At 49.4% G+C, this 57,671-nt stretch carries 48 protein-coding genes (2 of these 48 cut by a window edge); 13 read left to right on the forward strand and 35 right to left on the reverse strand.

All coding sequences use genetic code 11. The features are described 5' to 3' along the window. The 3 genes from PVOR_RS22945 to PVOR_RS22955 form a co-directional block, all read left to right on the forward strand. On the forward strand, positions 1–390 hold the 3' portion of the coding sequence (locus PVOR_RS22945) for a LysR family transcriptional regulator (RefSeq protein WP_006211897.1). It extends 534 nt beyond the left edge of the window; 390 of the gene's 924 nt are visible here — the last part of the coding sequence; the start codon falls outside the window, past its left edge; its stop codon occupies positions 388–390. A 99-nt stretch (positions 391–489) separates the two neighbouring features. Next, entirely contained in the window at positions 490–1,851 is a 1,362-nt protein-coding gene (locus PVOR_RS22950) for a dipeptidase (protein WP_006211898.1), read from the forward strand. A gap of 2,010 nt (positions 1,852–3,861) precedes the next feature. Then, positions 3,862–5,001, forward strand: coding sequence for a zinc-dependent alcohol dehydrogenase (locus PVOR_RS22955; protein WP_006211899.1), 1,140 nt, complete (start codon positions 3,862–3,864; stop codon positions 4,999–5,001). Between the two features lie 269 nt (positions 5,002–5,270). Here PVOR_RS22955 and PVOR_RS22960 read toward each other — a convergent pair whose 3' ends face one another. Beyond that, entirely contained in the window at positions 5,271–5,642 is a 372-nt protein-coding gene (locus PVOR_RS22960) for a VOC family protein (RefSeq protein WP_006211901.1), read from the reverse strand. A 388-nt stretch (positions 5,643–6,030) separates the two neighbouring features. On the opposite strand from PVOR_RS22960, the gene PVOR_RS22965 reads away from it, so the two are divergent. The 4 genes from PVOR_RS22965 (at position 6,031) to PVOR_RS22975 (ending at position 7,897) form a co-directional block, all read left to right on the forward strand. Next, complete coding sequence (locus PVOR_RS22965) at positions 6,031–6,378, forward strand: DinB family protein (protein ID WP_006211903.1); 348 nt, start codon at positions 6,031–6,033, stop codon at positions 6,376–6,378. A gap of 25 nt (positions 6,379–6,403) precedes the next feature. Beyond that, positions 6,404–6,532, forward strand: coding sequence for a DinB family protein (locus tag PVOR_RS32660; protein ID WP_268741811.1), 129 nt, complete (start codon positions 6,404–6,406; stop codon positions 6,530–6,532). A gap of 63 nt (positions 6,533–6,595) precedes the next feature. Then, complete coding sequence (locus tag PVOR_RS22970; RefSeq protein WP_006211904.1) at positions 6,596–7,588, forward strand: helix-turn-helix transcriptional regulator; 993 nt, start codon at positions 6,596–6,598, stop codon at positions 7,586–7,588. A 36-nt stretch (positions 7,589–7,624) separates the two neighbouring features. After that, positions 7,625–7,897, forward strand: coding sequence for a putative quinol monooxygenase (locus PVOR_RS22975; protein ID WP_006211905.1), 273 nt, complete (start codon positions 7,625–7,627; stop codon positions 7,895–7,897). Positions 7,898–7,951: 54 nt separating this feature from the next. On the opposite strand, the gene PVOR_RS22980 is transcribed toward PVOR_RS22975, so the two are convergent. Continuing rightward, positions 7,952–8,779: an AraC family transcriptional regulator gene (locus PVOR_RS22980; protein ID WP_006211906.1), complete on the reverse strand. Its 828-nt coding sequence runs from the start codon at positions 8,777–8,779 to the stop codon at positions 7,952–7,954. 119 nt (positions 8,780–8,898) lie between these two features. Here PVOR_RS22980 and PVOR_RS22985 point away from each other — a divergent pair, with 119 nt between their 5' ends. After that, positions 8,899–10,248: an alpha-L-fucosidase gene (locus tag PVOR_RS22985; protein WP_006211907.1), complete on the forward strand. Its 1,350-nt coding sequence runs from the start codon at positions 8,899–8,901 to the stop codon at positions 10,246–10,248. A gap of 186 nt (positions 10,249–10,434) precedes the next feature. On the opposite strand, the gene PVOR_RS22990 is transcribed toward PVOR_RS22985, so the two are convergent. The 4 genes from PVOR_RS22990 to PVOR_RS23005 form a co-directional block, all read right to left on the reverse strand. Beyond that, positions 10,435–10,794: a VOC family protein gene (locus PVOR_RS22990; protein ID WP_006211908.1), complete on the reverse strand. Its 360-nt coding sequence runs from the start codon at positions 10,792–10,794 to the stop codon at positions 10,435–10,437. 328 nt (positions 10,795–11,122) lie between these two features. Next, a complete protein-coding gene (locus tag PVOR_RS22995; RefSeq protein ID WP_006211909.1) occupies positions 11,123–11,956 on the reverse strand; it encodes a carbohydrate ABC transporter permease in 834 nt (277 codons plus the stop codon). Between the two features lie 16 nt (positions 11,957–11,972). Further along, positions 11,973–12,863, reverse strand: a complete 891-nt coding sequence (locus PVOR_RS23000) for a carbohydrate ABC transporter permease (protein ID WP_006211910.1) — start codon at positions 12,861–12,863, stop codon at positions 11,973–11,975. A 99-nt stretch (positions 12,864–12,962) separates the two neighbouring features. Continuing rightward, positions 12,963–14,363 carry an ABC transporter substrate-binding protein gene (locus PVOR_RS23005; RefSeq protein WP_006211911.1) on the reverse strand — a complete coding sequence of 467 codons (1,401 nt, stop codon included), beginning with the start codon at positions 14,361–14,363 and terminating at the stop codon, positions 12,963–12,965. A gap of 413 nt (positions 14,364–14,776) precedes the next feature. On the opposite strand from PVOR_RS23005, the gene PVOR_RS23010 reads away from it, so the two are divergent. The 3 genes from PVOR_RS23010 to PVOR_RS23020 all read left to right on the forward strand — a co-directional run bounded on the left by PVOR_RS23010 (position 14,777) and on the right by PVOR_RS23020 (position 17,128). After that, a complete protein-coding gene (locus PVOR_RS23010; RefSeq protein ID WP_006211912.1) occupies positions 14,777–15,265 on the forward strand; it encodes an anthrone oxygenase family protein in 489 nt (162 codons plus the stop codon). A gap of 47 nt (positions 15,266–15,312) precedes the next feature. Next, the gene (locus PVOR_RS23015) at positions 15,313–16,206 is read left to right on the forward strand and encodes an RCC1 domain-containing protein (RefSeq protein WP_006211913.1); all 894 of its coding nucleotides are present in this window, start codon (positions 15,313–15,315) and stop codon (positions 16,204–16,206) included. Positions 16,207–16,441: 235 nt separating this feature from the next. Further along, complete coding sequence (locus tag PVOR_RS23020) at positions 16,442–17,128, forward strand: G1 family glutamic endopeptidase (protein ID WP_006211914.1); 687 nt, start codon at positions 16,442–16,444, stop codon at positions 17,126–17,128. 107 nt (positions 17,129–17,235) lie between these two features. On the opposite strand, the gene PVOR_RS23025 is transcribed toward PVOR_RS23020, so the two are convergent. Continuing rightward, positions 17,236–18,465 carry an amidohydrolase family protein gene (locus tag PVOR_RS23025; protein ID WP_040680906.1) on the reverse strand — a complete coding sequence of 410 codons (1,230 nt, stop codon included), beginning with the start codon at positions 18,463–18,465 and terminating at the stop codon, positions 17,236–17,238. 59 nt (positions 18,466–18,524) lie between these two features. After that, positions 18,525–19,175, reverse strand: a complete 651-nt coding sequence (locus PVOR_RS23030) for an ankyrin repeat domain-containing protein (RefSeq protein WP_419144525.1) — start codon at positions 19,173–19,175, stop codon at positions 18,525–18,527. 148 nt (positions 19,176–19,323) lie between these two features. Between PVOR_RS23030 and PVOR_RS23035 the strand changes: the two genes are divergently transcribed. Continuing rightward, entirely contained in the window at positions 19,324–20,211 is an 888-nt protein-coding gene (locus tag PVOR_RS23035; RefSeq protein ID WP_006211917.1) for a LysR family transcriptional regulator, read from the forward strand. Between the two features lie 381 nt (positions 20,212–20,592). Here PVOR_RS23035 and PVOR_RS23040 read toward each other — a convergent pair whose 3' ends face one another. From PVOR_RS23040 to PVOR_RS23125, 18 genes are all read right to left on the reverse strand, one after another. After that, positions 20,593–22,446 carry an ABC transporter ATP-binding protein gene (locus tag PVOR_RS23040; RefSeq protein WP_006211919.1) on the reverse strand — a complete coding sequence of 618 codons (1,854 nt, stop codon included), beginning with the start codon at positions 22,444–22,446 and terminating at the stop codon, positions 20,593–20,595. Then, positions 22,430–24,205, reverse strand: a complete 1,776-nt coding sequence (locus PVOR_RS23045; protein WP_040680895.1) for an ABC transporter ATP-binding protein — start codon at positions 24,203–24,205, stop codon at positions 22,430–22,432. The genes PVOR_RS23040 and PVOR_RS23045 overlap by 17 nt, the downstream gene beginning before the upstream one ends. Before the next feature lie 409 nt (positions 24,206–24,614). Then, a complete protein-coding gene (locus tag PVOR_RS23050) occupies positions 24,615–25,451 on the reverse strand; it encodes an ABC transporter permease (RefSeq protein WP_006211921.1) in 837 nt (278 codons plus the stop codon). Further along, the gene (locus PVOR_RS23055) at positions 25,448–26,389 is read right to left on the reverse strand and encodes a daunorubicin resistance protein DrrA family ABC transporter ATP-binding protein (protein WP_006211922.1); all 942 of its coding nucleotides are present in this window, start codon (positions 26,387–26,389) and stop codon (positions 25,448–25,450) included. The genes PVOR_RS23050 and PVOR_RS23055 overlap by 4 nt, the downstream gene beginning before the upstream one ends. Positions 26,390–26,392: 3 nt before the next feature. Then, positions 26,393–27,211, reverse strand: coding sequence for an NAD(P)H-binding protein (locus tag PVOR_RS23060; RefSeq protein ID WP_006211923.1), 819 nt, complete (start codon positions 27,209–27,211; stop codon positions 26,393–26,395). 32 nt (positions 27,212–27,243) lie between these two features. Continuing rightward, on the reverse strand, positions 27,244–28,146 hold the full coding sequence (locus PVOR_RS23065) for a helix-turn-helix transcriptional regulator (protein WP_006211924.1): 903 nt from the start codon (positions 28,144–28,146) through the stop codon (positions 27,244–27,246). A gap of 357 nt (positions 28,147–28,503) precedes the next feature. Next, positions 28,504–29,775 carry a Gfo/Idh/MocA family protein gene (locus PVOR_RS23070; protein ID WP_006211925.1) on the reverse strand — a complete coding sequence of 424 codons (1,272 nt, stop codon included), beginning with the start codon at positions 29,773–29,775 and terminating at the stop codon, positions 28,504–28,506. A 33-nt stretch (positions 29,776–29,808) separates the two neighbouring features. Continuing rightward, positions 29,809–31,428, reverse strand: coding sequence for an extracellular solute-binding protein (locus PVOR_RS23075; RefSeq protein ID WP_006211926.1), 1,620 nt, complete (start codon positions 31,426–31,428; stop codon positions 29,809–29,811). 49 nt (positions 31,429–31,477) lie between these two features. Then, entirely contained in the window at positions 31,478–32,362 is an 885-nt protein-coding gene (locus PVOR_RS23080) for a carbohydrate ABC transporter permease (RefSeq protein WP_006211927.1), read from the reverse strand. Positions 32,363–32,382: 20 nt separating this feature from the next. Then, positions 32,383–33,342 (reverse strand): ABC transporter permease, encoded by a 960-nt coding sequence (locus PVOR_RS23085; protein WP_006211928.1) that lies wholly within the window; start codon positions 33,340–33,342, stop codon positions 32,383–32,385. A gap of 641 nt (positions 33,343–33,983) precedes the next feature. After that, the gene (locus PVOR_RS23090) at positions 33,984–35,024 is read right to left on the reverse strand and encodes a LacI family DNA-binding transcriptional regulator (protein ID WP_006211929.1); all 1,041 of its coding nucleotides are present in this window, start codon (positions 35,022–35,024) and stop codon (positions 33,984–33,986) included. Positions 35,025–35,355: 331 nt separating this feature from the next. Further along, positions 35,356–36,540: an MFS transporter gene (locus tag PVOR_RS23095; protein WP_006211930.1), complete on the reverse strand. Its 1,185-nt coding sequence runs from the start codon at positions 36,538–36,540 to the stop codon at positions 35,356–35,358. Positions 36,541–36,681: 141 nt separating this feature from the next. After that, positions 36,682–36,984 carry an ArsR/SmtB family transcription factor gene (locus tag PVOR_RS23100; protein WP_036643228.1) on the reverse strand — a complete coding sequence of 101 codons (303 nt, stop codon included), beginning with the start codon at positions 36,982–36,984 and terminating at the stop codon, positions 36,682–36,684. 512 nt (positions 36,985–37,496) lie between these two features. Further along, the gene (locus tag PVOR_RS23105; RefSeq protein ID WP_234973075.1) at positions 37,497–38,159 is read right to left on the reverse strand and encodes an NAD-dependent epimerase/dehydratase family protein; all 663 of its coding nucleotides are present in this window, start codon (positions 38,157–38,159) and stop codon (positions 37,497–37,499) included. 499 nt (positions 38,160–38,658) lie between these two features. Further along, positions 38,659–39,729: a bifunctional 3-deoxy-7-phosphoheptulonate synthase/chorismate mutase gene (locus PVOR_RS23110; protein WP_006211934.1), complete on the reverse strand. Its 1,071-nt coding sequence runs from the start codon at positions 39,727–39,729 to the stop codon at positions 38,659–38,661. Positions 39,730–40,278: 549 nt separating this feature from the next. Further along, entirely contained in the window at positions 40,279–40,680 is a 402-nt protein-coding gene (locus tag PVOR_RS23115; RefSeq protein ID WP_006211935.1) for a hypothetical protein, read from the reverse strand. Positions 40,681–40,824: 144 nt separating this feature from the next. Then, positions 40,825–41,781 (reverse strand): 3'-5' exoribonuclease YhaM family protein, encoded by a 957-nt coding sequence (locus PVOR_RS23120; RefSeq protein ID WP_006211936.1) that lies wholly within the window; start codon positions 41,779–41,781, stop codon positions 40,825–40,827. Positions 41,782–41,923: 142 nt separating this feature from the next. After that, complete coding sequence (locus PVOR_RS23125) at positions 41,924–42,802, reverse strand: alpha/beta fold hydrolase (protein WP_006211937.1); 879 nt, start codon at positions 42,800–42,802, stop codon at positions 41,924–41,926. Between the two features lie 150 nt (positions 42,803–42,952). On the opposite strand from PVOR_RS23125, the gene PVOR_RS23130 reads away from it, so the two are divergent. Continuing rightward, entirely contained in the window at positions 42,953–43,663 is a 711-nt protein-coding gene (locus PVOR_RS23130; RefSeq protein ID WP_006211938.1) for a MerR family DNA-binding transcriptional regulator, read from the forward strand. Positions 43,664–43,798: 135 nt separating this feature from the next. On the opposite strand, the gene PVOR_RS23135 is transcribed toward PVOR_RS23130, so the two are convergent. The 9 genes from PVOR_RS23135 to PVOR_RS23175 form a co-directional block, all read right to left on the reverse strand. Next, positions 43,799–45,310, reverse strand: a complete 1,512-nt coding sequence (locus PVOR_RS23135; RefSeq protein ID WP_006211939.1) for a CehA/McbA family metallohydrolase — start codon at positions 45,308–45,310, stop codon at positions 43,799–43,801. Positions 45,311–45,459: 149 nt separating this feature from the next. Next, positions 45,460–46,317 carry a DMT family transporter gene (locus PVOR_RS23140; protein WP_006211940.1) on the reverse strand — a complete coding sequence of 286 codons (858 nt, stop codon included), beginning with the start codon at positions 46,315–46,317 and terminating at the stop codon, positions 45,460–45,462. Between the two features lie 28 nt (positions 46,318–46,345). Then, positions 46,346–47,467 (reverse strand): glycoside hydrolase family 88 protein, encoded by a 1,122-nt coding sequence (locus tag PVOR_RS23145; protein WP_006211941.1) that lies wholly within the window; start codon positions 47,465–47,467, stop codon positions 46,346–46,348. Between the two features lie 43 nt (positions 47,468–47,510). Next, positions 47,511–50,459, reverse strand: a complete 2,949-nt coding sequence (locus PVOR_RS23150) for a polysaccharide lyase family 8 super-sandwich domain-containing protein (protein ID WP_006211942.1) — start codon at positions 50,457–50,459, stop codon at positions 47,511–47,513. Between the two features lie 209 nt (positions 50,460–50,668). Beyond that, on the reverse strand, positions 50,669–52,345 hold the full coding sequence (locus PVOR_RS23155) for a DUF4091 domain-containing protein (protein WP_006211943.1): 1,677 nt from the start codon (positions 52,343–52,345) through the stop codon (positions 50,669–50,671). Positions 52,346–52,435: 90 nt separating this feature from the next. Then, positions 52,436–53,947, reverse strand: a complete 1,512-nt coding sequence (locus PVOR_RS23160; RefSeq protein WP_006211944.1) for an extracellular solute-binding protein — start codon at positions 53,945–53,947, stop codon at positions 52,436–52,438. 62 nt (positions 53,948–54,009) lie between these two features. Then, positions 54,010–54,549, reverse strand: coding sequence for a carbohydrate ABC transporter permease (locus PVOR_RS32880; RefSeq protein WP_327196581.1), 540 nt, complete (start codon positions 54,547–54,549; stop codon positions 54,010–54,012). A gap of 342 nt (positions 54,550–54,891) precedes the next feature. Further along, positions 54,892–55,902, reverse strand: a complete 1,011-nt coding sequence (locus PVOR_RS23170; protein ID WP_006211945.1) for an ABC transporter permease — start codon at positions 55,900–55,902, stop codon at positions 54,892–54,894. Between the two features lie 277 nt (positions 55,903–56,179). After that, on the reverse strand, positions 56,180–57,671 hold the 3' portion of the coding sequence (locus tag PVOR_RS23175) for a helix-turn-helix domain-containing protein (RefSeq protein ID WP_234973076.1). 794 nt of this gene lie beyond the right edge of the window; only the last 1,492 of its 2,286 coding nucleotides appear in the window; its start codon lies off the right edge, out of view; its stop codon occupies positions 56,180–56,182.

The raw sequence follows: 57,671 nt of genomic DNA on the forward strand, positions 1-57,671 counted from the left end.
AGTTCAGAAGATTTGTTTCCGGAGGATCTGGCCGGACATCCCTTCGTATCCCATGAACCGGGCTCCATTAGCCGGCAGCTTATTGACCGCTGGGCGGACAAACATCGGTTGCAGCTTCAGGTTTCGATGGAGATCTCGGGTACCGAGGCACTGAAATCAGCGGTGCGGCACCGTCTCGGGTATGGCATGATTGCAGAAGCCGCCATCCAGGAGGACCTCGCAGAGGGCAAACTTCGTTCGCGGCCCATCCCGTCCTGGCTGCCTGAACGCCAGATCTATGCCGTTCGGCACCGCAATAAACTGATTAGTCCGGCACTGCGAATGTTCTGGAGAAATCTCCTGGACAATTTTTCATCTCAACAGACGAATCATGTTCGCGATCAGTTTTAAGTTTCATTCCGCTATATTTCGTATTCTTCTAAAAAGGGGTAGAATAGTAAGGTGCGGCATTCTGGTATGCCAATGTTAATCCAAGGAGGATCCTAAATGATGAGTGTTGATTATAAAGCGTATTTCGCTGAACACCGCGAAACCCATCTGAACGAATTGAAGGAATGGTTGTCCATTCCGAGCATTTCCGCCCTGTCCGAGCACAAAGGCGACGTTGCCAAGGCAGCAGAATGGCTTGCTGGCAAGCTTAGAGAGGCTGGGCTTGAGCATGTCGAGGTTCATCAGACGGCAGGACACCCTATTATTACGGCGGACCATCTGCATGCGGAAGGCAAGCCGACCCTACTCGTATACGGCCATTACGATGTGCAGCCGGTAGACCCGCTGCATCTGTGGGAAACTCCGCCGTTTGAGCCGGATATTCGCAACGGCAAGCTGTACGCGCGCGGCGCTACGGACGACAAAGGACAGCTCTTCCTGCATGTCAAAGCTGTCGAAGCTATTTTGAAACAGGAGAAGGAGCTTCCGGTCAACATCAAGTTTTGTATCGAAGGCGAGGAAGAGGTATCCAGTCCAAACCTGCCGCTCTATCTCGACAACCATAAGGACAAGCTTGCGGCGGATGCCATTGTGATCTCGGATACGTCCCTGCTCGCACCTGGTAAACCGGCTATTTCTACGGGCCTCCGCGGATTATGCTCCCTGGAGCTGTCACTCGAAACAGCCAATACCGACCTGCATTCCGGTACATATGGCGGCGGGGTGCCTAACGCGCTGCATGCCCTCGTCTCCCTGCTCTCCTCGCTCCATGATGAGCAAGGCCGTGTCGCTGTCAAAGGCTTCTATGACGGTGTACTTGAGCTGTCCCCGGAAATGCGCGAGGAATTTGCCAAGCAGGAATTTGACGAGGAGAAGCTGAAGCGGGATCTCGGCCTCGATTCCCTGTATGGTGAAGAAGGCTTCTCCTTCGTGGAACGGGTAGGTGCACGTCCTACGCTAGAGCTGAACGGGGTGTACGGCGGATTCCAGGGCGAGGGCAGCAAGACCGTCATTCCGAAGGAAGCCCACGCCAAAATCACGTGCCGCCTGGTGGCGAACCAGGATCCGCAAGCAGTTCTTGACGCAATTGAAGCACACTTGCATGCTCACACTCCGGTCGGTTCGAAGCTTACGTTCAAACCGAAGGAAAAAGCGTTTGCCTTCAACATCGATCCATCCCATCCGATGCTGCAAAAAGCGGCGGATGCCTTCGAGAATGTGTACGGCACACGTGCCCTGTTCACGAAGGACGGCGGCTCCATTCCAATCGTGGAGAAGCTGTCCAGCACATTGAACGGCCCTGCGGTCATGATGGGCTACGGCTTGCCGGATGAGAATCTGCATGCTCCGAATGAGCATTTTAATCTGGAGAATTTCGATAAAGGGCTGCTGACAGCAGTGGAGTATTTAAAGCTGGTATAAGAAGGCTTCTGCAGTACAGTTACCGCCCGTCGGCGGTTCATGACTGAAAGAGTCAACTAAGATTTTGTCTCCCTTCGGGAGACTCCATCGTTTGCACAGGCAAGAGGGCTGAGGTGTACACTTCAGCCCTCTTGCTTTGTTTTTGCATGGAAAACGCTGCGAGTGCTGTGATTCTGCACTCGCAGCGTGGGCGGTAGTGCGCAGTGCTGCGGATCTGCACACGCTAACGTTTGGGGCTGGGCTGTGGGGGGGGGCGCACTCGCTAACGTTTGGGGCTGGGCTGTGCGCCGTGGGCCTATTAGCCTCTTTTTGTGTTGAACCATCCGTTCGTTGCCCCCGCTTCCCTACTCTCTACTCTCTACTCTCTACTCTCTACTCTCTACTCTCTACACTCTACTCTCTACACTCTACACTCTACACTCTACTCTCTACTCTCTACCTCTACTCTCTACCTCTACTCTCTACCTCTACTCTCTACCTCTACCTCTACTCTCTACCTCTACCTCTACCTCCACTCCCTACTCTCTACCTTTCTACTGCTTACTCCCTCCCGACTCTCCCCTCCTCCTCTATTTGGTTAACGGACCGACAGGACCTTATTGGCTTAGAAAGGTCCAATTCACAATTCTAATGGACCTAAGGATCGCTATTCCCAGATTTAGAGGTAACTTCACCCGTTTTTTAGACATATAACGGCCTCTCGGTCCGTTAGTCTCAAAATCAGGCTATTTTATATAAAATAGCGGCTCTCAAGTCCGTTACTGCAGGAAATGACCAGCAAACAGACCGTATCGAACTCATGCCAAAAATGTCCAGCCAACAGACTATACCGAGGTCACATGAGCACACCAGGAAATGTCCAGAAAACAGACTATACCGATTTCCCATGAGGAGTGCCAAGAATTACTGGGAAAGCAGACCATGCCGAGGTCACGCGCTTGGTTAACGGACCGACAGGACCTTATTGGCTTAGAAAGGTCCAATTCACAATTCTAATGGACCTGAGGAACGCTATTTCCAGATTTAGAGGTAACTTCGCCCGTTTTTTAGACAAATAACGGCCTCTCGGTCCGTTAGTCTCAAAATCAGGCTGTTTTATCTATAATAGCGGCTCTAAAGTCCGTTACTGCCAGGAAATGACCAGCAAACAAACCATATCGAACTCATGCGAGCACTTCCAAAAATGACCAGCAAACAGACTATACCGAGTTCACATGAGGACTGCCAAGAATTACTGGGAAAGCAGACCATGCCGAGGTCACGCGCTTGGTTAACGGACCGACAGGAACTTATTGACTTAGAAAGGTCCAATTCAAAAATCTAAGGGACATGAGGACCGCTATTCGCAGATTTAGAGGTAACTTCGCCCGTTTTTTAGACATATAACGGCCTCTCGGTCCGTTAGTCTCAAAATCAGGCTATTTTATCTAAAATAGCGGCTCTCAGGTTCGTTACTGCAGGAAATGTCCAGCAAACAGACCATACCCAGCTCACGCGAGCACCACCAAGAAATGTTCAGCAAACGGACTACACCCAGCTCACGCAAGTACTGTCAAAAATTGTTTGGCAAGCACACGCGATTAATTATCGGCCACGCGCCGAGTAACAAAGACTAAGCAGCCGTCCGCAACCCCTGTTCATAACCAAACACACGATAGAAACAACCTCGTTAGGATTAGGGATCGACTCATTAAAATCAATGAGAACGAACGATGCCGTGAGGATCTCATATTTAGGATTAACCTCCTGCGCAGGACTGCATGATCATTAAGGAACTTGGTCATGATATCCACTATGTAGTAGAAGAAGCGAGTGCGTTACCCCATTCATCTGCTTAGCCGCTAGGCATTCGAGGGTTGCTTGCTTTTTTATGTTTTTCATACTGTTCAGAGTGAACGTGATTTTGCAATCTGTACAATCCATGCTTGCATGAATATCCATATCCATGTTCGCAAATATGTAAAAATGGGTAAGAAAAAAGGGGAGATTCATCGCATAAGGAGGGTACGTATGAGAGCAGTCACATATCAAGGTGCAAAAGACATTCAGGTCAAACAAGTTGAGGATCCTACCATTCAGACCCAGGACGATATGATCGTCCGCATTACATCGACGGCCATTTGCGGTTCCGATCTTCATATCTACCAAGGAGCTCTGCCTGCGGCAAAGGATTATGTCATCGGTCATGAGCCGATGGGGATTGTGGAAGAAGTCGGGGCAAACGTGACGCGCGTGAAAAAGGGCGATCGCGTCGTGCTCCCGTTCAATGTGTCATGCGGCCATTGCTACTATTGCAACCACGATATGGAGAGCCAATGCGACAACTCCAACGGAAACCACGATATCCATACAGGCGGTTATTTGGGTTTCACCGAACGCTACGGAAACTACCCGGGCGGCCAAGCAGAATTTTTGAGAGTTCCGTACGGAAACTTTATGCCGCTGGTCATTCCGGAGTCGTGCGAGCTGGAGGATGAGGCCCTTCTCTTCTTGTCCGACGTCCTGCCCACAGCATATTGGAGTGTGGAGAATGCCGGTGTGAAGCCGGGCGATATCGTAACGGTGCTTGGATGCGGGCCCATCGGTCTGATGGCGCAGAAATTCGCGTGGATGAAAGGGGCTAAACGGGTCATCGCCGTTGACCGTCTCCCTTACCGATTACAAAAGGCAAAGCAGATGAACAACGTGGAGATCTACAATTTTGAAGATTATGATGATATGGGCGCATACATCCGCGAAATTACCAAGGGTGGATCGGATATCGTCATAGATTGCGTGGGTATGGACGGCAAGAAATCCCCTTTGGAAGCCATCGGTCAGAAGCTGAAGATCCAGGGCGGTACGTTGAGTGCAATCGATATCGCGATCGAGGCTGTCCGTAAATTCGGTACCATTCAGATAACGGGCGTATATGGCTCTTTATATAACATGTTCCCGCTGGGGCATATCTTTGAGAGAAACATTACCCTGACCATGGGACAGGCCCCCGTGATCCATTACATGCCGGAGCTGTTCAAGAAAATCACGGCCGGTGAATTCGATCCAACCGAAATTGTATCTCACCGGATTCCACTGGAACAAGCAAGTGAAGCCTACCGGATATTCTATGAGCACGAAGATGAATGCACCAAGGTGGTTTTAAAGCCCTAAGCTCCATCATTTCCGATGAGTTCCAGTGAACCAAAACCAAGCAGTCCCTCACGGCCATAGGCTGTGAAACTCTGCTTGGTTTTTCGTTTTTGAGCTGTCTCCATATTCAAATCGCTCTATGTAAGCAAGCTCGGCTTCCGCTGGATACAAACGGAATAACGCCTACCATCCTTGCAGAGTTACCAATACTAGCATGCAAGAAATAGATACCTCTTACCTATCTATTGTGAATTTTTCATATGTTGAAATAATAACGCCTATCGGCTAACTTATTCACTTGCTTTTCTCGCATTCACACGAATAATTGTCCCGCAAGGGTCGGATATCCAGTAGCCTTTCGAATTCTCATGGACCTCCACCTCGTCTCTGCGGCTCACCCCATGCTCCTGCAGATACTCTGCTGCCTCATCCAAATCGTTGGCACCCACCTCCAGCCACACATCCTGCTGGGCATAATTGATCATGCAATCCAGCCACAAGGTGTTAGGGCCATGCTGAAAGGCATGAGCATTATCCTTATAACCCAAATACGGCAGCTTCAATATTTCCTTGTAAAAATGCACGGTTTCGTCATACTTGAATTTTGGAATTTTGAGTGCGATATTATTACCGCCGAGAAACCGAATATCCGCTAATGACATGATACCAACCTCCATTTCGTTGTTTAGAGACATTGTATCAGACAGACTGCAGCAAAATTCTTCCGGATTGCTGAATTACTGAATTCTCTCGAAAATTTCATGAACCTGAAATAGGTTTATACCAACTTTGGCACATATGTCCGAAATCCATCATACCAATCCAATACTTCTTGAGCGCGATTTCAGCATAATCTCGACCTCCTGCTCTCCGAATGGAGTCGCCCAGTGAATGGAGAAAATCTGATTGCTGGCAATATAAAGTGTCATCACAATCACTCCGGAATTATATTCTATTGAACGCTTCATCACTGACCATAACTGTCAGGAATTATTAGATATACTCGACTTGCAGCAGCACAATCAATCTAATGCAAAGCGAGGGTTACACATGAACATGAGTATCGAGGATTTTAATGCAGAATGGTTAAAAGAAGCCCGCATAACGGAACAAGTCATGGACGCTTTGACCGACGACTCCCTAAAAACGGCGATTACGGATCAGCACCGCACCCTTGGTCAGCTGGCTTGGCATTTGGTGATGTCGATTCAGTATATGAACATGCTCGGACTACAATTTGAAGGCCCGTCTCGCGAGCAAGAAATCCCGGATTCCGCTGCCGAGATTCAGGCTAGTTATCGCCGCATCCGACATGCCCTTCTGGATGCCGTTAAGTCGCAGTGGAGTGAGGAAGATCTTCAAGAAACTACGAGAATTCGATGGAGAGCTTTGGACTAACGCGGAATTCCTGCACTTCACCCTCATGCATCAAACCCATCACCGTGGACAAATGACGGTGCTGATGAGACAAGCCGGCCTGCGCATTCCCGTAACTTTACGGTCCGACCTACGATTCCTGGAGTCGATAGAGGGCATGGACCCTTTAGTGTAAAAAGGATACAATCTACTCGAACGCATACTCCAGACCATCTTCAACTGAAAGGGGCGCCCCCTGATGTCCAAAGCAGACAATATGCTGTCGATCCTGTGGATGCTTCGCTCGGGTAGAAAGGTGACCGCACATCAAATCGCTGATGAGCTGGAAATCCATGTTCGAACGGTATACCGTTGTATCGATTCCTTATGCGCCAGCGGTGCGCCGATCATCGCCGATTCAGGGCCTAACGGCGGATTCCGGATTCTGGGTCATTTTGCGGAATCCCCGCTGCTGTTTGATGCCGAAGAACAGAAGGCATTGGTTCACGCTTCGATTTTTGCCAAAGAAACCGGCTATCCATTCACCGATGTGCTGCAGCGGGCCATCGACAAGTTGAAGCGTTATACGAATGAGAAGCAGCTTCATCAAATGGAGCGGCACAGCAGCGGCCTCTCGGTATTGCAGCCCCCTGTACATGAAGAGCAGCGATCGCTGCTTCAAATGCTGGAGACTTCCTCCGCACACGGTCAAACCTTGAAGATGATCTATTCAAACGGCCGTGAGGGCGGCATCGTCTCCCGTGACTTTGACCCTTACAGCATCATCCATTGGAAAGGGCAATGGTATGCCGCCGGATACTGCCGCTTGCGTCAAGAAATACGCAATTTCCGTGTGGATCGAATCATCGGACTGGAGATGACGGACCAACATTTCGAGCGGCCCGCTGATTTTTCGGCCAGGGATGCATTGCTTGGCGCTCTGCTGCCCGATCCCGGCAACCATGAACCTCTCGTTACGGTCGTCATTCAGGGGCATGAGCATGTTCTGAATGAATTAAGTCAACACTGGTTATTCGGACATGCCCTTGTCAAACGTCTGCCTGGAGAAGCCCATTTCCAATTAGGCTCGTCCTCACTGACAGCCTACGTTCCCTATTTCCTTCTCCCCTACGGCAAATCTTTACACATCCTTGAGCCTGCCTCCCTCGTCTTGAAACTGTCAGAGATAACAAGGGACATGGCGCACCATTATGAACAAATGATAACGGCGATGACCAATAATGAAGGGTGATAACGATGGAAAAATTTGCGATGTACGGCAAGCTGATTGCCCATCCGGGACAAGCGTGATGAACTTGCGGAGATCCTGCTCGAAGCAGCAGCGTTACTTCGTGATAACAAAGATTGTGAGCTTTATATCGTCAATGTCTCGGACAGCGATCCGAATGCTGTATGGGTCACGGAATTGTGGAGCAGCCAAGACGCACATGCAGCTTCGCTGGAGGGGGCCGACACTTCCGAGCTGCTGAAGCGCGGACGCCCGCTGATTGCCGGCGCTGAACCGCTTAAGCTGAAGCCGCTTGGAGGTAAAGGATTCTAGGTTTACAAGCAAAGAGGCTGTCCCCGATTGAAACTTGGGGGACAGCCTCTTCCGTTATATATTGTTACGATATTCCGAAGGACTGTAACCTACTTCTTTGCGGAATGTTTTCGAGAAATAATTGGCTGACTCAAAGCCGGTTGCGTCCGCAATCTCCTTTATGCTCAGAGGCGTTGTTCTAAGCATAAGTTTAGCCTGCTCCATTCGCTTGAGGCTCAAGTATTTCTGCGGCGTGATTCCGAAATGCCGTTTGAAGTACTTAATAAAATAATTCGGATGCAAATGCAATGTCCCCGCCATCTGCTCCAGCGTGATCTCTTCGTGCAGGTGGTTTTTGATAAACTGCTGCACGGTGTGAAGCCTGCTCATTTCCTCCATTTTGTCCGCATGAATCTGAGGCTGCTGTTGATCGAACACCCTGGAGAGAATATCCAGCATCACCGACTTCTCCTTCAAGCGAGCGGCGATGGAACGGGTGCGATGCGCATCGACCAGCTGCTGGAATAACAGGGGCATCTCCGCATTGTCCGTTAAGTCATAGCTGTAGGGAACGTTCAGCCAAGAAAATACATCCGAATCGCCCACAGTCGCCGAGAAGTGCGACCAATATTTCAGATAGGGACGGCCGCTGATGACAGAATAGGACTGCTTGGTCCTTGCCGGCATCAGAATCAATTGACCCGGGACAGGATACAGTTCCTCATCGCCGATCTTTACCCATCCTTCACCATCCAGAATAAAATAGAGCTTGTTGTAGGACACGGTATAGTCGAATTCCTTCCACTCCGGCCAGCACTGCGTTCTCTCTGCCTCCCAGATCTGGACCTGCATATTCAGGAGCATTTGCTGGATAGCTTCATGTTCATTTCGTTCATTCTTCATCTTCGATTGTCCTCTAAAGTTATTATAATACCCGTCAGAGTTAAGTAATTATCTATTCATACTAACACATTCTTGTTAAAATCAAACTCGACAATTCCAAGAATCGGAGGTTTGATTCCATGACAACGACTACCACTCCCAGCAATCAAGTCATTCAAGATCGAAACCAGCGTGTGCAATGGTTCCAGAACGACCGTTTCGGCATGTTTATCCACTGGGGTCTCTACTCGATTCCGGCAAGAGGCGAATGGCTTCGAAGTTCGGAACAGATGAGTATCGAAGACTATCAGACGTATTTTGATGAATTTGACCCCGTAGACTATAACCCCCGGGAATGGGCCAAGGCCGCCAAGAAAGCTGGCATGAAATACGCGGTGCTTACGGCCAAGCATCATGATGGATTCTGTTTGTTCGACAGCAAGCTGACTGACTATAAATCAACGAATACCAAAGCCGGCCGGGACCTCGTGCAGGAGTTTCTGGAAGCTTTCCGCGAGGAAGGTCTGAAAGTCGGCCTCTACTTCTCCCTCATCGACTGGCATCATGAAGACTATCCTGCTTATGGAGACCGCATTCATCCGATGCGGGGCAACGAATCCTTCAAGCGCGATCCGAAAAACTTCGACCGTTACCTGGATTACATGCATGGCCAGGTACACGAGCTGCTGACAGGCTATGGCAAGCTCGATATAATGTGGTTTGACTTCTCGTATGATACGATGCGCGGCGAGGTATGGCGCGCTACCGAGCTCATGAAAATGATTCGCGAGCTGCAGCCGCACATTCTCATCGATAATCGGCTGGAGGGCAGCGGCGAGAGCGGCGGCAGCATCTATACCAGCGATCCTTCCATTTACAGCGGTGATTTTGCTTCGCCCGAACAGATCATTCCACCGCATGGTGTCGTAGATGAGACAGGCGCCCCGATTCCATGGGAAGCCTGCATTACGCTGAACAATAACTGGGGTTATGCAGCAGCCGACCGCAATTACAAGTCCTCAACGACCATAATCCGCAAGCTGGTGGAATGCGTAAGCAAGAATGGCAACATGCTGCTGAACGTTGGACCTGACGCCAAAGGTGTCATTCCCAAGGAAAGCCTCGACGTGCTGGAGGAAATCGGTGACTGGATGAGCAAGAACAGCGACAGCATCTACGGCTGCGCGGCTGCGGATTATCCTAAGCCGGATTGGGGACGCTACACGCAAAAAGGCAACAAACTGTACGCCCATGTCTTCGAGGAGTCCATTGGACCGATCAATCTCATCGGCATGGCCGACAAGGTGAAGAAGGCCCGCCTGCTGGCGGACGGATACGAATTGTTCCTCAGCCGCCCCTGGAGCGCAGCGGAATTCACCGAGGATGCGTTTGTGAATTTCGCCCGGCCGGAGCACTTCACTTATCCACTTCCGGACAAACGCAATACCGTGATTGAACTCGAGCTGATTGACGAACCGGATCGTTCGTAACGATACGATTGCATCATCCGAACCGTATATTTTGCCAGAAAAGCCAGACGTGATGTTTCGACATCACGTCTGGCTCTTTTTTCATGTTCTACATACCCACATCCTCCCGCATCCAGCCGCGAGTCAGTAGCGCAAACCCTATTTCAGCAGCCCACGGGCCTGATTGAATCTGGCCACAAATGATCCTCAATCATGCGATAGATGAGCCAGTATATTGACTAACTTGCCGTACGGATCCCGGACGAAAAATCGCCGGACTCCCCACGGCTCGTCAACAGGACCATACTCAATGCGAAAGCCTGCTCCCTTCATGTCCTTCAGCACAGTCTCTATATCATCCACTTCGATTGACAGATCCGGCACAGGCGTGCCGCCGCCTCCTTCCGAAGCAAAGCTGAGCTGAATGGTCATCACATCCTGCGAGCCATAGGTCGCAATCCAGCCGTGATCCATTAATATATCCAGACCTAACACATCTTGATAAAACGTCTTTGCGGCTGCGATCTCCTTTGTGCCAATATTAGCGACGATTCGTTTGACTCTCATGTTCTCCCCCCATTTCTCAGTGTTGAGATACCCCATCGAAACGACGGAATCCTCTTCATCCGTGATATCCTGTCTAAAGTATAACAAATATTTCCAATAAAAACAGACTTCCCTCCAACCTGTCCATAATTCTTGCTCCCCATACCATAGGGCTCCAAGATGAGTCGGCAAACGCGCCCCTGATGACAGGTTCTCCGAAACACAGAGCACGGAATACAAAATACAAAACACAAAACACAAAACACAGAACACAGAACAAAAAAACACAAAAAAACGGCATTTCTGCCGTTTTCGAATGTTGAGCAGGAGTGTCTGCCTGCCCTGCAACCTACCCCTTCGTTCCGCCCTGCAGCCCGAAGCCCTTGGACATAAACTGCTGGGAGAGAATGTACATGATGATCGCCGGAATAGCATACAGCACCGAGAAAGCGGCCAAGCTGCCGTAATCCACCATGCCGTACTGCCCGAAGAACTGATACAGCTTCAGGGAGGCAGGGAATTTTTCAGGCGATTGCAGCAGGATATACGGAACGAAGAAATTGCCCCAGCTGCCGGAGAAGGTAAAGATCGCCACGGTGCAAATCCCCGGCACCATCAGCGGTGCAACCACCTTACGCATTCCCGTAAACACGGAAGCTCCGTCCACCCAGGCGGCTTCCTCCAGATCATTCGGCACGGAATCCATGAAATTCTTCATCATCCATATCCCGTATGGCATCGATGACGCTACATAGAACAGAATAACGCCAAAGATATTGTCATACAGCTTCAATCCAAGGAACAATTGGTATACAGGCACCATAACGGCCGTAATCGGCAGGGATGTCATGAACAGAATGGTCAGCATGAAGGGTTTCTTGTATTTCATCTGATATCGGGACAACGGATAGGCTGCGAGCAGGGCCAACAGGACAACAAGGATGGCTTGGCCAAGCGACATCACCAGGCCAATGAGATAAGCACGCTGATTCTCGCTGCTAGTAATGACTTCTACATAGTTGGCACCGGTAATTTTGCTGGGTACCTTCAAGGATTGCATCGCGTTGGGGTCGACTGAGGCCACAAGCACCCAGAGCAGCGGCAGCACAAAACAGATTCCGATCCCCGCAAGAATGGCATAGGGCAGGATTCGATAGACTAATTTACGTTGTTTGGCATTCATATGATATCACCTCTGGTTACTCTTTCATCGACCTGATATACAGCAGACTTAACACAATTCCGATCAGCAGCAGCAGCAAGGATATCGCGGTTCCATAACCTAACTGATAGTTCACAAACGCCTGATTGTACATGAAGATGGGCAGCGTTGTGGTCGAATTCCCCGGACCGCCGCCGGTCATCGCGTAGATGAGCCCAAATACGCCCAGCGTCTGTAATGTAACCAGCATCATATTGGTTGTAATGGTTCCTTTAATATAAGGGACAATAATGCGCGTGAAGATCTTCCACTTGGACGCACCGTCCACCACCGCCGCCTCCTCGATCTCGTTGGGCACATCATCTAATGCAGCTTGGAACACCAGCATGGAGAAGGCGGTGCCATGCCAAATGTTCGCAAGAATGATGGTTAGCATCGGAACCGTAAATAACCAGGTCACCTCCGAAAATCCGAAAAAGGTAATGATTGCATTCAGCGTGCCTTCATCTCCGAAGAAGCTGTACAAGCACAGGGCACATACAATTTCAGGCGTTACCCAGCCGGCCAGCACAATCGTTCCGATCACCCGCCGAAAGGTTTTATTCCTCTGCTTCATCAGGAGTGCGATGAGAAATCCCAGCACCTGCTGCCCGATGACCGCCGATCCGATAAGGAAAATAAGCGTATTCCAGATACTGATCCTGACCGTAGGATCTTGGAACATCCGGGCATAGTTATCGAAGCCGATAAATTTAAGCTCCCTCGCCGCTTCGCCTGTTAACGCCAAATTCGTGAAGGAATAGAAGAACGTTAGCAGGATCGGATATACAAAAAACACGAGCATAATCGCGATTGAAGGAAGCAAAAAGAAGAGCCAGGTATACGATTTTTTTCGTTTAGGGTAAACATCCACGGACAGACTGCTCATGTATAGTTCTCCTTCCATGCTGATCATCTGAAAAACCGCTTGCCCAAGCCTCCGTGTAATAAGGGAGGACTTGAGCAAGCATTGCGTGGCTATATCGAACTATTTCTCCACCACATGATCCGCCCCAACAATGCGGGTGACATCCTGCGCATATTTATTCATTGCGTCCGCAGGCGAGGTTCCCGTTGCCACCGACTCCACCATCGTCTGAATCTGTGTTGACACTTCCGGATATTTCTCTTGTGCTGGTCTGAACTCTGCGTTCTTGAGGTACTCCGTCGCAATTTCGTTAAATGGCATTTTTGTATATTCCGGATCCTTGGCTACATCGGCACGTACCGTGATATTACCGGACGCCATCACGAGCTTCTGGGTGTTTTCCTTATTCAGTGCATATTGGATGAAGGCCCAAGCCTCGTCTATATTCTTCGAATGGCTTGGAATCGATAATGCCCATCCTCCGGCCAGCGTGATCGAGCCAGGGTCCTGCCCTTGGCTGGTCGGCATTGGCGCGAAGCCTAACACATCCTTGTATTCAGGCCATGGGGCTGCGCCGGATTCCATATAGTTGCCTGTGATCCATGAGCCGTCAAGGGAAATCGCCAGCTTGCCTTGCGGCAAGTATTCACGGGAAGCTGTATTGCCTGCCTGACCATTCAATACTTTGGACAGTGGCGGTCCAAGCTTCTCTTTATTGACCGTCTCCACAAAGGTCAGCGCATCGAGAATGCCCTGGCTTTTGGTAATCCATTTGCTGCCAGCATCGTCATACAGTCTTTCACCTGTACCGTAGAGGAGCATTTCATAGGTTTGCATGGAAGTGGCTTCGCCTGTTGCCTTGCCCATATTCATCCAAATTGGCACCACATCAGGCGTTTTCTCCTTGATGGTTCGCGCGGCACTTAAGACGTCCTCCCAAGTCTTCGGCTGCCAGTCCTCGGGAAGACCCGCTTGTTTAAAAATGTCCTTGTTATACCAGAGTCCCCTGGAATCCGTATTGTACGGCACTCCGTATACCTTGCCATCGCTGGCCGTAACTCCCTTCTTCATCGCTTCAATAAAAGAACTGTTGCCCCAGTCCTCCCATGCCGCCAATTTCTCGTCAAGCGGTTCCAGATAGCCCGCGCTCGCATCGGAGTTCAAGATAAAGGTATCCTCTGTCACGATATCCGGCGCCGTATCTTTAGACTTCAGTGCCAACGCTACCTTGGCAAAATAATCGCCTTCCGATGCCTGAATCGGTGTCGGCTTGATCTCTACGCTCTTGTCAGGGTAACTTGCCGATACTTCCTTGAGCCATTTATAGAACGCTCCGTTCTCGCCGATCCCGTCATCCCGAAACGTAACGGTAATGGTTTTCTTGGCTGTCTCTCCACCCTTTCCTGGCTCCGGATTGCCGGCTTCACTCGGCGTTCCCTTGCCACCGGTGCAACCGAATAACAAAGAAACACTCAATACCGCTGTCGTGACTAGCCAAAATCCCCTCTTGCCTGACTTCATACGTATCCCTCCTTTTGGCTGCAGCAAAAATCGATTTACTATCCAAATTTTGTATACGCTTACGAAAGCGTATATTCATCTCTATTTTCAAAATAGTGAGGATATTCTGAACTTTTTTTCATGACAAAGAGACCGCTTGGTGCAAGCGGCCTTTACCGTTCTTTATGCGTTTTTTTTCCTTATCCATCATATGAGCATTCACGAATAAATATTCTTATATTTACCATATATAGAAAATATTAATTTAATGATCTTTATGATAAGCCATTTCGCATTTGGGTCTTTACTTTGGATGGAAATCCCATTATATTTGTATGTACAAACAATATAATGTATATCATAAATTCACCGTATTCTTCGTCATCGAATTGATGCCGAAAAAATCCCCTTATAAAACTGGAGGTTTCCATTCTATGAGTGACCGTTTTATTTTCCTGCTGACTTTATTCTCAGTAGTAGGCTCAGGGCTGATCGCCGGGCTGTTCTTCGCGTTCTCTTCCTTCATGATGACCGCGTTGTCCCGAATTCCCAATGAACAGGGGATCAACGCGATGCAATCCATCAATGTATCCATTCTAAATCCCACATTCAGCACATTATTTATGGGAACGGCGCTCACCAGCATTGCGCTTGCCATCGTGTCAATCATACACTGGGGGGAACCCGGCTCGTTGCACCTGCTTGGGGCCAGCCTGCTGTATTTGGCGGGATTTATCGTAACGATAGCATTCAACGTCCCGCTAAATGATGCGTTAGCTGCCGTTGACCCCGGAACCAGCACCGGTACTGAGGTGTGGAACACCTATCTCGGAAGCTGGACGCCGTGGAACCATGTGAGAACCGTGACGTACCTACTCGGGGCGCTGGTCATGTTTGTTTTGGCGTTACGCAGCTTAAGCTAATGTTGTATGATCCAAGTGGAAAGAAAAAAACAAGGAGGGAGAACATAATGGAACAGGCTAATCTCGGGTTCTGTAAGGAATGGGCATCTCCCAAACATCATGCCATAGCGGCAGGTCCTCGTCATACCGTTGGTCTTCAATCAGACGGCACAGTGACAGCTGTGGGTGATAATAAATATGGCCAATGTGATGTAAGTAACTGGCGCGATATGGTGGCGGTTGCGGCTGGTAATGTTCATATGGCGACCAACACGGGTAATGCCCATACCATTGGTCTTACATCTGACGGTACAGTGACGGCTGTGGGTTGGAATAAACATGACCAATGCAATGTAAACGACTGGCGAAATATAGTGGCGGTTGCAGCGGGTTGGCGTCGGACCGTCGGGCTTACATCAGACGGCACGGTGGTGGCTGCAGGCCGAAATAATGAAGGACAATGCAATGTAGGCGACTGGCACAACATCGTGGCGGTTGCGGCAGGTGACTGGCATACCATCGGGCTTACATCGAACGGCACCGTGGTGGCTGCGGGTAATAATCGATATAGCCAATGCAATGTAAGCGACTGGCGCAACATCGTGGCTATAGCAGCGGGTTACCTTCATACCGTTGGCCTTCAATCGGACGGCACGGTGGTCGCTGTGGGCTTGAATAAGTTTGACGCATGCGATGTAAGCGGCTGGCGCGGTATGGTGGCAATAGCGGCCGGTAGTTATCATACCGTTGGCCTTCAATCGGACGGAAGGTGTGCGGCTGCAGGCAAGAATGAGCATGGCCAATGCAATGTAAGCGGCTGGCGTGATATAGTGGCGGTAGCAGCGGGCTGCGCGCATACTCTTGGCCTTAAATCGGATGGCACGGTGGTGGCCGTGGGGGATAATAAATATGGCCAATGCGATGTAAGCAGCTGGCATGGCATCCTACTGCCCGGCAATTAGTTTCAATATTAATAATACATACAATAAGTCATGCGCCGATTTCCCTCGCATGGTTTATTTGTTTGCATTAATATTCAAATGTTTTCTCTGAGATACTTTTGCCTGCTATCCCTTGTCCTCGGCATGGGTGGTTTCCTCTGATCTAGGTGTGTCCAAACTTTCTAACAGAAAACCCATACCTCCACTACCGAATCTTCATTAGATATACTATCAATCTAGTAAAGGCGGTGGAGATATGGGGATTCTCAAGGTTGATAAGTGGAATCATACATGCAAGCTTGAAACTTCAGCCAAACCGCATCGTAACATCGGATGGGTGTCAAGTAATTGGAGCGGGTACAGCATTATGGGAAAAAAGAGGACCTTCAAGCGGGTATCCGCCAAATGGAATGTGCCATTTCTTCGTCCAAGCCAGGGGGCTTCTTATTCCTCCGCATGGATCGGCATCGACGGGTATGGCAACAACAGTCTGATTCAGACCGGAACCGGTCATGATTTCATAGACGGCAAGGCTTATTATTATGCTTGGTGGGAGATTCTACCGGCCTCGGTTACGCTCATTCCATTGCCTGTCCAGCCGGGGGACCGCATGCATGCCACCATCATCAAGCGCAGCGGATCTATCTGGCTGATCTGCCTTCGCAACTCAACCCGCAACTGGACCTTTCGAACGTCGCAGCGCTACACCGGTCCGCAGACTTCTGCCGAATGGATCGTTGAGGCTCCGCAAGTGAATGGAGAACTCGCCCAGATGGCACGACTATCTCCTGTTATCTTCTCCTGCTGCCGGGCCAACGGCAGGAGTCCTCGACTTATTTCAGTGGATGGAGGCATTATGATTCAAGATTTGAAGATTACCTCCATACCTTCTAACCCGAACAGGGCTGGAGACCGGTTTGTTGTCAAAAGCGATCATTCATAAAGAAACGGACCTTACCGAAGCGTCAGGGAATATCCTCTCGTCTTATAAGAAGCTCTAAAAACAGCCGCTGCATCCCCTCTGATCTCCGGGGTGCAGCGGCTGTCTTTTTATAATGTTCCGTGAACCGGTATTCCCCTATACAATACGGCCCGCCGTTGCGATCTTCTGGCAACCGCCTCTGCAGAGCAGCTGGCTTCTACAATGACCGCATGGGCAGCATCCCCGACTTTCGGCCATGCATACTGCCCGTCCCGGTCTAACGGAGTAACCCCTCCCGTAATGAAGCCAAGTGTCTGTCCGAGCGAACGCTCATCCATCAGATGGAACCGTTCGGCCAGCGTGCCCGCCTTATCCAGATTGTCTCCCTTGCCGAATGGGGACCAGTGATCCATTATACTGTCTTGTCCAAGCGAAACGCCTACACCTTGGCGGTGCAGCTGAGGAATCGGAATGGTTCGGCCGAGTGGTACTGAAGAGGTGATGGAAATCCCCAGGTTCGCCAGCCGAGCCGCCACTTCATCCACTTCGCTTGATGAGACATCTGCCAATGCAAGGGCATGACTTAGCGTGACTCTCCCGTTCCAGCCTGCATCTTCCACAAGATCGGCCAATACTTTAAAGGTATTCAGCCCGATATGGGACGGCTCATGCAAATGCATATCAATGCCGGCATTCGCCTCAACCGCCAGTTCCATCATGGCATTCAATGATTTTTCCATATCATCGTCCACCGTTGCGGGATCCAGTCCGCCTACGAGGGCTGCCCCATTCCGGAGCGCTTCCCTGACCAGTGATACGGACTGGCTGCGGAGCAGGCCATGCTGAGGGAAAGCTACAATCTCCACAAAGGCTTTCTCCCGGTAGCCATCCACAGCCTGCTGCGTTGCCTCCAGATTTCGCAATCCAACCACGGGATCGACGTTGCAGTGGGAACGAATATGTGTCGATCCGTAGCCTATTAACAGATCCAGCAGCCCCTCCGCCCTTTCCTTGGCCGTAGGAAGAAGTTCGGGGAGCAGCCTCTGCTCCTCCTCAATCCGGCTAAAGACGCCGTTTGCGGGACGGGTCGGTGCCTTCCAGGGGCCTCCATAATAAGTTTTGTCCAGATGGATATGCATATCTCGAAATGACGGGAGCATTAGCCCACCCTTTACATCCCGCACAGGCAATGCCGTTTCAGGCACAGCATCCGCAGGACGAATCTCGGAGAATGCCCCATTCTCTATTTTCATATGAAATAATCCCGTCTCCGTTCCGGTCACGATCCCATCCTTGTAGCGGTAACCCGTTTCCAGTCGGACATGGAGCAGCCAATATGAGGTACTCTGTTCATTCATCATGATCATCCCTTCCCGCATTTGCTTTGTAACTGTCTTTCGTTGTTTATATGATCATGCTACCCATTAATGGCATTCAACAAAATACGTTCGATTTCCAGATATCCACGCTCCTGCGCATGCTGCAGCGGAGTTACACCTTCTCCGTCGGCAAGATGAACGTCCGCACCATGATCCAATAACAGCTGCACGATTTGCTGATGGTTCTCACCGCCGTCACCGAGAATGATCGCTTCAAGCAGCGCGGTCCAGTTCAGATTATTGATATGATCGATATCGACATCCGTCCGGGTCAGCAGCTCCCGCACAATCTCCACATGCCCGCGATCCGCGGCAGGGATGAGAGCCGTACCGCCATAACGATTGGTTATTGTCACGTCTGCGCCTGCATCGATTGCTAACTTCAGAATATCGCGCAGCCCTTCCGCACCGGCATACAGGAATACATTATTACGATTATGATCGCGAATGTTAATATCTGCGCCTGCCTGAATCAGGATTTCTACCGTCTCCACTTGATTATGGTAGGTTGCTGCCAGGACCGCCGTTCTTCCTTCCTCGTTCGTCGCATTGATATTTGCTCCAGATTGAAGCAGTCGTTTCACTTGCTCCGTATTCCCTTGCTCAGCGTATTCGATGAGTTGACGATCCATATTCTGCACCTCTTTTTTATCGGAATGGGGTTGACAGGCCGACAGGAAAAGTATCAGTAAAATCGAAGTTAAACGAAACACTTGAACCGCCCCCTCTTTCTATCGTGTATATTCGTATGCTAACATGAGACTGAAACATATGAAAAATACATAAAAAATTGATTTTCCAAAGGTTTTTCATATACAAGGAGGTTTGCTTGTTTATATGGATATACGACAGCTCCGGTATTTTATCGCCATTGTGGAAGAAGGAACCATCTCGCACGCCGCCAATCGACTGCATATCTCACAGCCTCCTCTCAGTCAGCAGCTGAAAGCGATGGAGGAAGAACTCGGATCAATATTGGTATACCGCCGGGGAAAGCGGCTTGAAATCACGGAATCCGGTAAAGCTCTATACAAGTATGCTCTGCAGATGACCCAGCTCATGGAGGAGGCCAAAGCCGAGGTTCAAGAGGTCGGGAACGGAGATAAGGGAACGCTCCGTCTTGGCATTAATACTCTGTCTTCGGTAGAATTGCCTGCTTGGCTCCATGAATTCAGAGCAAAGTTTCCCCAAGTCTCGTATAAAATCCAGCAAAATGAGTCGTATCAACTCTGTGAGCTCGTTCGAAACAGGGCACTTGAATTAGCCATCGTCCGCCTCCCGCTGGAACTGGATGATTTCTCGGTGCTTCATTTGCATACGGAGCCCTTTTATTTACTCGCCTCCGATCAGCAGGCATCCCTGGAACAGGAAATGCCCCTCTCCCAAATCGTGCAGTATCCCCTTATTCTGCCCAGCACCGAAGGATTAGGCGTGTATTATACGATTCAGATGGCTTTCTCCGAGCAGAACCTGCAGCCCAACGTTGTCGCCGAATGCTCGGATATTTCCCTGTTGCTGCGTTTAGTGGCCTCCGATTTTGGAGTTGCGATCGTACCGGAGACGCTGGTTAAACGGCACTTGCCAGATCACATTCACGCCTTTAGAATCACAGGTACCCCGGCTACCGCTTCTACCGCCCTAATCTGGCTGAAGGATTATCACATTTCCAGAATGGCCCTGAACTTTATCGATTTGCTGACTGCCGCCAAAGCGAGACATATGTAAGCTTCAGCAAAAAAGAGGCTGCCCAAAAGTCACTTGACCTGAGGGCAGCCCCTTTGTCTGTTATAAGGACGCTGCGGAACGGAGCATTCCTCCAATCGCTGTTGCCCCCAATTATCCTGAATTCATCTTAAAGGAAGATATATCGGGGACAAAGGCGATCGCTACCGCTTTTCCGGAAATGGCTTCGTTCTCTCCGCTGCTTCGTGCGTCTTCATATAAAAAAACACAAAAAGAAATCGTTCGTTCCGAGCGCATGAAAGACATTCTCCAAACCGTTTTCACCTCTGTTTTGCTTTTGAGTGAATTGATTATCCCTTATTCGTCTTTAACTCCTTTTGGGACCCCCTCTTCGATAAACAGCTTATTTTCGTTCTATCGCGGTTACCTCGTTCGATGCCATGTTCCGGCAACGTCCTCCCGCTCCTGCTTCTGGCCTTGGGAATGAAGATATAATTCTTCGTAATATCCATGGGCATCGAGCAGCTCCTGATGGGTGCCCTGCTCCACAATCCGGCCCCTGCTCATAACCAGAATCCGGTCCGCCCCCATGATGGTGGATAGGCGGTGAGCAATCACAAGGGTCGTCCGCCCCTCGGCAACGAGATGCAGCGCGTTCTGAATCAGCTGCTCCGTGTGCGAATCCAAATTAGCCGTGGCTTCGTCCAGGATGAGAATCTTTGGCTGGAACACGATGATTCTGGCGAAGGAGATCAGTTGGCGCTCTCCCGCGGACAGTCCGCTGCCACGCTCAGACAACCGGGTGTCATAGCCTTCCTTCATCCGCATGATGATTGAATCCGCACCGATAAAGCGGCAGGCCTCGATCACGCTTTCCCTTGAAATGGTCTCATCGAACAGCCTTACATTGTCCAGCACCGTACCGGAATAGAGATAAGGCTCCTGCTGTACAAGGCCTACAATCCGATGCAAATCCGATTGAGCGAGCTCTCTTATGTCAAGTCCATCAATCAGAATACTTCCTTCATTTACGTCATAGAAACGGCACAGCAGGCTAATCAGCGAGCTTTTGCCCGCTCCGGTGGTCCCGACGATTCCGATCATTTCTCCCGGCTTGACATGAAGATCGAGATCCTGGATGACTGGAGCCCCGCCTTCGTATCCGAACGTAATTCGGTTAAAATCGATGCGTCCCTGAATCTCGGCCTTGTCAATCTTCGCCGGCTTGGGTTTATCCGTAACTTCCGGTTGAATCGCCAGGAGGCCCCATACCCGGTTGATCGCCACCGTCGCCGACTGCAGCGTATTCCACTGCTGGGTAATCGTATTAATCGGCTGAAAGAATAAACGGATATACGTAATAAATGCATAGAGTACGCCGAACTCAAGCGTTGTCCCAAGCACAGCTTGTCCGCCCAGCCATGTCACAAATGCGATCGCCAAATTGTTCAAAATCTCATAGGATCGGTTGAACAGCACATTTGTCCGGATTTCCCGGATGTTAGCCTTGAAATACGAGTTGTTCCGCTCCTCGAACTGCTTCTCCTGCTCCTTCTGCTGATGAAACACTTGAATCAGATTCATGCCCGACAGGTTCTCCGCTACAAAAGCCACCAGCCGGGACAAACGGGTTCTGGCCATCTGATAGGTATGGCGCATGTACCGCCGGAATGCTATCGCGATCCCCGCAATGATCGGCAGCAGGATCAGACAGTACAGGGTCAATGTAACATCCAGCTGGAACATCATCACCAGAATGAAGACCAGGGTAAACCCGTCCCGAAACAGGCTGAGCAGCACCTGGTTAAAAAACTGGTTGATCGCTTCCGTATCACTGGATACATGCGTGATCAGACTTCCGCTAGGCACCTTATCAAAATAAGACATCGACAGCTTGGATATATGCGCAAACAGCCGTTTGCGAATGCTTGCCACTATACTCTGCCCTGCCTTCTGCAGCAAATTATTTTGCAGATAGGTGAACAGCATGCTTAGCAGCGACAACGAAAAATAAATGCCGCATATGATCATCAGGCCATGATAATCGTTTTTTCCGACCATCAGATTATCATCGATCGCGATTTTCATCAGATACGGCTGCAGCAGCTCGGCCGATATGGCAATCAAGGTGCAGCCGATAAATCCCGCAAAGGTTAGCCGGTGTTCCTTCATATAACCCGATAAAGCACGGAATGTGGATATATACTTGGGCTTGGCCTGAGGTGCATTCAGATCAGCCTTCTGATCCATCTGCCAATTGTTAATGGCCTGTGCCATGATGTCTCATCCCCTCCTCCTGAATATCGTGCAGCGTCCGGTACAATCCGTCCTCAGAAAGCAAGGTTTCATGTGTACCGCGCTGAACGATCTCTCCTTGATCCAGGACGATGATCTCATCGGCAAACTTCAGTGCACTGATTCGGTGGGCGATAATAATTGTGGTCTTGCCTTCGCGGATATCACGAATCGTCTCCATGATCTCTGTCTCGGTCACCGCATCCACGGCGCTCACACTATCGTCCAGAATGAGTATGGGCGCATTCTTGATAATCCCCCGTGCAAGACTTGTCCGCTGCCGCTGTCCCCCGGAAAGCGTAATGCCCCGCTCACCGAGACGGGTCTCGAACTTGTCAGGAAATTCAGCAATGTTGTCATATACCCGGGCTTTGTGTGCTGCTTCCTCAACAACGGCCGGCTCGGTATCCCGTTTATAGAAAGCAATGTTCTCCCGAATGGTCGAGCTGAACAGGAAGCCATCCTGTGGCACATAGGCGATTCCTTCGCGCAGGCTCTTTAATGTAAGCTTTCGAATATCCTCGCCCCCAATCTGCACTGTGCCAGGAGGCGGGTCATAGGTACGCAGCAGCAGCTTCATCAGCGTGGTCTTCCCGCTGCCGGTTCGGCCAATGATGCCTAATGTCGCACCGGGCGGAACCTCCAATCGAATGCCCCTCAGCACTTGTCTCGCTCCATCTTCATGACCGTTTACTCTATCGTAAGAAAAGGATAAGTCCCGCACTTCGATTCCGGCATGTTCCAAATCCAGCTCCTTGGCACCTGGCAGTTCCTTAATGTCGGCCTGCTTGCCAAGCAGATCATTCAGCCGGTCAAGCGAAGCCCTCGCTCGCTGTACAACATTAATAACATTGCCGATCTGCTGCAGCGGGTTCATGAGCATGCGGATGTACAGCGTCAATGCAACAAAGTTACCGACCGTAATCCGTCCCGTAATCGTCAAGTACCCGCCGAATGAGAGCGCAATAATGAGTGAGGAGGCGCCGAGAAACGGAATGATCGATTGAAACAGGGAGGATACGCGCACCAGCCTCAGCTGTTTATTGCGGATGTTGTCCACTGTGGTCCCAAACCGCTGCTTCATCGTATCTTCTACCGCGAATTTCTTGGTGACACGCATCCCGCCGAACTGCTCCTCAGCCGATTCCGTCATCACGCCAAGCGCTTCCTGTACCTGAAGCGATCTTCTTCGAATCATCGGCCCAAGCCAAACCACGATTACCGGTATCAGCAGCAGAGGGACCATGCTTGCGGCCACCAGATATAGCGGGACGTTCGTAATCAGCAGCATTGCAATCGTGGACACCAGCAGGATGGAGGCATTCGCTGTCTGGTTAACCCCCATGGAGATTGCTTCCCTCACCGTAGTCACGTCATTCATAAAATAACTAAGCAGCTTGCCAACGCCGTTCTTGGAATAGAATTGCTCACTGAGTCCCGTAAAGTGGACAAACAGCCGGCGCCTGTTCATAAATTCGAAGTAACGCCCCGTATACATAACCAAATATTGTCCTATACCTCCAATAACGGCAAAACCAACACCAATTCCAAGCAGCGTCCAGCTATACTGCACAATGCCGTCACCTGACAATAAACCATCCTTCAATTCATCCGTGAAATTGCCCAGCACTCTAGGGAAATTCACATGAATGATATTAGCAACCAGATGGCAGCAAATCGACAATACGTAGAAAAGCCACGTCTTCCTGAAAAAGTCTCCAAGTATTCGATGAGAGTCCAATGTCCCATATCACTTCCTGTCCGATAGTTGGTTTATAAGCCTCATTCGTTCCCCCTTCCGTACGTTGCTGTGAAACTCCCATATTAATAGTTTCTAGAAAAAAAATCAGTCCTCCTTCCTCATTCGCACATCCACATATATAAAACCCTTCATATGCCACTTCATGAAACAGAACACATATCACATCCCATTCGGGATTAAGAGTTCAATCTTAAACGTACAGTATTAGTTAGGTGGTTGTTAGATGCATCATGTGGATTTCAACCAAGGGGTGGCATCAACTTCACCCGACCCGAATAGGTCAACGAAAGCCTATGCATCGCCCTGTTGCAAGCTATGTAATGAGATGGAACATCACATAGACAAAAACCAGGCTGCAATTACATGCATACCTGGTTTTTTTGCGTCCTTAACGCTGGTTTTTCGTCTGATATAAATACAACGTGGTCGGGGCAAAAATAGCGATAAACAGCACACTAACACCGATACCGGCCATAATCTCCGTCATGCTTGCTGTGCCGCTCATCAGCCCCCTGACGGTGGCTGCTGCTATGCTGATCGGATTCAATTCAATGAGAATCCCGATCCATCCCGGCATCGTCGCCGTATCCACCAGAATGTTGCTGGCGAACAATAGCGGGTATATCGCAATCATGCTGGACCCTGAAACCGTCTCTGGACGTTTAGCTATAACGCCAATCATCGCAAAAATCCAGCTGACGCTAAATGCAAACAACAGGATGAAGACAACAGCGCACATCACTTGGATCAAGCTGCCTTCCGGACGGAAGCCCAGCGCAAGCCCCGTTCCAAGGGCAACGATAACGCCCACCGCATAACGCAGACCGTCCGTAAGGATCGAACCGATGACGGATGCTGGCTGCCAAAAGGGCAGTGTTCGAAAACGGTTGTATACCCCTTTGGTAATATCCGAACAGATCGTAGTTCCGCTGTAAACCGTCATGGGAATGACCGTTAAGATCAGAATGCCAGGCAAGAGGAATTGAATATAAACCCCGGTCGATCCGGCAATGGCTCCGCCAAACAAATAATTAAATATGAGCAGCAGCAGAATCGGTGACAGAATCGCATCCATCACAAGACTAAATCCGTTATTCTTCGTATGCTGCCAAGTTCTCCACATGAAGATACGGATAGCCGTGAATGCATGGGGAGGGCCGGAGACTGGGTGGGGCGGAGGAAGCATGCTGCCGACCTGATTACTTGTGTGATGGCTTAAACTCATGGAGTCCCCCCTTTCCTGGTCAAGGCCAGGAATACCTCATCCAGACTCGGTTCGCTCAGGGAAAAATCTTCAATCGCAATCCCGTTCTCCATCAATGTATGAATGGCCTGATTGGCCAGGCTCGCTTCCAACACCGGAATCTTGTATAACCGCAGGTGATCGCCCTGCCATACCCTTAGCCCATGCTCATCGTTCAGCAAGGCACTGATCTTATGCCAATCTCCCTGCTCCGTTAATGTGATCGACAACGTCCGGCCACCGATGGACGCCTTCAACTGCTGTGGAGTCCCTTCCGCAATAATCCTGCCTTTATCAATGACAGCGATCCGGTCCGCCAATCGGTCCGCCTCCTCCAGGTATTGTGTTGTCAACAGCACGGTGGTTCCCTGCTGCAAGAGCGTCTTCACAATGTCCCACACCTGCATCCGACTTTGTGGGTCAAGGCCCGTCGTCGGCTCATCCAGAAAAATAACATCCGGCTTGGTCACGATACTTGCCGCAATGTCGAGTCGTCTCCGCATGCCTCCAGAATATTGCTGCACCGTGCGGTCCTTCGCCTCACCAAGCCCGAAGGATTCCATCAGTTCCTCGCTTATGGAACGGGCGGTTTTCGCAGAATACCCGTAAAGTCTTGAAATCAGCATTAGATTTTGAAGTCCGGACAACCCTTCGTCCAGTGCTGCAAACTGGCCTGTCAGGCTAATCTTCTTCCGGACGTTTCGAGCATCTTTTACGATATCAAATCCGGCAACTTGCGCAGAACCGGCATCCGGCTTCAGGAGCGTTGATAGCATATGGATGGTGGTTGTTTTTCCGGCACCGTTCGGGCCCAGCAAGGCCAGCAGCTCTCCTTGCTTCAATCGCAGATCAATGCCTTGAACGACCTCGATACCGTTATATGATTTGCGAAGCTTCCTGGCTTCAATGGCATATGGCAAGTTTCACAGCTCCTCCTTATGATCAGAGACCCAATCTGCAAGCGTGGCTGCCGGCCGCCCCGTGACCTGCTCCACCGTTGGCAATACCGTATAACCGATCTCTGGCGGATTTTTCCCCATTTGCACAAAAAACTCTATCGATTCCTCATCGTAGCCCTGCACTCTCCATTGATCTCTCGCTTGTTCCTCCGTCAGCTCTTCAAAGCGAATATTTTTGCCGGTCACTTCGCTTATGATCCGAACCGCTTCCCTACGGGAGAGGGCTTCCGGCCCTGTCAGAAAATACTCCTGCCCATGGTGTCCTTCTTCAACCAGTGCCGTTACGGCAACACGTGCGATGTCGGCCTCATGTATTCTAGCGCTCAAGGCATGACCGAACGGCTCCCGGACAACCTCCTCCGTTCGAATCGACTCCCTCCAATCCACCAGGATATTCGCCATAAATTCGCCTGGCTTCAGCAAAGTCCATTCCATTCCGCTCGCTCTAAGCGCTGCTTCAACAGGCCCTTCTTCAAAACCCACCAGTACCGTCACCCGTTTAACGCCTGCCTGCTCTGCCAGTTCAATGATCCGCGGATCGGTCTGAAGGGTTCCATAAGCCTCATCGCTCGATGTGATCACATGAAGTGCAGTGACTCCTTGCAGGGCAGGCACCAGGCTGTCCGGCTCGTTCAGATCTCCGGCAAGCACCTGAACGCCAGCCGGTAATTTCGCTTGTTGTAGATTGCGCGATATCGCTCTAACTTCCTTCCCCTGCTGTACAAGTTGTTTCACAATGTGCCTTCCCACGGTCCCCGTAGCGCCTGTCACTAAAATAGTCATTTTGAATATCCTCCTTGGAAATAGGTTACTGTTCATGATTTGATTTCGTAGCGATTTCGTATGTTCTCTAACTCTTGCAGAAGGTCTTCCTTCAGTTCCGGCGGCGATAGGATCTCCACCTTCGAGCCATAACTCAAGATGACCGAGATGGCATAAGCTGTGGTATAAAAGATAGTTTGGACTTCAACATATCCCTCAACGGAGATGAAAGCTTCCGGGAATTGCTCGGTCACACGAGGTCCAATGGATGAATCGAAGCGGAGATGCGCTTGAATCCCCAGTGCCTTATTCTCTTCCCGGCCTTCCTCCAGGTTCTCACGTGGAAGGAAGTTCTCGCTGGATGCTTCAAGAGCGGATATACGCGATACTCTGAAGATTCGCTTCGCTTGTTTGAACAAGCAGTAAGCCTCCAAATACCACACGCCCTGCTCCCAGTAAAGATGGAGCGGCTCTACCTGCCGTTCGGAGCAGCTGCCGGATGCGCTGGTGTAAGTAAATTTAATAAGGTTGGATCGGTCCATGGCATGCAGTATCGGTTGAACCCACGTTCTCTCACGCTCCGATGTGCTCATGTCAAATATGATTTGTTCATGACATCCTCCGTTCAACAAGGCAGGCTGCAGGGTTCCGAGTTTGTTCATGATGGTGGTGTACTTTCCCTTAGCAGTTCCTTCAATGCCTTTTAAGAGATTATAGATAGCCAAAAAGTCATCAATGGAGAAGTGCTGTCTCGTCAGATAGAAACCGCTCATTAATTCAAACCCGCCATCCGCACCCGTAAATGAAGCAACCGGAATGCCGGCTTGGTTAATGAGGTCCACATCGCGGTAGATCGTACGAACCGAGACCTCATACCGGGCAGCAAGCGCGGTTGCCGTCACTCTTTTTTTTGTCAATAATTCCATCGTAATGCCAAGCAACCGGTCAAGTTTCATCGATAACACTCCTCGCGCTTGCACACTTTTTGGACTTCTGGATTGAATGATAAATTATGAATCCTGACATCTAGTATGTCAGGATTTATCGCGTTGAATATATTTTATTGCGCCATGCAAGTCCCTTTTCGGGACTTTAATGGCGCGATAGGGAATTATAAAGTAAGCCTGTCCATTGATCAGGTCAAATAAAAGAAGAAGCCATAGATCGTCAGATCAAGGCTTCTTCTTTTATTTTTCATCCATTATGAATTTTTCATATGATGTTTTTTTAATATAATTTCAATTACTGCGCAACGTACCGTGCAGAGTCGGAGGCATGCTTAGATGAAGATTGACCCTATGACGGACATGAACTTATTTCACCGCATTTCCTTCTGCCATCAATTCCTGTGCATAGTCATTCAGATTAATGGACTCGCCTTGATTCAGCCTCGATTTCTCGGCTGCGAACGCAATGAGATGGCTCCTCACGGAGGCACTGGCCGACGTTAGACTCTCCTGCCCGTTATAGCTGCGGACCTCGTTCAGGAAACTGGCCACGATGCCGCTGTCGCCACCGCCATGGCCGCTGGACTGGGAAGGGATCGTTATCTCCGTTTTCTGGCCTGTCAGAAAATCAAAGACCGTAATTTTGTCTTCCTCTCCCCGAAGCTCGCCTCGTGTCCCCATGATCTGGATTCTGCGCTCCTGTTCATACGTAAACCCGCACATGCTGAACATCGCGGTGGCACCGCCCTCAAATTCCATATTAACGACCTGATGGTCGACCACATTGTTGTCGCTCCTGTACACACAGCGGCCATAGTCCGTTTCGCGAAGCCCCTGAATAATGTTCGGCTTGGTCAGTTCCTGGGTAAAATGCCCGGCCCAGCCCTTATACTCCTGGCTCAGATAAAACCTCGGAGCCGAGTATGGGCAGCTGGCTTCCACCTGACAGTCCAAGCAGCGGTCGGCCGATCCTTCGGGTGCCTGCTCCTCGCGGAAATGCATTAATGAGCCAAAAGAAGTGACCTGTGTGCACGGCCGGTCCATCAACCAGGACAACACGTCCATGTCATGGCAGGACTTAGCCAGAATCATCGGGCTGGCCTTATCGGAGTTATTCCAGTTTCCTCGTACAAAGCTGTGCGCAATATGCCAATATCCTACGTTCTCATTCAACTGGATCGAAGCGACCTCACCGATCGTTCCCTCCTGAATTACGCGCTTGATGGCACTCCAAAAAGGGGTATACCTCAGAACATGGCATATGGTCAGCAGCCTGTTGTTCCGAACAGCCGCCTGCTCCATCATAAGACATTCCTTCGGTTCCGGCGACATCGGCTTCTCCAACAATACATGGTACTGTTTATCCAGCGCCTGCATCGTCGGGCCAAAATGCATACGGTCCTGCGTGCAGATGACGGCAATTTCGGCAAGCTGCGGCTCGGCGAGCAGCGGCTCCCATGATTCATAACACCGTTCAGGCGGAATTCCGTAGTTCTCCGCAAAACGGGTTCTCCGTGCCGGATCAGCTTCGGCTACTGCCACGAAGGTCAGCTCATGCGGGTAATCGAGGGCATAGGGTGCATAGCCCCCGGCGCCGCGCGCGCCTGCCCCGATCAATATGGCTTTGATTTGTGTCATTTCGTGTCGCTCCTTTTATGTTCAGGTACTCGTTCACTCGGTGTATCGATCCGCCGCGGACTGGTAGATGGCCAGATAGCGGTCCAATCCCATTTTTTGCAGGGTAGCTACATATTGGTCCCAGTTATCAAAAGACTCATTGCCGGCAATGAATTTATCCCTCATCTCATCCACGTACGTATTAATGTCGGTCTGAATGCTGGTAAGCTCGGACTGTTCATCGGCTGTAAAGTTAAACGGCGGCCAAACCTTGTCTTGAGGTATGACATAGGGCTCCGCTTTTTTGGCGTTCTCTACAGATGTCGGCAAGCCCTCCGCTCCTTTAAAATACTTCTGCGCCACAAAACCTGGATAGTATCCCCCAGGCCAAATCAGATACTGCCCTACCGCCTGGTCCAGATTAAGTCCGTCCGGGTTATTCTTAATATCGTCCACGTATTCCACATTGCCGTTTGCATCCTCCGTGTACGTCTCGTCTTTCCAGCCCATGAAGAACATGCGGATCCCTTCATCGCTGTAGAAATAATCCATCCAACGGACCAGCGCCTCCGGACTCTTCGCTTTGTCTGTCAGGACAAACATTCCGATATTGCCCAGCGGTGAGCCTGTAGCACTGAACATCTGATCGCCGTGCGGACCCTTCAGTACCGGAAGCCCCACATAGCCCTTCTGGTTGTAAATGGCGACCGGATCCACGTTATCGACTACGCCCAGCAGCCCCTCCGTTCCCTTTGCATCCACCTCCGTGCTTTGAACGGACATGATATCCTGCTCCAGCAGGCCATCCTTATACAGCTTGTTCACATACTGAAGCAGTTCTTTGTAACGCGGATCAGACGGGATGAACCGAACCTTACCACTCTCCGGATCGGTATCCACGTTAATATTGGAGGTTCCGTTATAATTGAGACCGAACGACCCGCGCAAATAATTCACAATACCAGTGGTCTTGACTCCACCCCAGGCATATTCATCCTTCTGGCCGTTTCCGTTCGGGTCCTTCTCTTTGAATGCTTTTAACATATCGTAAAAATCATCCAGCGTTTGCGGTTCGTCCAGCCCAAGCTTGGTCAGCCACTCCGAATTCACCCATGGCGTTCCGTACAGCACGGAACGGAATTCCGGATCATACAGCGTCGGCAGCCCATAAATATGGCCGTCCGGCATCGTGATTCCCTTCTCGATAACCGGATACTTCTCCATCAGCGCCTTGAAGTTCGGGGCATATTGATCGATCAGATCATTCAGCGGGATAAAAGCACCCTGCTTGCCGTATTTCAGCAAGTCAGCCCTCGGGAAGGCAGAGGCGTAGAACATTTCCGGGTAATCACCACCGGCAAGCAGCAGGTTGCGCTTCTCTGCCAAATTATCCTTTTGCACCGTGTCCCACTTTACCTGGATATTCGTCGTTTTCTCATATTCCTGCCAGAGCTTGATGCTATTCCAGTCGGCGTTGGCAAAGAACTTTCCGGCAAAACCGGTCACCGTGATCTTGTCATTGACTATCGGAAATCCCGTCTCATTAACCTTCGCCCCACCTTCCGCCGAATCCGATTCTGACGCTCCCCCCGAACCCTTCGAGCTGCAGCCCACCACCAGCGATACCGACAACATGCAAGTTAACAGAAGACTTCCCCATTGCTTCAGCTTCATCCCTGATCCTCCCCTTTTCATGTTCCTTCCTCATTATCCATTCAAGGAATTATCCTTTGATGGCCCCAATCATAACGCCTTTGACAAAATACCGCTGCAGGAACGGATAAAGCGCCAGCACCGGAATATTGGCCACGACCAGCACCGCGTATTTGATCCCTTCCACCTCTCTTTGCTGCTTGATCGCGGATTCAGTTGACATTTTGACCATGTCATTCGTTTGCCCCTGAATCAAAATTTCGCGCAGAATGAGCTGCAGCGGAAATTTATCCTTGTCCGACAGATACAGCAGCGCATTGAAAAAAGCATTCCAGTGACCGACCGCATAGAACAGAATGGTTACTGCGATAATCGGCATGGACAGCGGCAGAATGATCCGGGTTAATATTTTGATGTTCGAGCATCCATCGATGGTCGCGGCCTCCTGCAGCTCGCCCGGTATGGACTGCTGGAAGAAGGTCCGCATAATGATAATGTTCCAGATGGACACCGCATTCGGGATAATCATGACCCACAGCGTATTCAGCATGCCGAGGTTCTTGATCAGCAAGTACGTCGGAATCAGACCACCGCTGAAAAACATGGTAAAGACAAGCATGGCCATGATGGCATTCCGGCCTACAAAATCCTTCCGGGACAGCGGATAGGCCGCAAGAATGGTCATCGCAAGGTTAATGAACGTCCCGAGCGACGTATACACCAGCGTGTTGGTAAAGCCGCTGATAATATCCTTGTTCTGAAATATTTTTACGTAAGAGTTCAGGTTGACTCCCTTTGGCCACAGCAGCATCTCGCCCCGGAGCACCGTCTGCGGATCGCTGAACGATGCGCTGAGCACAAACACCAGCGGGTACATGACGATGATGGTAACCAAGATCAGGATCGTATAGTTGATGATATTGAAAATTCGGTCCCCTCTGGATTCAATTTGCATGGTTCATTAAGCTCCCCTCTTTACCAAAGACTTGTTTCGCTCACACGCCTCGAAATAAAGTTCACAACAACCAACAAGACAAAGTTGATGATGGAGTTGAACAAACCGATAGCTGCAGAGAAGCTGTACTCGGCATTCTGGATCCCCATTCGGTAAACATAGGTGGCAATAATGTCGGAGCTTTCCATATTCAGATTGTTTTGCATCAGGAGCACCTTCTCGAAACCGATGCCCATGATGCTGCCCATGTTCAGGATGAGAAGAATAATAATCGTCGGCATGATGCCGGGGATGTTAATATGCCATATGCGCTGCAGCCGCGTGGCGCCATCAACCCGCGCAGCTTCATGCAGCTGGTTGTCAATGCCGGCGAGGGCGGCCAAATAAATGATGGAGCTCCAGCCCATGGTCTGCCATACATCCGACAGAACGTATAGCGACTTGAACCAGGAAGGCTCGGTCATGAAATTGATCGGCTGGCCGCCAAACATTTCAATGAAATGATTGATGATACCGTAACGGGGCGACAGAAAAATCATCATCATTCCGACAACAACCACGGTAGACAGAAAATGGGGAGCGTACGTAATCGTCTGCACGAATTTCTTGAATCGTTCGGCTCGGACCTCGTTCATGAGCAAAGCCAGAATGATAGGGATCGGGAAACCGAGGGCAAGGCTGTATAAACCGATGCCTAGCGTATTTTTGATCAATCGCCAGAAATAATAGCTGTTGAAGAACCGGTCAAAGTGCTCGAATCCAACCCATGGACTGCCCCAAATCCCTTGTGTTGCTATGAAATCCTTAAAGGCGATTTGGATACCGTACATCGGAACGTACTGGAACAGGATGTAATAGGCGATGACCGGAGAAATCAGAATATAAAGCTGCCAATTCCGCAAGATGCGATTCCACTTGAAGGGGCTGCGTTTCGTTTCGGTTACCGCTTGTACTGCGGGCTGTACGGTTGTTTTAGCCAATTTAGCATCACCTCGGGTATGTATTAGTCAATTTCTTGTAGCGTAATAATCGTTGATGGATTCCCCCTTATCTTTCTGTAATCAGCCATGCTGCGAAGCTACCGCCAACAGCCACCGATGGATGGATTGCGGTTATTCGGGCGAATATATGTCATATATATTAACGTGGGGTAGATCTATAAATAAAATCCGAATAAACGGATGTTGCAACATATAAACTGTATAAATTTTGGATTATTAAGCTCTTTTTTTTGGATTTTATTTGGAGACAAATTGGCATATAGGAGACATGTTCCCTTGCAATAAAGAACATGTAATATCAACGGAAGGAATTTGGATAAATTTTTATATATCCTTATATAAAAGAAATGAAAACGCAATCAAAAATTCAATGTAGTGATACGAAGATTATTCCACTTCGATTCCAAATGGAGAAATCACTCCAAATATCTCAGCAATTTCACTCATAATAATATAGAGATTTTGTATTGTCAAACATTTTTTTGGATTGTTTTGGCGCAAACTTTTTCTCGTTTTGGTGAGAAAAAGCAAAAAAGCAGCAGCCAATTTTGCTACTGGCCGCTGCTTAATGAGTTATAACTATCATATAACGTTAATAAATCTAACTTTTGATGTGAAAATTAATTTCTGGTGAAGTGAGAGGATTCTCGAACGACTAGAGAACCCGGCAGCAATATTTTGGTCGCCATCGGAAAATGTCCGTCTAAATAATCCACGATGGATTTGGCAGCTACTCTGCCGATTTCGTATTTGGGCACGGAAACGGAGGTTAACGGCGGTGTAGTGTACTGGGCTACATCGATATTGTCCATCCCCACAATCGCAATATCCTCCGGTATGCTGCCATGATTCTCAACAACGGCACGCATCGCAGGTATAGCCAGCATGTCACTGGCACAAAAAACAGCAGTGGGCCATTCCGCCTTCGGAAGCCGTTCCAGAAGCTCGGACATCTTGCTGAAGCTTCGATCCACATTCCATCCTGTATTCATCAGCCACTCCCCCTGCAGCTGCAGGTTCGCTTCAAGCATGGCAAATTTATATCCAACAAACCGTTCTTCGCTCTCCATCTGTTTGGAATAGGCGGGCCCTCCGATATAAGCAATCCGCGTATGTCCTTGATCAATCAAGTGACGTACTGCGGCCCTTGCCGATAGAATGCGGTCACAGTCAACAACAGGCACGGTCAGCCTTTCATCGTTCAGGCTTACGCCCATGATTGCAACACCATTCTGCTGTATCAGTTCAAACAGTTCTTCGTCGTACCAGCTGATGGCAACAATCCCCTCGGCTCCTGTCTCCCTCAGCATCAGCCGTATTTTTTCCGCATCGCCCACTTCCTCGCATGTGCGAACGATAGCTGGAGGCTGCCCGAGCTCCTCCATTTTTTTATGAAAACCGGCTAATACCGTTGAGAAATAAGGGTGATCATCCATCAGGTGCTGGGGAACGATACATGCAATCCGCTTGGCCGCTGTGCCGTTGTTCTCATTAGCGTGTCTGGACGGTTCATGTAGCTTGTAACCAAGTTCAAGTGCCGCTTCCCGGATTTTCTGCTTGGTTTCTTCGCTGACCGGACGGCTGGCATCATTGCTGATTGCCCGCGATACCGTAGATATGGATACCCCGACCCGCTCGGCGATATCTTTAAGCTTAGCCAATCGCACTTCCTCCTCCACAAAATTTGGAACCAAATTTTTCTCCATCCATGATCATAGCATAAACTTTGCCGGTTGGGGGCGTCAAATTGACACTGTTCCACTGATGACAAGCTAGACTCATGGTGCGTGGTCCGGGGCATGCTTGGATGGCTGTCGACCATCTCTGGAATGGTGACCCCCACTCCATCATTGAACTGGCAAGAGGAGGAATGTTGGCGTTGGCGTCGGCGTCTCCCGGATTCCTGTATTCCTGTATTCCGGAGCAGCGACAATGCCGCTGCTGTATATGTCAGGATCGGTAATCTGGAAGGGAAGCTGACAGGGATATCATTTAAGTCTCAAGCGCAGCATGATCAGGGCTTTTCTCCTTGCCTAACCGGAACAATACAAATGACGCTGCCATGGCAACAGCAACACCAACTGCCCCGATCCAGGTGATGGACGATAAGGAGATCTGTTCTACGGCAACTCCCCCGATTCCTGCACCGGCAGCCATGGACAGCTGCATCATCGATTGGTTCAACCCAAGCATGACACCGGAGGAGTTCGGCTCCAGCTGGACCAGGTTAAACTGCTGCGCCGGACCGCTGGACCAAGCGGCTAACGACCAGACAACAAGGATGACTAACACGGGAATGACTGATGAAGCTGCATGGGTAAAAGTAAGAGCGATTAAGGCAAGAATATGCAGCATCATACCTCCGGTTAATGTGGAAGAAACTCCCCACCGGTCCGTGCTGAATCCCCCAAATTGGGAACCCATGAGGCTGGCTAAGCCAAAAGCGAATAGCGCTGCACTAATCCAGCTTTCATTCAAACCGCTGACCATAAGCAGATAGGGAGACAAGTACGTATAGGCAACGGAATATCCCCCCAGCCAAAAGAACGTGATCGCCAACCCGAGGGCCACTTTAGGCTTCTTGAGCAGCGCGAACTGCTTGAGTAACGGGACCGGTGCATCTCCTTTGGTTATTGGGATTGCCTTGTATAGAACAAACATCGAGATCAGCCCCAGGATGGCAATAAACCCGAACACCGACTTCCAACCAAAAGCGGCAGCCACCACACGTCCCAGAGGGACGCCGATGATGAGTGAAGCTGTGAACCCCATAATTACCGTCGCGATCGCACTAGCCTGTTTGCCAGGAGCCGCGATTTGGGCGGCAATTCCGAGCGCGGTGACAACGACCATGCCTGCACCCATCGCCATAAGAACGCGCGCAAAAACAAACGGAATATACCCCGGAAGTGTATAGGACAACACATTGGCAATCACAAAGATGCCTAATGAATAAACCAACAGCTTTCTTCTCTCCACCTTGGCTGTCAGTGCCATAAGAATAGGGGTCAGAATGGCGTAAACCAAAGAAAATATCGTGATCAGCTGGCCTGCGGCGGTAATCGTAATCCCTAATGAATCCGCGATTTTATCCAAAATTCCAGATATAATATATTCCGACGTTCCTACTAAAAAGCTGACGATAGCCAAAAAATAAACTTTCCAAACACCAGTCATGATTCCACCTCTTTAATATATTTATATATCGCAAATTATCGATGTTTTAACTAATAAAAATACATATCGTAATATGTAGATATGTAATGCAAAACAAGACTGAATATTCCTTATTTCTTAAGGAAGCATTCAGTTCTTGTGCTATATTTCCTGCTTCAAATACTCACCGATTTCACGAATGACTTCTTCGTCCCGCTTATAATACGTAAATTTCCCTAACCGCTCCGTCTTGATCAGGCCCGCCCGATGCAGAATGGATAAATATTGCGATGCGGTGGACTGCGTCATATTCAGCTTCTCAGTCACCTGGCTTACACATACCCCGATTTCTCTCATATCAATCCCTTCGTGGGGCGTAAAATATTGTTCCGGTTCCTTGAGCCACTGCAATATCTCGAGCCTCGATTCATTCGACAACGCTTTAAAAACTTCTATTGGTTTCATACGTATCATTATATCGAGAATCATCGATATGTCAAATGTTATTTCGGAACGACTTGATGCCATATCGTATTGAGTACAGCAGGATGGCCCCAACATGTTCCGGCCCTACAGCTTGCCATCAGCCGCAACGCCTGATTCCACGCCATCTCCTCCTTTGTCCCATTACAGCCGACCGCCGCAACGGCGATCAGCGCACTCCTCATTACCAAACCCCATTTTTTCTCATCGACATCGCTTCCTTCCCTATTTCTCGCAGAATACTTGCCATGATGCTCTTCTAAATGAATCCCTCGGATTTATGCTGCTTGCCCATCTCCTTCATAACAATCGAGTGCCCTAACCCCAGGGTCGGATCCACCGAATTTTTAAAACGTTTTCATAACTCTCTATATCCCGTCCATTAACATGTACTTTCTTCTTCTGATCGCATGTGTTTTCCTAAGCTAGCGTTACATCCACCTGAGCCAAAACGACAAAAAAAACGGCATTTCTGCCGTTTGGGTTAAAAAAGCTTATTTTAAATGAATCTCTATCCAGTCCAGCAATGATTCCTCTGCGGGCTTCCAGCCGAGTAAATTCCGTGCGTGAACCGCACGCACACGACTGTTGGAAGCGATAGCGAACCGCGCCCAATCCCCTAGCTCAGCGATCGCATCCTCAGCGTACCAAGAGACCGTTTTTCCGCCGAACCCGAGCGCTTTACTGACAGCTATGGCGATATCCCCGTAGGATTCCTCTCCGTTTTCAGCGAAGAAATAAGACGCAGACGGAGCTTTCGTAAGCGCCAGCAGATATAGCTGCGCCAAATCCCGAATATGGACGTTGGACCAGCGGTTGACGCCTTTTCCGACATGAACGCCTGCCCCTACCTCACGGGATTTCCGAATGATTTGAGGCAGCTGGTCACTGTCTGTCGGCAATCCAAGCGCCTCTCCATATATCATGGAAGGAACGATTACGACACTTCGGACCGCTTCGTCTATTCCGGCTCTGCGCACCTGGTTGTTGATTGCTACGCGATCTTCCCGGGTATCCATCGGCGTGAAAGGTGTCTCTTCATCATAAATTTGCTCACTGACAGCATCTCCCCTGGCATCATCGCCGACCACACTGGACCCGGACGTATGCAAAAAGGGTTTACCGCTGCCGCGCAAAGCCGATATAAAGGTCTCCACAGCGAGACGATGGTCCGAATCCGCCGTATGAATGACCGCATCGCTCTGCTATGAACGCCTCCTACGAATAACCCTTAACAAGTTATCCTCATTCTAATGGCAGTCCAATATATAAAACAAATTATGAAATATCGCATTATACATAAAAATATTTATATATGATCCCTTATTCGAGACATCGTTGCATGAAGCTGGGGCAGATGTCTATGTTTGGTTTGATATGCCAAGTACAGTTTGTTGGATATTAAACTTGTATATGCTGCAAAAGCTTCTATACCATTCAAAATCAATCACGATCATCACCTCCTGTCATCCAATATTCCCCATTTATTCTTCCGTATCACGCTATTCTCCCCCTGAGCAGTCCCCGCACCCTATGTCTGAAATGTAATCATACGCCATCGAAACAGCAATGAACCTCGCCCTGTAAGAAGTGACGAGGTTCATTTCGTTTCTTTCAACCCTTAATCTTCCATGGACCTGCAAGCGTGCGCTTTAATTACAACAGTCCCGACTTCTTCACATTGGCTAGGAAATCATGGAACTCCGGAATATTCAGCTGCTGCGCCGCATCGGACAATGCCGTAGCCGGATCGGGATGAACCTCAACCATGACTCCGTCTGCACCTGCTGCAAGCGCGGCTCTGGCACATGGAGCCAGGATGTCCTTACGGCCCGTGGAATGTGTCACATCCACCAGCACCGGAAGATGCGTCTCTTGTTTCAGGATCGGCACTGCCGAAATGTCCAGCGTGTTTCTGGTCGCCTTCTCATACGTCCGGATGCCGCGTTCAATCAGCATCACCTGCGTATTGCCGCGGGATACGATGTATTCCGCAGCATGCACGAACTCGTCGATCGTAGCTGCAAGACCGCGTTTTAGCAGAACCGGGGTTTGGACGTCTCCGGCTGCTTTTAACAGTTCAAAGTTCTGCATGTTCCGGGCGCCGATCTGAATGACATCAATATATTCGCACGCAAGCTCGATGTGAGCAGGATCCACGATTTCACTGATCGTTTTCAACCCGAACTCGGAGGCCACTTCCTTCAGAATTTTCAAGCCTTCTACACCCAATCCCTGAAAATCGTAAGGCGATGTTCTCGGCTTGAACGCGCCCCCGCGCATCACGGTAATGCCCGCCTCCTTCAGGGCAGCCGCTACCTGGCGCACCTGCTCATAACTCTCGACCGAGCATGGCCCTGCAATCATCACTGGCGTGCCGCCGCCGATGATCGTGTTCCCCAGCTGAATGAGTGTATCTTCCTGTTTCTTCTTCCGGCTGACCAGCAGATGTTTCTTGTGATCGACCTGCTGCAGCTTTAATGATGCCTGGAATATCTGTTTGAACAAATGACGCACCGTCTCATTATCAAAAGGACCTTGGTTAAACTCAACCAGAGTATCCAACATTTTTTTCTCGCGTACCGGATCAAAATCGGGCACTCCCTGCTTCTCTTTCTCCTGACCGATCTCCTGGGCAATCCGCGCCCGTTCAGACAGCAGCTCCAGCAGTTGTAGGTTTACGGAATCGAGCTCCGATCTTAATTGTTCCAAACGTCCTTGACTCATACAGAATCTCTCCCTCTCATTTATCTGATATATAAAAAACAAAAAGACCCCCCGCCCGGAAAGGGACGAGGAGTCGTGGTACCACCCTTATTAGATATGCTGAAAAAAAAAGACAAACACATCTCACTTGAACCTCTTAACGCAAGGGTTACGGGTAATCCTACAGCCTGCACACACTGCATTGCAAACGATCAGAATACCAGCTCCGGAATGAACTTCAGCCAAAAACCTTCGCCCGGGCGCTCTCAGTCGGTGGCAGCCCTTTCCTGTCAGGAACGTTATTTCGCTTACTCTTTCCATCATCGCTTGTTTTAACATATCGTGTTAGTTAATTTAGATGCATTGTATTACAGTCAGTACGGATATGCAAGAGTTTTATTTAACGCTCAGTTGCTTTGATGCAGCAAAGATTTAAATGGCCGGTCCCTCCTGTCAGGAACGAACATTCACCTTCTGCCCTTGATACACAGGATTTGCAAGCCGTATCCTAATCAAGCCGCAAGGGATCCGATTGAAGCGAATAGTTGGTTATTGTCCAAGCACGAGAACCTACATTCCGATAAATGCATTTCTGCTAGAGGGTCCCCAGTTAGCCCCCATATAACCTGCCATTCCCTCCAAATTAACAAAACAAGGAAGCACTACGTATAGGATACCTGGCACTGCATTCCCTCTAAATGTCATAACAAACCTCATACCTGTATGGTCAGCAGGTGTTATCATTCCCATTTCAGGGCGTATTGAATTTGCCGTTGTAAGTGCATCGCCCATTCCTACGCTTGCTATACCCGTTGGACTCTCCATATTACTTCTAATCCAGTAATTAGAAATAGTAGTCGCTGATGCTAAATCAGTTTGCTTATCATACATCATTACAATCTGATTAGGAGCCACTTGCCTGGCCTCTAGAAGAATGGGGTGTGGCATCACTAGACGGTCGTTGTAATGCATCAATTTGTTCCCTCCGCAACATGTTCTCAATTAGTCAAATGACCATATACCATATGTTACTTGACTGAATTGCGTTCACATTAGTTGTTGAGTGCATTTACGACCAATCTGATGGCTCAGATTACTAGTGTTCTCCAGCCATCATCATGCCTTCAAACGGTAAATCGCCTTATTGTCGAGTCCACGGATCATCGGTGTCCACGGCTCCGTCTCAACCGTTGTATCCAGGGCATCCTCTACCATCTGCAGCTTGGCGTCCAGCAGGTCGATGTGATGCAGCGCAACGGCTTCTGCCGTTTGCGGCTGAACCGGACTCCCCCACTCTCCCAGATTATGATGAGACAGCACCAGATGCTGCAAGCCCAGGACCACTTCGGATTCAAGCGGGATCTCGTTCTGAAGCGCAGCCTCCACAATCCAGTTGGAGGCGAGGGCGATATGTCCGATCAGCTTGCCCTGGTTGCTGTAATCCGTTACGATGCCCATCTGTGCAATCATCTCTTCCGGCTTTGCGATATCATGAAGAATAATGCCCGCCTTGATGAAGTCAGGCTTCAGAAATGGCCGCTGCTTGCAGATGAAATCGCCTATCTCCAGCATGCGCACTATATGATAGGCAAGTCCGGCAAAGTAGGCATGATGATAGGTTTTCGCAGCAGGATAATGCATCAGCTTCTCCTCCACCTTCGCCACGCAATACTGCACGATTGTTCTTATCTGCGGCTCCGTAATCTCATTCATCGTCAGTTTAATCGTATGTAACAGATCAACGGGGCGTATCGGTGCAGCCCTCACAAAGTCAGTCAACGAAACACCATCCTCCTCGGATGCCTTCCGGATTCGGCTGATCTTGACTTGAGGCTGATCCCGGTAGCTCAGAACGGTTCCCTGAATCTTAACTAATTGCATGGGCAAGAACGTTTCTTTATCCTGAATGGTCACATCCCAGTACTTGGCGGATATTTGACCACTGGCATCCGAGAGCACAATATCAAAATAATCTTTTGGGGGCGTGCCGCTGGTCTGTCTCATATTCAACTCTTTTAACAAGTAAAAGCCGACGAAATCGTCTTGTATGCTAAGTTTATTAATAGGCTTCATCTGTTCCCTCCCGAAAAAATCCCATTAGGTTAACTATAACAAAGTCCCGTGCAAGGCGTCCATCACACGGGATTCTTTGCTTTCTAGTTGTCTATCCTCTTACGGTGCACTCTATCGGAATTAGGGTATCGAATCGCTAAGTTTAACGAGTTATATTCAAATTTCTTATCAACCAGGGCATTACCAATGGAAGAACCGTGTTAGGCTGCATAGCTTTGGTGTGATCCATATCATTTCCTTTTAAGATTTCTACATCCCATCCAAGGTGTTCTAACTCTTGTTTATTTTTTTGAAGGATACCGATAATATCAACTGTAACACTGCCAAAGTTTTCTCCATAGACAATGGTGTCTTTTTCCCCAGCAAACGCCAATCTCGGAATAACCAATTTATGTTGAATTTCTCGATCATCAAATTCCATCAAATTTTCGTACATTGTAACAAACTGTTTCGTTTGATTGGGGTTGATCTTTACCTGGATGTGATCCCAATCAACCTTTTCTGGACTACTCTGGTCTTGTTCATCAATAACAGGAGAATTTTGATTATTCAAAGCTTGTTCGTATGTTTTATTTGTCACCACCATCATCTCTTTATAGGGACCGTCTATTGCCGGAAAACCACCCATGATTAAGCTTTCTAGTCTATCCGTCCGAATGGCTAATTGTAATCCAACTAAAGCTAACCAAGAATAACCATAATAACTAAACCTCTTAACGTTCATTTCATCAACAATAGTCAACAGATCTTTTACTATATTTTCAGGTGTGAGATTCTCTGGGACCGGATGCTGCATACGATGTCCTTCATAGTCAAAATATAAAATCTGAAACTTGTCCGCGAGTCCCTCGATAAAATGTTTTCCTAATTCAGGGTCTACTCCCCACAACTTTAAGTTTTCGGCTTCTTGTCCATAAACGGATTCTTTAGCAACCGGGAGCATGATTGTTGCAGAGTTGGGATTTCCAACTAAACCAACCTTCAATTCGGATTCATCTATCAGCTTTATGATCTTCTCCATTTCGATCACTCCTTAATTTGTTATACGAATATCATATAACATTCATGCAATCTTTCAGTTTTTCAGTTTTTCCCCTTCCTGTATTAGGACTTTATGAAAAATATGTTATTGTAGCACTTGAAGGTTCTACTTTAAAAAGGGAGTTAATAAATGGAATCATATACCCCTAAACAAATTGCAAATATCTTAAATGTTAGTACAACAACTCTGAGAAGATACGAAGAACAAGACCTCATTCCTGTTGTACCGAGAACAAAAAGTAATCACCGTTACTATAAATCGATACACTTCCAAGCTTTTACTGCCATTAGGGCCTTGTTAAAAGGATATGACACCCCCATGGTTTACGAAGTCATGAGAATGATTAAACACGGAAGGTTTGAAGAAGCCCTTTGGTTAGTGAATGAACAGCAATTCCATATACAAGTGGAGAAACAGCGAGTGGAAGAAATACTGGGCATGATTCAAAACACTGATTTTACTAAATATAAAAATGTAAAATTAAATGAATGGATGAGTATTGGAGAGGCTGCAAAAATATCGGGAGTAAATACATCAGCTATCCGTCATTGGGAATATGAAGGGTTAGTCCATTCAGAGAGAAACAAAGAGAACGGTTACAGAATGTTCTCCATCCCTGAACTGCGTAAAATACTGGTCATAAGCAGTTTGAGAAAAACCGTTTATTATATAGAAAATATGAAGAAGTTATTAAATGATTTAGACACACAAAACTATGGCAACATCGAACGTTCCTTTCAGTTGGCTTTGGAAAATCTGAACAATCAACTATTATTGCAATTGAAAGGAATAGCAGAACTGATGAAATATATACATTTTTTCACAGGGGCTGTCCCATAAGTAAGCTCTAATTCACTTTGTATAACTCGATTCAGAACAAATTCGTGCAAAGAGGGCATCTCGCAAGATTTAAGATCTTTTGGGACACCCTCTAGTTATAATATTGTTAGACCTATAATCACCCTGTTAAGGGTTTCAGATTTCGGACAGGTCGGCGCGTGTTATAAGTTCACTCCAGGTCATGGGCTGTGGCTGTTTAGAGCCGTGATAGACCGGGTTCGTGAACGCAAGAAGCTGTCCCGCTTCATCACGGATATCGAACCGGTACCAATGGTAACCTTCCGATTCCCATGGGATCGCCCATTCCAGTATAATAGGCTGACCTTCCTCTTGAGCTGACACAGCTGCTTGGGAAGAATCAATCCTGCCGTTATGAACCAGCGCGACTTGAACATTCGCCTCGCTTGTTATACGCAGCGTACAGTAAATCATACGGTTATCCTCTGCTGCATCCTTGCCTGCAAAGGCAGCGGACATGTCACTGCCAAACCGATATTCATCACGGCCTGCCCGAATCGCAGCCTCAAGGACGGGCCCCCGTGATACGTATACGTGACCGCGGCGCACCCCCTCCAGAACAGACTCCGCCGATAGGTGCTCACACCAGACATAGGTCGCCGGGTCACCGATCAAGGAAGGCATATCGCAGTCCTCATAACGTTCCGTAGGGAGCATATGAGAGTCAGACCCGCCAATCCCCGTCAGCTTATGCCCTGCATTCCAGCAAACACTCCACAATTCCAACGCTTTCTCCGCTGCAACCGGATTCGGCGAATAGGTTGGATCGTTCCATATTTCGATCGAGTGAACAGCGCTTAATGAGGTTTCCCCGTACTGCCACGCCCATGGAACCAGCATGGGATGATTGATGGAGCATACAGCTCCCTGTTCCGCTGCTTCCTTCATCAGCCGGTCCATACCCTGCTGTGTAGTCAACCCACCGTCTGCTGCGGAAGAACGCCAATCCATCCACTGCCGCAGACCAAGCGCGTTCCAGTGACCATCTCCCGCCGTGATTTCCACGCCTGGAATAACCAGCACGTCTCCAATCGGCCAGGAAGTCGAGAGCACGTTGTGATCCGTGGCCGTGAAGAAATCCAACCCTTGCTTGACTGCCTGTTCCCGGTTCATCCTCTGGGTCATCTTGCCGTCGGACAGCACCGTATGCGTATGAAAATCCCCCTTGTACCAACGGCTCCCTTCCTGCCATATCTTCTTCCAGTCGTAACGATCCAGCACAAAGCCGGCATGTTCTCCTCCCGAACTCCAATATTCCCGGTCCCCTTGCAGTTGTTCCGACTGATATGGCTCTGGCAGAGTACCGCTGCCTGTTTCCCACTCTGCCTCCACCTGTTTACCTGGGTTCGCGCTGAGCTCCAGTCTCCATGTTCCCGGCATAATCGGTCCTGGTATGGCGATCGGACTGGTAGATTCAGGCTGTTCATGTACTATAATCAGACGTTCGTTTCCGCCATCGAGAAAACAGAAGCGTAATGCATGCTCGGCATCCCACAAGTATGCCCTTGCCCAAGACTGCTCCACTTCAAAATGCAAACGCAATGCAAGCCACTGCTGGTCCTCTTCTACTTCAATCGAAAAAAACTCCGTCAAACTCTCCATCGTAACAGATAAGCGTCCCCTGCTCATTTCTCATTCACCTTCCTGCCCCAAAATATCTATAACATAAAGATCTGATCCTCGTAACCTCAAGTCTCTTCGTTAACCGAGTTACGACAGCATGCATCATCCTTCGCTGCATGTCACTCACGTTATTAGGAAGGACGATCACTTTCGTGCTATCCAAGCGTTCCAATCATGATAATGCCTGCCGTTATCGCAATCGACATGACGATCCGTAATCTGCCTTGTTGTTCCTTCAGAATCAGAATGCCCAGCAATGTCCCGAACACGGTTCCGATTTCGCGAATGGGTGAAAGATGGGACAGCGGCCCCAGATTCATGGCATATAAGAACAACAGGTAAGACCCAGGTGACAAGATGGATCCCACCACCAGTGCCACGGCATTGCTTCTCCATTCTTCCCTGATCTTCTTCGAACGGAGTGCCGGGGCTGTCAGCACCAGCATGTAACCGATGTTACATAATCCCAGCAGAGCAAGCGGCGAAATATATTCCAGAATGAGTTTGTCTGTAAGGGTGTAGCCTGTAATGCACAAGCCGACTCCAAAGGCGAACATAAGCCCCTTTACGTACTGGCTGTCCTTCAGCAGCGCTCGATTCAGCTTAAACCCGCCGATCCGGATCAAACCGAAAATGATAAGTCCAAGTCCTGCCCAGCCGTAAACGGAGAGCTCTTCATTGTAGATCATGACACTGAGAAGAGGAACCAGGAGCGCTCCGGTACCGCGCATAATCGGATACACCTGTGAAATTTCTCCGTGCTGGTACGCTTTGGACAACAGCAGGAAATATCCGCTCTGAAGTAAAATCGATAGTAAGATGAGAATATAGCCCCGTAAAGGGATGGTATGGTTCATAAACCAATCCACAACGACGGGGGTCAGCAGAATGAAACAAGGGATGTTGATTAACCACAGAAACACGTCTTTATTGATGCTTCGCTTCGCAAACAAGTTCCATATGGAATGCGTGAAGCCCGACGCTATTACTAATAACAATGCTAATGTTGTCATGTTTACCTCATCATTTCGTTATATCCACCTATTCGTACCAGTATCCCTTGATGCCTCGATCCATGCGCATCAAGACCTCCAGATAGAAATAGTCGCCCCATATCATGAAATCGTCCGGCGCTGTATTTCCTCTCACATAATAGGCTCCATGCTTCAGTAATCCTTCGGCGTCTTGTTCGCCAATCGTTGAATAATGGCACACAAGTGATTCCAGCGTCAGCCTCAGCTTCTCCTCGAATTCCGCACGGTCCTGATCTCCAGCATCCAGATGACTGATCAGTTCAACCATTCCCGCCGCAAAGATGGCAGAAGCCGAGCTGTCACGGTACGTATCCTTCTCCATGGGAACGTCAAAATCCCAGTACGCCACATGATCCTCTGGAAGGTGCCGAATGAAATAAGTCGCCATGCGCTTTGCCGTATCCAGGTAGAGCGGGTTCCCCGTATAGCGGTATGCCAGTGCGAACCCGTACACGCCCCACGCTTGACCGCGGGACCAGGTCGATCCGTTCGTATAGCCCTGATGTGTCGCTCCACCCATCGCTTCTCCCGTCTCTACATCAAACACAAATGTATGATACGAGCTATCGTCTCCGCGCACCAGATAACGACGGCTCTGATTCGCCTGCTTGATGGCAGCCTCGCGGTAGCGTTCATCCCCTGTTTGTTGGGAAGCCCAGAACAACAGCGGCAGATTCATAAGGCAATCGATGATCATTCGTCCGCCGTGCTGAGGATCTTCAGGCAATCCCCATGCCTGAAGATACTGTCCGTTAGGACGCCAGCGGCGCATGAGTACATCCGCCGCTTGCAGTGTCAATTCCCTGGCTTCTTCATCGCGTTCCACCATCCACTGTGCCTGTGAGGATAAGGTATACAGGAAACCGATATCATGGTGATCCAGAACGCGATGGGACTCCATTCGCCGCTTGAAGCTTTGGACGGTGCGGCGAGCCGTCTCACGGTAAGCTTCATCGCCGGAATACTCATAGCCAAGCCATAACATTCCACTCCAGAATCCGTTGGTCCAATCCTCATTCGGATTCAGACCGTATTTGCCATTGAAGCTGACGTGCGGAAAATGATCTCCGAATCTCTTCGTATTGTCTTTGATTTTAACCAAAGCATCCTCAATTGCGGCTTTCCACATGGTCCTGCCCCCTCCCCATGAACTAGATCCTGCTTACATTCATTTAAGTCGGATCAAGCCTCAGCGTAATTGTATGACTCTTGCCCGCAGATCCCTGTGTATCCATAGCGAGCCGGATAGAGGGTGACATCTGAAGCACAGTCACGGTTGGATCTTGAGCCAGCACTTGCAGTCCGCTCTTATCCACATCAACGACCACCCTCGTTTGCTTCTGCGTCGGCTCAGCCACTGCAATCGTCAGCATATCGCCGTTCTCCTTCATGATGTAAGAGATGGGGTGATCGGTCGTCACCTGCTGGAAAGAGCCTGCATCCCAGAAATTAATGCCAGTTACGCCGTGTTTGCTTTCCTTGACGGCATGAACACGTCCCGTTGCAGCCAGCACCTGAATATCCGGGCTCGCTGCATACGCAGCAGTCTGTTCGGACGTTTTGCCCGGCAGCAATACATATTCATAACTCCCGGAACTCACAGCGGTTCCGTGCTCAATAGCCAGACTCAAATAATTGCGGCTGATCGGATCAGCAGGACCGCTCTTATTGATCTCACTCCATGAGCCCGCACGGACTTCGCGTTTACCAGCCACCTCTTCTCCGGAAGGAAATACGTATCCGATATCCGCCCCGGTGACATTGCCTTCCAGATGAGCCCAACTGACATTACTAACCTTTTCCTCCCAGCCGAGACTTGTCGGCAGCTCGCGACCGTTTACGATGAGTTTGTTGTCACCTGCCTGCGTCAGCTGCCGGTTCTCAACGATGGTCTCGGTCGGATTGCCGGATAGATTCTTGATATCCGAGCCTAAAGCAACCATCTCATCATCAAACAGGAACCAGGATTTTTTACCGGATAAAGAGCTGCCTGTGCTTTGATCCAGAGCAAACTCCATGCCGACAGCCCCGTAATCGCCATCGATTACCGATCCGCCGACCCAATCTCTGCTGTTCATGTAATAGCCCCACTCTGCCGGAGCCTTGGACGAACGATCCGTTGTTGTTCCCGGCAGCCTGTAACTGTCAACGGTTGGCCAGTACTGATCGCTGAATTGCTTCAGATCCTGATTGTAGAGACTGGTCATTCCCATCCCGGTATACCAGCCCTTCGCATTCTCGCCGTTGCCGTACTCGAATGCGGAAATCCGGTCAGAGAACATGCTGATGCCCAAGCCGAAATGCTCCCGGAGCTGAACGGCCCGGTCCATACCGGCAAACACCTGCGTATGAACAAGTTCGCCGCGCGACATGACGCTGTCATCCTGCATCAGCTGTTTCAGCAGGTTCAGCTCATACAACGGCAAACCCGCATAATAGTTGTCAAATGTCGTGTCCTTCAGCACCCACTCCTTGACCATGCTCTTCATTTCTACTGCTTGAGCAGGCGGAGCCGACTGGGCCAGACGCAGAATCGTCATCGAAACCGAGCGTCCTGCAAGATGGTCCGAATCCGCAGCACGCGATATGCTGCGCCCTTTTACCGAATCCATCATTGCGCCTTTATATATAAGCGGTTCAAAGGAACGACCTACCCAGTCATAGACATGGTGGGCATTCGGATCTGTGATGGCCCATGGCGAATCAGCGAACAATAAGAAGAGATCGGCCATGCGGCCAAGCAATACGCTGCCGTAACTTCCTGTGTAGGCAATATTTTTGTGCTGGACCAGGGAGCCGTCTTCATACACGCCGTCTCCTTGCTTGACGTGTAGGAATTCATTCGTAATGGAGTCTCTGCCCTGTTCGATTTTGGACGCTTGCTTGCCCACGATGCCTCGCAAAGTAACAACAAGCGCCTTATCCAGCAGGTTTGCCCCTGTTTCGACCGCTGCCGGGTTCGCTACACGCTTCTTCGGATCGGGAACAAACTTATCGATGGCAGCGAGGTATTGGTTAAGAAGCTCCTGAGGCATCACATCATGCATGAGCACAAGAATATTCATAACTTCCTGGGGAGTTCCGATCTCCCAATCCCACCAGTTTCCCGTGATCTTCTTGCCTGGATTGTATTGATATTCGTACATCCATTTCATGGCCCGTACAATATCGTTCTTCAACGCTTCATTCCCATAGAGAGGCGAGCCCTCGATGGAATAAGCCAAGGCAAGGTCTCGGATAATCCCGTAGGCCCAGGAGATGCGCCATGAATCATTCTGCGTCTTGCTGATCACCCCGTCCCATAAAGAATCAGGATGATCTCCTTTATTGAGCGTATCCCATCTTCCCGTCTTATCCCCGTTTGTCATCCGCTCAACAAGCGCAGACACGTTAGCAGCCGCATCCGGATCGTTCATCTGAACACCTTCGCCGCCGACCAGCTTCGAAGCCCAGCGCTGGCGGATCGTATCAAACGCCTGTGCGGGTATATCCGAACCGGTCTCAGTCAGGGAAACATCGTCAATCCAGACGGTTCCCGTGCCCGTTTCAAGCAATATCTCTACCTTCAATCTTGTTATCCGGGGGTCCTTTGGAACCTCGATCTTCATTTCATGCAGCGTCCACTCGGTGGTCCCTTTCACGAAAGGAATCGCAGGACCGTCCATGAGCTTGCTCCCGTTCTCAGCACAGAATTGAGTACGGATGTATACTCCCTTGCCGGCATCGGCAGGTTTTACATCCTGCGTCTTCAACCAAGCCTGTACGGTATAAGCCAAGCCAGGCAATACAGGTGTAATGGGCTGAGGGGCAACGGCCGTCCGGGCTGCGGCCTGATGTTTAATTTCTACTGAACGGCTGCCAAGATGACTCTGGTTGTGCACCACTGAAACCTGCTGTCCGTTTCTCGTTGGAAGCCACGCGCTCCAACCATCGGGTCTGCCTCCGACCCAGTCCTGGTGTTGAAGCAGTGTACCCTCCTCGAACCCGCCATTCGGAATCAGATTAGGGCTTTGATTCCCCTCCACAGCGCTGGCATGGACTTGATGATTCGATCCGAGCAATCCTGCACAGATCATACAGAAAACAACTGCCATCGATAACCGCCTTGATCCGAGATCCATATATAAGTGCTCCTTCCGCCTGAAGCCTTAGTCGTTCTACCTCATTCCGCTGATCCACAAGCGCAAGCGCGGGATTTCTTCGTTCCGCCCTGACGCAAAATGGTGTATATCGCGCACTCACTGCTCCCTATGTGTACTGCTCCCAGTTCGCACGGTGTAGGGTCGAAGCATCCTTGGATGGCTGTGGGCCATACAGACGCAGCTTCACCCTAAGCATTCTCACGCTGATCCGCGCTGCTTCTAATCAGACGGTTCACTTGTTCCCTCTTTCGAATGTACCACTCTTCTTCACGCGGATAGACCGTTAACGATATTTCTTCCTCCAGCCCGTCCTGCAGCATTGCCATTACTTGTTCACGCCCCACCTTCTGCTCCAGCAGCTCAAGTGCACGCAAATCTTGCAGCGCCTCTGTCAATACTTCCAGCCTGATCGATTCAACCGGTCCTTCTTCGCCAGGGTAAACCAGGAAGGCATCACCTGCTGGAAAGCCCCCTCCGGCATCCGTAACCTGATATGGATTGATCGCGTATTTGGAGAACTGTGCGTACCAAAAGTTATAGCCCCAGTGCAGGAAGCCCCTTAATTTCAATGTATAGAGCTGAATCCCCAACACGCGATTGCGGGATGACGGCATATGAAAAAAGCGGTTGGACACTTGTTTGTACTGGGCGCAGCAGTAATACGTCCACAACCCTTCCAAACCGTGATCGAGAAACGGCTGAATATCATTGCTGGCAGGAATCGGATGTTCAATCAGCCCGCTCTTATAAAATTCATAATCCGATAAAGCATCGATGATCGGAAAGTCTTTCAGTATAGGTCGCACAAGCTCACTCGCCGCACGATACGTTTCCAGGTCGTCAAGCTTGGGTTCGTCGGACAGGTGAAAGTAAACACGCTTCTCCAGCCCGTTCCACCTCACAAATTGAACAAGCTTGTTTAGAAACGCTGTGAGGAAAACCGTATACTCCGAATCATTGGAGGCAGTCTCCCAGCCGAATAATGGCTTGTATTGTCCATCTACGGTAGCCATTACTTTCGGTGCAGACTTTGCCCCCCACTGTGTGAACAGATGAGAGAATTCAAAATATTTCACGCCGCTGGCATTACACAGTTCTACCCAGCGCTGTAACAGATCAAAGGAAAAATGATAGCTGCCACCTGTCCGCTCCACCTTCACAAGTTGAACCGTCGGACGATCTCCCCCGATTTCCGTATCCAGCGGCGGTGTAAACAAAGGCGTCAGAATCATATTCATTCCATGTTTAACCGCAGTGTTTACATATTCACCGATCAGCCGCCAGTGCCGCTCACTAAATACCTCTGTCTGATAATGGGTAGCCAAGCAATCCACGTGAAACCACTCGGTGTGAATAAGCGTTTGGTCAGGCAGTGTCTCAGCGATGACCTCCAGCATAAATGACTCCTGACTCAGCTGTTGACCCTTCTCATCCATAATCCTGAACTGGATATCGAACATTCCCGCTTCCGCATCCCGCGGTATCTCCACTGTAATCCACAGGGACCGCCATTGATCGGGATACCCGGTCAGGCCGAACTCATCGAGCGGAAGAAGGGCATCAGGATACAGTCCCGGTGTCGTCCTCAGAACATGGTCGTCCGCATCATGATAATGAATAAAGTTAGCGGGCACCAGATCCACCTTACGTACAAATAGGTTGGATCGCAGTTCGGACTCCACTTCCACCTGCAGAGATCTCATATGAACTTTCGAACGGTATGCAATCTGATAAGAGTAGGTTTCGCCGCGCAGTGCGGAACCGCAAGGATGTACGGGTGCGTTAAGCTCTTCATCCGCAAACACCTTAACCAAGGAACTGACACACCGGGTTTCGAATGATTCCACCTTTAACAATGAATCCACGTTTTCCTCCCCCTTATGATGGGTGTAGACAATGAACCCGGCAAACTCGAGCGAAATTTTCGAATGTGCCGGGAACCATCCATCCCTTGTTTACTTCGATTGGTAACTGTCCGCCGTATCCTTCAAATGCTGCTGGAAGTTGGCATCGGCCTGCAGTCCGGCAATAAAGGCATCCCAATCCGCCAAACTCGATTTGCCGATAAGCACATTGGTATACATGTCAACGAACTTCTTCTGCCAGTCGCCGCCTCTTTCCATCCAGGCTTCCGTCACTGGCAAACCGGCAGCCGGGTTAACCACCGAGGAGTTTGTAATGGCGTCGATTAGTTTGTAGTTATATTCCTTCACTTCCGCCGGCATGTCGGGCGCTTCTGCACGCTGATACTTGTTAAAATAACCGGAAATCCATTGTGCTGTCGTAGCGGTACCATACGCTTTCTTTTTGCCCTCATCGGTCTGAACGATGGAACCATCTTCCGAAACGGTATAATCTACATCCTTCAAGCCATACGTGATCAGATTGTAGCCTTCCTCGTCCGCTGTGGCGTTATAGACCTCTAGAATTTTCTTCAGCTTCGCCTCGTCTACCGTTAATTTATTCACAAGAAATACGCCGTAGGACCCGTAAGCTTGCTCATGGTATTTCTTGCCGTCCGGAGCAGCAGGGATCTCAAAGGCTTTCAGCTCTGCTTCCGGATGGATTTTCTTCAGCTCTTGCCCAAACATAAAGGCTTCATTAACGTTGGCAATAGCCACTCCGGCTTTGCCTTGGATGATCATTTCCTTCACCTGGCTTGACTTCATGACCGGCAAATCCGGTGTAATCAGGCCATCGGCATAGGCCTTGCTCCAGAATTCCAGCGCTGTCTTGGCTTCATCTGTCATCCAATAAGGAAGGAGTGTCCCATCCGCCTGCTCTTTCCACGTTGTACCCGCGCCAAACATCGACATCAAATAACCGCTTACGCTGGCCTGTGCCATACCATAGGTATCGTTCTTGCCGTTCTGATCCGGGTCGTTCTTGGTGAAAGCTTCTAAAACTTGATAGAGCTCGTCCATCGTGGCAGGAGCTTTAAGGCCAACCTGGTCCAGCCAATCCTGGCGGATCATTAGGGATTCATGGCCGTCCAGTGGACGAACGCGCGGGATGCCGAATGTCTTGCCCAGAAACTTCGTATTTTCATACGCGTTCTCCGGGTAGGCTGCAAGATTTGGATAATCCTTGATGTAAGGCGTCAAATCCCAGAATGCTCCTTGTTCGGTAGCCGTTGAGAATGCGGGATCCTGAATGTCCTCTATCAAAATAACATCAGGCAAACTCTTGGAGGCCAGCAGCGCATTGACTTTCTCTTTGTAGCTGTTGATTGGATAGAAATCGATATCCAGCTTGACGTTCAATTCCTCGTTCAACTGTGTGATGCTGTCCAGATCACTGCTCGGAGATTCCCCGTACGTCATCGTACCAATACTGATCTCAACCGGTTTTTGCTCACCGTCCGCAGCTTCGCCTTCGGCAGATTTGCTCTCCCCTTTGGCGCATCCCACTAAGGATACGGCGAGTGTCAGAGCGAATAGCATGGTGACCCAATTTCTTTTTTTCATGTGTAAGACCCTCCCTTTGTATCATCATTAAGAATCAATATGTAATGGTGATGTCCGCGCTATTAACCTTTAATGGAACCCACCAGCATACCTTTGACAAAGTACTTCTGCAAGAAAGGATAGACCAGAATGATAGGCAGGGATGCGACAACCACAGCTGCCATCTTGATGGTCTCTGGAGGCAGCATCTGCTCGCTTTGCAGCATGGCGGCAACGGATGGATCTGCCACATTAGTCGATGCCTGTATCAGCATCATCTGAAGAACGACCTGCATCGGCCGCAGTTCTTCCGAATTAATGTACAACACTCCGTTAAAGTAGGTGTTCCAGAACCCTACGGCAAAAAATAATCCGAAAGCGGCTATGGCAGGCAGCGAGATGGGGAGCATGATTTTGAAGAACACGCCGATATCGTTGGAGCCGTCAATTTTGGCTGCTTCCTCCAGTTCCTCCGGTAATTCCTGATAAAAATTTCTCATTAAGAACACATACCAGGCACTCGTAACAGCCGGAAGAATCAACGACCATATCGTATCCATCAATCCCATGCTCTCCACCAGCAAGAAGTTTGGAATCATGCCGGGATTGAACAGCATCGTCATCAGAATGGCAAGCAAGAAGAATTTCTTGCCGAAGAATTGCCTCCGGGAAAGACGAATATGACAGAGCGCTTGTGATCATGATGCTGATAATGGAACCGACTATGGCGAGAAAAGCGCTGACTCCCAAGGAACGGATGAACATCTCGGTAGACAGGATGTATCGGTAGGAGCTGAAGCTCCATTTTTCCGGAATCAGGATGAGAGACTTGGTCAGATATTCACTTGGATCTGTAAACGAGATGATGATTACGTACAGGAACGGCAGCAGGGTTACCAGTCCGATCAGGGACAGCACCGCATAAATCATTCCATTCGTGAATTTATAACCGAAGGAGTGCTTCATCAGTAAAGACCCTCCTCACCGAATTTTTTGGCCAAGCGATTGGCCATAACAACCAGAAGCAGACCGACAACCGATTTAAAGATCCCGACAACCGTCGCGTAACTGAATCGGCCGTTCTGAATGCCTGTCCGATAGACATACGTGTCGAATACATCGGCTACATGCGAAACCGGAGAACTCATCATCAGGTAGACTTGCTCGAATCCGACTTCCATTACCTGTCCGAGTCTCAGTATGAGCAGTACGATAATTGTGCTTTTAATGCCCGGCAGTGTCACGTTCAACATCTGCTTCCAGCGGTTTGCGCCATCAATCTGTGCCGCTTCGTACAAGTCTTGATTGATGCCGGCAAGTGCCGCCAGAAATATGATCGTTCCCCAACCCGCTTCCTTCCAGATGCTCTGTGCCGTGAGAAGCCCCCAGAAATAATTAGGCTCCGTTAAGAAGCCAATCGGTTGTCCGCCGAGCTCAACGATAATTTTATTGATAATGCCGTCGCTCTGGCCGAGAATAATGAAACAAATGCCTGCGATGATGACCCATGATAAAAAGTGGGGCAAATAGATAATCGTCTGAATCGTCTTCTTGAACTTCATGCTCCGTACTTCGTTAATAAGCAGTGACAGAACAATCGGTACCGGGAAGAAAAACATAATGTTGAGCAGACTGATTGCCATCGTATTTCGGAATAGAAGCAGAAAATCCGGGTTCGTAAAAAAATCATAAAAATACTTAAGACCAACCCATTCACTCCCCCAGAAGCCTAAATACGGAGAGTAATTCTGAAAGGCTAAAGCAAGACCCCAGATGGGGAAGTACTTAAATATGAGGAAAAACAACAGCCCCGGAAGCGCAAGCACATATAAATATTTCTCCCGGGCGATTATCACCTTCATTCGTTCCAGCCTGGATCTTTTTTTTCCGCCTCGTTCCCTTTCACTACCAGATGCCAAAATGACTTGCTCCGTATTGGATTGCGACAAGGTAACCACCACCTCCTGCATGATCATGAAGTTCCACTTGCTTACCAAAGTGTTTCATGTCTGCATCTTACAAGCCGGCGATTCACTGGGCAATGACCAATTCTTCATCCGATGAGCCTGACGCTGCAAAAATTGCGAATCCCTTGGTACGACTGGATTCTCCCGTTGGGTATGACTCATAAATCAACAGCCTGACCGGGCCCGAGACTAAAAAATGAGACCCTCTTCGCGGCACAAAAAAACTTGCAAAAACGAGAAGTGTCCTTAACTTCTCGTCGATTGCAAGTCAGTCGAATAAGGAAGATTACGTTCTATGCGTTTCACGGTACTGCCCTGGCGGCAATCCGGTCTGTTTTTTGAACACCCTTATAAAATTCTTGGGGTTGTATCCTACCTGCTCGGCAATTTCATTCACCAGCAAATCCGTTGTAACCAACAAGTCAATCGCTCTGGTTACGCGAACCTGGGTCAAATATTCGATAAAAGAAATATCCTTCACTTTCTTGAAGAGTTTGCTCAGGTAAGGAGGGCTTATACCACAAATTTGCGCACATTGATCCAGCGAAATATCCAGATGATAATGCTCGGCAATATACAGCGTAACTTTATGAATAAGGTGCTCGTATTCTTGATTCTTTTTGTTGCTGAGCGACAGCAAAATCGGTTCTAACAATTCGCGCTTAAACCACTCATTCAAGTCCTGAATCGTCGCACACTCTCTCATTTCCGTATATAACTCGAAGGTAGAACGACCAAATAAATGGTCATAGTCGATATCCATCAGATACGCGGTTCGAAGTGTCGTAGATAACAGCTGATCATAGGACATCAGAATAAGCTCGGGATTATGTACGGCCGTCTGCACTTTATCAGAGAATGCATGCAGCATACGCTCAGCCTCCGCGAAGTTGCCTACTTGAAGCGACGCGGTAAAATGAGTCTCCAGCTCCGTCGGGTATCGATAATTCATGGAGTTGATGAGGCCTTTGCTCTCAATGATCTGGTTGCCGCCGTTAATCATGCGCGAATGAATGGCAAGCTGCGCTTCCCGGTACAAGTCGGGTAACAACTCCACCTGGTCTGTCGTTCTGCTTAAACCAATTGTCACCGGCGAACATAGATAATGGGCAATCTGCTGACGGACCTGCTCCACAACCGGCTTAAGCGTAAGCTCCCATGCCCTGGCCTCTTCTTGCTCCGTCCAGAGCCACACGATCACTTGATCGTTCAAGGCATTGATTACAATTCCCTGGAGACCGCTCTGCTCCAAGAGCTCCGACGCAATATTTTTCATAATAAACAGGATCAGGTCCTTATCGGACTCTTGAAACTTGGCCTCTTCCACAAATTGATCATATGCAATGATAAAAACGACCGCTGATTGCTGTTTCGGTATGCTGTACCTGCCTAGAAGAGCCGCCAGATGCTCCTGGCGATCATGTGTGAACTGTCCCTCCATCAGCCGGAGGGCAAAAATCTCACGGATCAGCGGCAGCTGTTCATTCAATTGTCCTTCCAGTTCAAGCGCCTTGCTGTTCATTTCCGTCCAGCGCTTATTGACATAACTGATCTCATCCATTCCCATATCGCCCGTCTGACTGCCGCTGACTTGGAACATCAGCTTTTTGATCGGCCGATAGGCTCTTTTCGCGCCAACCCATGCCAATGTGAAGCCGGTGACAAGAACAATCACAACCATAAGCAAGGTCATGCCCGCTATCCACTGCGAGCTGCTGTATAACTCTTTTGTTGGAATCATGTCGATGTACAGCAGATTGTACATAGGCGAAAGCTTG

The sequence above is a fragment of the Paenibacillus vortex V453 genome, assembly GCF_000193415.1.
GTDB lineage: Bacteria > Bacillota > Bacilli > Paenibacillales > Paenibacillaceae > Paenibacillus_AQ > Paenibacillus_AQ glucanolyticus.

Coding starts and splice junctions, on each gene's coding strand:
- PVOR_RS23020 (WP_006211914.1), top strand. CDS start 16,442: ATGGGGATTCTCAAGGTTGATAAGTGGAATCATACATGCAAGCTTGAA.
- PVOR_RS23015 (WP_006211913.1), top strand. CDS start 15,313: ATGGAACAGGCTAATCTCGGGTTCTGTAAGGAATGGGCATCTCCCAAA.
- PVOR_RS23000 (WP_006211910.1), bottom strand. CDS start 12,863: ATGAGCAGTCTGTCCGTGGATGTTTACCCTAAACGAAAAAAATCGTAT.
- PVOR_RS23170 (WP_006211945.1), bottom strand. CDS start 55,902: ATGATCATGCAGGAGGTGGTGGTTACCTTGTCGCAATCCAATACGGAG.
- PVOR_RS22965 (WP_006211903.1), top strand. CDS start 6,031: ATGAACATGAGTATCGAGGATTTTAATGCAGAATGGTTAAAAGAAGCC.
- PVOR_RS23150 (WP_006211942.1), bottom strand. CDS start 50,459: ATGGATCTCGGATCAAGGCGGTTATCGATGGCAGTTGTTTTCTGTATG.
- PVOR_RS23140 (WP_006211940.1), bottom strand. CDS start 46,317: ATGACAACATTAGCATTGTTATTAGTAATAGCGTCGGGCTTCACGCAT.
- PVOR_RS23065 (WP_006211924.1), bottom strand. CDS start 28,146: ATGAAACTTGACCGGTTGCTTGGCATTACGATGGAATTATTGACAAAA.
- PVOR_RS23080 (WP_006211927.1), bottom strand. CDS start 32,362: ATGCAAATTGAATCCAGAGGGGACCGAATTTTCAATATCATCAACTAT.
- PVOR_RS23005 (WP_006211911.1), bottom strand. CDS start 14,363: ATGAAGTCAGGCAAGAGGGGATTTTGGCTAGTCACGACAGCGGTATTG.
- PVOR_RS23010 (WP_006211912.1), top strand. CDS start 14,777: ATGAGTGACCGTTTTATTTTCCTGCTGACTTTATTCTCAGTAGTAGGC.
- PVOR_RS22960 (WP_006211901.1), bottom strand. CDS start 5,642: ATGTCATTAGCGGATATTCGGTTTCTCGGCGGTAATAATATCGCACTC.
- PVOR_RS32880 (WP_327196581.1), bottom strand. CDS start 54,549: ATGACGATGCTGTTCAATCCCGGCATGATTCCAAACTTCTTGCTGGTG.
- PVOR_RS23120 (WP_006211936.1), bottom strand. CDS start 41,781: ATGAAGCCTATTAATAAACTTAGCATACAAGACGATTTCGTCGGCTTT.
- PVOR_RS23130 (WP_006211938.1), top strand. CDS start 42,953: ATGGAATCATATACCCCTAAACAAATTGCAAATATCTTAAATGTTAGT.
- PVOR_RS23110 (WP_006211934.1), bottom strand. CDS start 39,729: ATGAGTCAAGGACGTTTGGAACAATTAAGATCGGAGCTCGATTCCGTA.
- PVOR_RS23050 (WP_006211921.1), bottom strand. CDS start 25,451: ATGAGTTTAAGCCATCACACAAGTAATCAGGTCGGCAGCATGCTTCCT.
- PVOR_RS23145 (WP_006211941.1), bottom strand. CDS start 47,467: ATGTGGAAAGCCGCAATTGAGGATGCTTTGGTTAAAATCAAAGACAAT.
- PVOR_RS22990 (WP_006211908.1), bottom strand. CDS start 10,794: ATGAGAGTCAAACGAATCGTCGCTAATATTGGCACAAAGGAGATCGCA.
- PVOR_RS22970 (WP_006211904.1), top strand. CDS start 6,596: ATGTCCAAAGCAGACAATATGCTGTCGATCCTGTGGATGCTTCGCTCG.
- PVOR_RS22995 (WP_006211909.1), bottom strand. CDS start 11,956: ATGAATGCCAAACAACGTAAATTAGTCTATCGAATCCTGCCCTATGCC.
- PVOR_RS23025 (WP_040680906.1), bottom strand. CDS start 18,465: ATGAATGAACAGAGTACCTCATATTGGCTGCTCCATGTCCGACTGGAA.
- PVOR_RS23115 (WP_006211935.1), bottom strand. CDS start 40,680: ATGCATTACAACGACCGTCTAGTGATGCCACACCCCATTCTTCTAGAG.
- PVOR_RS22950 (WP_006211898.1), top strand. CDS start 490: ATGAGTGTTGATTATAAAGCGTATTTCGCTGAACACCGCGAAACCCAT.
- PVOR_RS23100 (WP_036643228.1), bottom strand. CDS start 36,984: ATGAAACCAATAGAAGTTTTTAAAGCGTTGTCGAATGAATCGAGGCTC.
- PVOR_RS23160 (WP_006211944.1), bottom strand. CDS start 53,947: ATGAAAAAAAGAAATTGGGTCACCATGCTATTCGCTCTGACACTCGCC.
- PVOR_RS22955 (WP_006211899.1), top strand. CDS start 3,862: ATGAGAGCAGTCACATATCAAGGTGCAAAAGACATTCAGGTCAAACAA.
- PVOR_RS23035 (WP_006211917.1), top strand. CDS start 19,324: ATGGATATACGACAGCTCCGGTATTTTATCGCCATTGTGGAAGAAGGA.
- PVOR_RS22985 (WP_006211907.1), top strand. CDS start 8,899: ATGACAACGACTACCACTCCCAGCAATCAAGTCATTCAAGATCGAAAC.
- PVOR_RS32660 (WP_268741811.1), top strand. CDS start 6,404: ATGCATCAAACCCATCACCGTGGACAAATGACGGTGCTGATGAGACAA.
- PVOR_RS23060 (WP_006211923.1), bottom strand. CDS start 27,211: ATGACTATTTTAGTGACAGGCGCTACGGGGACCGTGGGAAGGCACATT.
- PVOR_RS23070 (WP_006211925.1), bottom strand. CDS start 29,775: ATGACACAAATCAAAGCCATATTGATCGGGGCAGGCGCGCGCGGCGCC.
- PVOR_RS23095 (WP_006211930.1), bottom strand. CDS start 36,540: ATGACTGGTGTTTGGAAAGTTTATTTTTTGGCTATCGTCAGCTTTTTA.
- PVOR_RS23075 (WP_006211926.1), bottom strand. CDS start 31,428: ATGAAGCTGAAGCAATGGGGAAGTCTTCTGTTAACTTGCATGTTGTCG.
- PVOR_RS22980 (WP_006211906.1), bottom strand. CDS start 8,779: ATGAAGAATGAACGAAATGAACATGAAGCTATCCAGCAAATGCTCCTG.
- PVOR_RS23125 (WP_006211937.1), bottom strand. CDS start 42,802: ATGGAGAAGATCATAAAGCTGATAGATGAATCCGAATTGAAGGTTGGT.
- PVOR_RS23040 (WP_006211919.1), bottom strand. CDS start 22,446: ATGGCACAGGCCATTAACAATTGGCAGATGGATCAGAAGGCTGATCTG.
- PVOR_RS23135 (WP_006211939.1), bottom strand. CDS start 45,310: ATGAGCAGGGGACGCTTATCTGTTACGATGGAGAGTTTGACGGAGTTT.